At 62.1% G+C, this 49,872-nt stretch carries 42 protein-coding genes, 1 tRNA gene and 2 pseudogenes (1 of these 45 cut by a window edge); 23 read left to right on the forward strand and 22 right to left on the reverse strand.

Features of this window, described 5'->3' with window-relative positions:
* A protein-coding gene (locus C9E81_RS16445; protein WP_122113429.1) for an AraC family transcriptional regulator crosses the window boundary here: on the reverse strand, window positions 1-701 show its 5' portion. The gene continues 283 nt to the left of window position 1, outside the view; 701 of the gene's 984 nt are visible here — the first part of the coding sequence; its start codon is at window positions 699-701; its stop codon lies beyond the left edge, outside the window.
* Window positions 702-779: 78 nt separating this feature from the next.
* Here C9E81_RS16445 and C9E81_RS16450 point away from each other — a divergent pair, with 78 nt between their 5' ends.
* On the forward strand, window positions 780-1,985 hold the full coding sequence (locus tag C9E81_RS16450) for an MFS transporter (protein ID WP_122113430.1): 1,206 nt from the start codon (window positions 780-782) through the stop codon (window positions 1,983-1,985).
* 71 nt (window positions 1,986-2,056) lie between these two features.
* On the opposite strand, the gene C9E81_RS16455 is transcribed toward C9E81_RS16450, so the two are convergent.
* Entirely contained in the window at window positions 2,057-2,770 is a 714-nt protein-coding gene (locus C9E81_RS16455; protein ID WP_122113431.1) for a GntR family transcriptional regulator, read from the reverse strand.
* Window positions 2,767-4,131, reverse strand: a complete 1,365-nt coding sequence (locus C9E81_RS16460) for a formimidoylglutamate deiminase (RefSeq protein ID WP_122113432.1) — start codon at window positions 4,129-4,131, stop codon at window positions 2,767-2,769. Before C9E81_RS16460 ends, C9E81_RS16455 begins: the two co-directional genes overlap by 4 nt.
* A gap of 110 nt (window positions 4,132-4,241) precedes the next feature.
* Here C9E81_RS16460 and hutI point away from each other — a divergent pair, with 110 nt between their 5' ends.
* The 4 genes from hutI to hutU all read left to right on the forward strand — a co-directional run bounded on the left by hutI (window position 4,242) and on the right by hutU (window position 9,527).
* Window positions 4,242-5,444 carry an imidazolonepropionase gene (hutI, locus tag C9E81_RS16465; protein WP_122113433.1) on the forward strand — a complete coding sequence of 401 codons (1,203 nt, stop codon included), beginning with the start codon at window positions 4,242-4,244 and terminating at the stop codon, window positions 5,442-5,444.
* Window positions 5,413-6,978 (forward strand): histidine ammonia-lyase, encoded by a 1,566-nt coding sequence (gene hutH, locus C9E81_RS16470; RefSeq protein ID WP_122113434.1) that lies wholly within the window; start codon window positions 5,413-5,415, stop codon window positions 6,976-6,978. Before hutI ends, hutH begins: the two co-directional genes overlap by 32 nt.
* On the forward strand, window positions 6,975-7,769 hold the full coding sequence (gene hutG / locus C9E81_RS16475; protein ID WP_122113435.1) for an N-formylglutamate deformylase: 795 nt from the start codon (window positions 6,975-6,977) through the stop codon (window positions 7,767-7,769). The genes hutH and hutG overlap by 4 nt, the downstream gene beginning before the upstream one ends.
* 93 nt (window positions 7,770-7,862) lie before the next feature.
* A complete protein-coding gene (hutU, locus tag C9E81_RS16480; protein ID WP_122113436.1) occupies window positions 7,863-9,527 on the forward strand; it encodes a urocanate hydratase in 1,665 nt (554 codons plus the stop codon).
* A gap of 47 nt (window positions 9,528-9,574) precedes the next feature.
* Here the strand turns inward: hutU and putP are convergent, their stop codons facing one another.
* The 3 genes from putP to C9E81_RS16495 form a co-directional block, all read right to left on the reverse strand.
* Complete coding sequence (putP, locus tag C9E81_RS16485) at window positions 9,575-11,062, reverse strand: sodium/proline symporter PutP (protein WP_122113437.1); 1,488 nt, start codon at window positions 11,060-11,062, stop codon at window positions 9,575-9,577.
* Window positions 11,063-11,267: 205 nt separating this feature from the next.
* Complete coding sequence (locus tag C9E81_RS16490; protein ID WP_122113438.1) at window positions 11,268-12,206, reverse strand: isoaspartyl peptidase/L-asparaginase family protein; 939 nt, start codon at window positions 12,204-12,206, stop codon at window positions 11,268-11,270.
* Window positions 12,207-12,255: 49 nt separating this feature from the next.
* Window positions 12,256-13,281 carry a DmpA family aminopeptidase gene (locus tag C9E81_RS16495; protein WP_122113439.1) on the reverse strand — a complete coding sequence of 342 codons (1,026 nt, stop codon included), beginning with the start codon at window positions 13,279-13,281 and terminating at the stop codon, window positions 12,256-12,258.
* 556 nt (window positions 13,282-13,837) lie between these two features.
* Between C9E81_RS16495 and C9E81_RS16500 the strand changes: the two genes are divergently transcribed.
* Window positions 13,838-13,922: transfer RNA gene (locus C9E81_RS16500), tRNA-Leu, on the forward strand.
* A 131-nt stretch (window positions 13,923-14,053) separates the two neighbouring features.
* On the forward strand, window positions 14,054-14,587 hold the full coding sequence (locus C9E81_RS16505; protein WP_243698693.1) for a CAP domain-containing protein: 534 nt from the start codon (window positions 14,054-14,056) through the stop codon (window positions 14,585-14,587).
* Window positions 14,588-14,709: 122 nt separating this feature from the next.
* Here the strand turns inward: C9E81_RS16505 and C9E81_RS16510 are convergent, their stop codons facing one another.
* Window positions 14,710-15,297, reverse strand: a complete 588-nt coding sequence (locus C9E81_RS16510) for a DUF924 family protein (RefSeq protein WP_122113440.1) — start codon at window positions 15,295-15,297, stop codon at window positions 14,710-14,712.
* Between the two features lie 62 nt (window positions 15,298-15,359).
* The gene (locus tag C9E81_RS16515; protein WP_122113441.1) at window positions 15,360-16,133 is read right to left on the reverse strand and encodes an SDR family oxidoreductase; all 774 of its coding nucleotides are present in this window, start codon (window positions 16,131-16,133) and stop codon (window positions 15,360-15,362) included.
* A gap of 126 nt (window positions 16,134-16,259) precedes the next feature.
* Here C9E81_RS16515 and C9E81_RS16520 point away from each other — a divergent pair, with 126 nt between their 5' ends.
* Entirely contained in the window at window positions 16,260-17,171 is a 912-nt protein-coding gene (locus C9E81_RS16520) for a LysR family transcriptional regulator (protein ID WP_122113442.1), read from the forward strand.
* 408 nt (window positions 17,172-17,579) lie between these two features.
* On the opposite strand, the gene C9E81_RS16525 is transcribed toward C9E81_RS16520, so the two are convergent.
* Both C9E81_RS16525 and C9E81_RS16530 read right to left on the reverse strand, forming a co-directional pair.
* Window positions 17,580-19,499: a DUF2207 domain-containing protein gene (locus C9E81_RS16525; protein WP_208021203.1), complete on the reverse strand. Its 1,920-nt coding sequence runs from the start codon at window positions 19,497-19,499 to the stop codon at window positions 17,580-17,582.
* 22 nt (window positions 19,500-19,521) lie between these two features.
* Window positions 19,522-20,091, reverse strand: a complete 570-nt coding sequence (locus C9E81_RS16530) for a LemA family protein (RefSeq protein ID WP_122113444.1) — start codon at window positions 20,089-20,091, stop codon at window positions 19,522-19,524.
* A 312-nt stretch (window positions 20,092-20,403) separates the two neighbouring features.
* Here C9E81_RS16530 and C9E81_RS16535 point away from each other — a divergent pair, with 312 nt between their 5' ends.
* The 3 genes from C9E81_RS16535 to C9E81_RS16545 all read left to right on the forward strand — a co-directional run bounded on the left by C9E81_RS16535 (window position 20,404) and on the right by C9E81_RS16545 (window position 22,224).
* The gene (locus C9E81_RS16535) at window positions 20,404-20,961 is read left to right on the forward strand and encodes a DJ-1/PfpI family protein (RefSeq protein ID WP_122113445.1); all 558 of its coding nucleotides are present in this window, start codon (window positions 20,404-20,406) and stop codon (window positions 20,959-20,961) included.
* Between the two features lie 21 nt (window positions 20,962-20,982).
* Window positions 20,983-21,345 carry a ribbon-helix-helix domain-containing protein gene (locus C9E81_RS16540; protein ID WP_122113446.1) on the forward strand — a complete coding sequence of 121 codons (363 nt, stop codon included), beginning with the start codon at window positions 20,983-20,985 and terminating at the stop codon, window positions 21,343-21,345.
* Between the two features lie 318 nt (window positions 21,346-21,663).
* Complete coding sequence (locus C9E81_RS16545) at window positions 21,664-22,224, forward strand: 2'-5' RNA ligase family protein (protein ID WP_122113447.1); 561 nt, start codon at window positions 21,664-21,666, stop codon at window positions 22,222-22,224.
* Between the two features lie 174 nt (window positions 22,225-22,398).
* On the opposite strand, the gene C9E81_RS16550 is transcribed toward C9E81_RS16545, so the two are convergent.
* Complete coding sequence (locus C9E81_RS16550; protein WP_122113448.1) at window positions 22,399-23,304, reverse strand: LysR family transcriptional regulator; 906 nt, start codon at window positions 23,302-23,304, stop codon at window positions 22,399-22,401.
* A gap of 140 nt (window positions 23,305-23,444) precedes the next feature.
* On the opposite strand from C9E81_RS16550, the gene C9E81_RS16555 reads away from it, so the two are divergent.
* Together C9E81_RS16555 and C9E81_RS16560 are read left to right on the forward strand one after the other, a co-directional pair.
* Entirely contained in the window at window positions 23,445-24,086 is a 642-nt protein-coding gene (locus tag C9E81_RS16555) for a glutathione S-transferase family protein (protein ID WP_122113449.1), read from the forward strand.
* 33 nt (window positions 24,087-24,119) lie between these two features.
* Window positions 24,120-25,760 (forward strand): FAD-binding oxidoreductase, encoded by a 1,641-nt coding sequence (locus tag C9E81_RS16560; RefSeq protein ID WP_122113450.1) that lies wholly within the window; start codon window positions 24,120-24,122, stop codon window positions 25,758-25,760.
* A 359-nt stretch (window positions 25,761-26,119) separates the two neighbouring features.
* On the opposite strand, the gene C9E81_RS16565 is transcribed toward C9E81_RS16560, so the two are convergent.
* The 5 genes from C9E81_RS16565 to C9E81_RS16585 all read right to left on the reverse strand — a co-directional run bounded on the left by C9E81_RS16565 (window position 26,120) and on the right by C9E81_RS16585 (window position 34,460).
* Window positions 26,120-26,593, reverse strand: coding sequence for an SMI1/KNR4 family protein (locus tag C9E81_RS16565; RefSeq protein WP_122113451.1), 474 nt, complete (start codon window positions 26,591-26,593; stop codon window positions 26,120-26,122).
* A gap of 54 nt (window positions 26,594-26,647) precedes the next feature.
* Entirely contained in the window at window positions 26,648-28,441 is a 1,794-nt protein-coding gene (locus tag C9E81_RS16570; RefSeq protein ID WP_166461951.1) for an HNH endonuclease, read from the reverse strand.
* 627 nt (window positions 28,442-29,068) lie between these two features.
* A complete protein-coding gene (locus C9E81_RS16575) occupies window positions 29,069-32,260 on the reverse strand; it encodes an efflux RND transporter permease subunit (protein ID WP_122113453.1) in 3,192 nt (1,063 codons plus the stop codon).
* A gap of 122 nt (window positions 32,261-32,382) precedes the next feature.
* Window positions 32,383-33,603 carry an efflux RND transporter periplasmic adaptor subunit gene (locus C9E81_RS16580; RefSeq protein ID WP_122113454.1) on the reverse strand — a complete coding sequence of 407 codons (1,221 nt, stop codon included), beginning with the start codon at window positions 33,601-33,603 and terminating at the stop codon, window positions 32,383-32,385.
* 50 nt (window positions 33,604-33,653) lie between these two features.
* Window positions 33,654-34,460, reverse strand: a complete 807-nt coding sequence (locus tag C9E81_RS16585) for an alpha/beta hydrolase (protein ID WP_122113455.1) — start codon at window positions 34,458-34,460, stop codon at window positions 33,654-33,656.
* Window positions 34,461-34,685: 225 nt separating this feature from the next.
* Here C9E81_RS16585 and C9E81_RS16590 point away from each other — a divergent pair, with 225 nt between their 5' ends.
* The 6 genes from C9E81_RS16590 (at window position 34,686) to C9E81_RS16620 (ending at window position 41,599) form a co-directional block, all read left to right on the forward strand.
* The gene (locus C9E81_RS16590; protein ID WP_122113456.1) at window positions 34,686-35,609 is read left to right on the forward strand and encodes a LysR family transcriptional regulator; all 924 of its coding nucleotides are present in this window, start codon (window positions 34,686-34,688) and stop codon (window positions 35,607-35,609) included.
* 699 nt (window positions 35,610-36,308) lie between these two features.
* Complete coding sequence (locus tag C9E81_RS16600; protein WP_122113457.1) at window positions 36,309-37,901, forward strand: ABC transporter substrate-binding protein; 1,593 nt, start codon at window positions 36,309-36,311, stop codon at window positions 37,899-37,901.
* A gap of 75 nt (window positions 37,902-37,976) precedes the next feature.
* Window positions 37,977-38,984, forward strand: coding sequence for an ABC transporter permease subunit (locus tag C9E81_RS16605; protein WP_122113458.1), 1,008 nt, complete (start codon window positions 37,977-37,979; stop codon window positions 38,982-38,984).
* Window positions 38,985-39,043: 59 nt separating this feature from the next.
* Window positions 39,044-39,898, forward strand: coding sequence for an ABC transporter permease subunit (locus C9E81_RS16610; protein WP_425010657.1), 855 nt, complete (start codon window positions 39,044-39,046; stop codon window positions 39,896-39,898).
* 4 nt (window positions 39,899-39,902) lie between these two features.
* Window positions 39,903-40,742: an ABC transporter ATP-binding protein gene (locus tag C9E81_RS16615; RefSeq protein ID WP_122113460.1), complete on the forward strand. Its 840-nt coding sequence runs from the start codon at window positions 39,903-39,905 to the stop codon at window positions 40,740-40,742.
* Window positions 40,739-41,599 (forward strand): dipeptide ABC transporter ATP-binding protein, encoded by an 861-nt coding sequence (locus C9E81_RS16620; protein ID WP_122113461.1) that lies wholly within the window; start codon window positions 40,739-40,741, stop codon window positions 41,597-41,599. Before C9E81_RS16615 ends, C9E81_RS16620 begins: the two co-directional genes overlap by 4 nt.
* Before the next feature lie 414 nt (window positions 41,600-42,013).
* Here the strand turns inward: C9E81_RS16620 and C9E81_RS16625 are convergent, their stop codons facing one another.
* Together C9E81_RS16625 and C9E81_RS16630 are read right to left on the reverse strand one after the other, a co-directional pair.
* Window positions 42,014-43,480, reverse strand: coding sequence for a carnitine 3-dehydrogenase (locus tag C9E81_RS16625; protein WP_122113462.1), 1,467 nt, complete (start codon window positions 43,478-43,480; stop codon window positions 42,014-42,016).
* Window positions 43,477-44,382, reverse strand: coding sequence for a beta-keto acid cleavage family enzyme (locus C9E81_RS16630; RefSeq protein ID WP_122113463.1), 906 nt, complete (start codon window positions 44,380-44,382; stop codon window positions 43,477-43,479). Before C9E81_RS16630 ends, C9E81_RS16625 begins: the two co-directional genes overlap by 4 nt.
* Before the next feature lie 95 nt (window positions 44,383-44,477).
* Between C9E81_RS16630 and C9E81_RS16635 the strand changes: the two genes are divergently transcribed.
* Complete coding sequence (locus tag C9E81_RS16635; RefSeq protein ID WP_122113464.1) at window positions 44,478-45,452, forward strand: GlxA family transcriptional regulator; 975 nt, start codon at window positions 44,478-44,480, stop codon at window positions 45,450-45,452.
* On the opposite strand, the gene choX is transcribed toward C9E81_RS16635, so the two are convergent.
* Window positions 45,441-46,379 (reverse strand): choline ABC transporter substrate-binding protein, encoded by a 939-nt coding sequence (gene choX, locus C9E81_RS16640; protein ID WP_122113465.1) that lies wholly within the window; start codon window positions 46,377-46,379, stop codon window positions 45,441-45,443. The two genes, C9E81_RS16635 and choX, sit on opposite strands and share 12 nt — an antisense overlap.
* Window positions 46,380-46,648: 269 nt before the next feature.
* On the opposite strand from choX, the pseudogene C9E81_RS23350 reads away from it, so the two are divergent.
* Window positions 46,649-46,992, forward strand: a pseudogene (locus C9E81_RS23350) (transposase); the annotation flags it as partial.
* Window positions 46,993-47,003: 11 nt separating this feature from the next.
* Here C9E81_RS23350 and C9E81_RS23355 read toward each other — a convergent pair.
* Window positions 47,004-47,151 (reverse strand): annotated as a pseudogene (locus C9E81_RS23355) (IS630-like element ISSpo6 family transposase); the annotation flags it as partial.
* A gap of 166 nt (window positions 47,152-47,317) precedes the next feature.
* Window positions 47,318-48,205 carry a LysR family transcriptional regulator gene (locus C9E81_RS16655; RefSeq protein WP_122113468.1) on the reverse strand — a complete coding sequence of 296 codons (888 nt, stop codon included), beginning with the start codon at window positions 48,203-48,205 and terminating at the stop codon, window positions 47,318-47,320.
* An 88-nt stretch (window positions 48,206-48,293) separates the two neighbouring features.
* On the opposite strand from C9E81_RS16655, the gene C9E81_RS16660 reads away from it, so the two are divergent.
* Both C9E81_RS16660 and C9E81_RS16665 read left to right on the forward strand, forming a co-directional pair.
* The gene (locus tag C9E81_RS16660) at window positions 48,294-48,875 is read left to right on the forward strand and encodes an NAD(P)H-dependent oxidoreductase (protein ID WP_122113469.1); all 582 of its coding nucleotides are present in this window, start codon (window positions 48,294-48,296) and stop codon (window positions 48,873-48,875) included.
* Window positions 48,872-49,291 (forward strand): DUF6220 domain-containing protein, encoded by a 420-nt coding sequence (locus tag C9E81_RS16665; protein WP_122113470.1) that lies wholly within the window; start codon window positions 48,872-48,874, stop codon window positions 49,289-49,291. Before C9E81_RS16660 ends, C9E81_RS16665 begins: the two co-directional genes overlap by 4 nt.
* A 242-nt stretch (window positions 49,292-49,533) precedes the next feature.
* On the opposite strand, the gene C9E81_RS23365 is transcribed toward C9E81_RS16665, so the two are convergent.
* A complete protein-coding gene (locus C9E81_RS23365) occupies window positions 49,534-49,683 on the reverse strand; it encodes a hypothetical protein (RefSeq protein WP_166461933.1) in 150 nt (49 codons plus the stop codon).
* Between the last annotated feature and the right edge of the window lie 189 nt (window positions 49,684-49,872).

Here is a 49,872-nt window from a genome sequence, read left to right on the forward strand (position 1 = left end):
CAATCCCTGCCCGGATCGCGATGCAACTCGACCAGCACCCGGGCAAGGCGGGGATCGCGCAACGCTGTCAGGACACCCGAGACATCGTCACAGCCGCATTCCACCCAGCCCCGCACGATCAGAGCCGCGATCACATCGGCAAGACGCGCCAGAACACCCGCCGAACCGGGGCGGTCCTGCGCCATTTCGGCATCCATCGCAGCCAATATGGCCCGCATTTCCGGCTGACGGTCCAGTAATGCGCCGACCGACATCGCTTCGGGCATCAGGGCGATCAGGGGATGCATGGTGACCAGGTCAAGTTCCATGACACCGGTCAGGATGGTCGTGTCCAGGGTCCGGCAGGTCTTGTCATCGCAATCGCGGATCTCGCAAAAGGCCCGGCACAAGGCCTGCGGCGTATAGGTGGCGATATCCCGAACGACGATCCCGGGGGCCGATGAAAGGCTGTGGTCATGTCCGCGCGGGATCAGCACGGCGTCACCGGCTTCGAGCCGGCGCGGAGCCATGCCCGGCAATGCCAGGATAGCCCCGCCTTGCCCGATGAAGTGAAAGCGCGCACCGGTTCCCGCGGGAAACCGCACGCCGAATGGCGGTGTCAAGCGCAGGCGGGAATAGCTGGCCCCGCGCAGACGCATTCCCAGAAGGACCTCGCTGACCGCATCGCGGCCCGGGGAAGTTTCAGAGTTTCGATCAAACATGAGAGACAAAATGGCATGAATAATCCGGACTGACCAGCCAGATAAAGCGCAGTTGCAATTTCCATCAAGGATCGGATCATGCCGACAGATACATTTCCCGAAACGGCAGCAAGCCCGGATTCATTCATCTCCCCCGCCGCCGAGCGTCCCGCGTGGGGCGCTGTCTTTTCCATGTCACTGGGCGTCTTTGCGCTGGTGACCGCCGAGTTCCTGCCCGCGAGCCTGCTGACCCCGCTTGCCGAAGGGCTGCAGATCAGCAAGGGCGGAGCAGGTCAGGCCGTGACCGCCACGGCTTTTGTCGCCCTGATTTCCAGCCTGCTGACCTCGGTCGTGACCCGGGGGATTGATCGGCGGCTGGTGCTGATCGGCTTTTCGGTCCTGCTGATCCTGTCGAACCTGATCGTCGCGACGGCGCCGGGACTGCCGCTGCTGCTGCTGGGGCGCGTGCTGCTGGGGGTGGCGCTTGGCGGATTCTGGACCCTGTCCGTGGCGACCGTGATGCGCCTTGTGCCCGAGAGCGCGATCCCGCGCGCCCTCGCGATCATGTTCATGGGAGTTTCGGCCGCCACCGTCTTTGCCGTTCCGGTTGGCAGCTATCTGGGCGCGCTGATCGGCTGGCGCGGGGTATTTTTCGCGGCCACCGGCCTCGGCATGCTGGCGCTATTGGTGCAGATCGTCACGCTGCCTTCCCTGCCATCGCGCGGCAAGGCAAGGCTGGGCACGCTGATCGAGGTTCTGGGCCGTCCCGGTATCGGCATCGGCATGATCGCCGTGCTGCTGGTCTTTGCCGGGCATTTCACCTTCTTCACCTATATCCGCCCGTTTCTGGAACTGGTCACTGGCGTCGGGGTGGATGGCGTCACCGCGATCCTCTTTGCCTTCGGAATCGCCAATTTCGCGGGCACCTACCTGATCGCCTATGTCATTGACCGGTCACTCTGGCTGGCCCTGCTGGCGATGCCCCTGACGATGGCGATACTTGCCCTGCTGCTTTCCTCCCTGGGCGGCACGGCAGCGCTCGACGCGGCGATGGTGGGACTGTGGGGGCTGGTCTTCGCCGGCGTCCCGGTCTCGTGGTCCACCTGGATCACGCGCTCCATGCCCGACGAGGCCGAGGCCGGCGGCGGTCTGATCGTCGCGGCGATCAACCTTGCCATCGCGACCGGGGCGGCAGGAGGCGGCGCCGTGCTTGAACTTTCCGGTCCACGCGGCGTGTTTCTGGTCAGCGGGCTGATCCTCGGCCTCGCCGTGCTGGCCATCCTGACCAGGGTCCGGGTCAGATAAGCGGCCTGTGCCATCGAAGCGGCACCGGCGCTCACGCGGGCGCCGGTCACAAGCGGCCAGAGCCGGATTTCTCAGTCCGCGGTGCTGATGACATATCCGGGATGGCAGGCGATGCGGACGGTGGTGATCGGGCCCGTATCGTTCCAGGTGCTGCGATGCAGAATCAACAGCGCCTGCCCCTTCGGAACCCCGAGCATGCGCGCGTCCCGCGCATCGGCATTCTCGGCCGAAAAGGCGATATCCGCGCGCAGATAGGGGGCGTTGCGCACCAGCCATTCATTGGCGTTCTGATGGCGGAAATCGACCTTGTCGAGACCCGGCACCGAATCCGGGTTGATCCAGCGGTCCTCGAACTGGAACGCCCGCTCATCGCCATAATGCACGGCGCGCAGATGGATGAACTCCCGGCCGGGCGGGACGCCGATCCGCGCGGCCGTCTCGTCCGGGATCGGACTGCGCCGCTGCGCGACGACGCGATGGCCGTATTTCATCCCGGCACGCTCGATCTGCTCGCGGACAATGGGGATGGTGAAGATCGCCTTACGGACGGGATTGAGCGCCACCCGCGTGCCCGCCCGCCGCCTGCGGTCCAGCAGCCCCTCATCGGCCAGCAATTGCAGCGCCTTGTTGACCGTCGCCCGCGCCACGCCGAAGGTGACGGCCAGATCGGCCTCGTCGGGAATCCGTTCGCCCTGCTGCCATTCCCGCTCGACGATACGACGGCGCACCTCGCCCGCGATGAGCTGCGCCTTGGGCGAGGTCGAGCCGGGCTGACGGTCGTTCACATCCGCTCCTGCAATCTGGTGATCCGGGCCATGTATTCGGCAGTGATCCGGTCACGGTCAATATGCCGTCCGTCACGGACCACATGCCGCCCCGCCGCCCAGACATCGCGGATCAATCCATCGCCACCGGCAAAGATCAGGCTGTCCAGCATCTGGTCGCCATCGCGCGCCGCCATCACCGGGTTTTGCAGCGACACCGCGCAGAAATCGGCCCAGAGCCCCGCCCGGATCGCGCCGCTTTCGCGTCCGGCGGCACGCGCACCACCCTCCAGCCCGGCCTCGTAGAGCACCCGCCCGGTCGAGCGTTCGGGCTGCGCCAGGATGGCGCGGGCGGTATCGCGCAGGCGCTGGCTGTATTCCAGCGTGCGCAGTTCCTCGATCAGCGAGATGCGGATATTGCTGTCCGAGCCGAAGCCGAGCCGCCCCCCGGCCCCGCGCCAGGTGGTGCCGTTGAAGATACCGTCGCCAAGGCTGGATTCGGTAATCGGGCACAGCCCCGCCACGGCGCCGGCCCCAGCCAGCCTGCGGGTTTCGTCCTCGGTCATGTGGGTCAGGTGGATCAGCGTCCAGTTGCCGTCCGGGGCGTGGTTGTCCAGCAGCCACTCGACCGGGCGAAGCCCGTGGGTTGCCTGCACCTCCTCGATCTCGGGGATCTGCTCGGCCAGGTGCATGTGCAGCGGACGGCCCGGGCGCAGCGCGGTGCAGGCCGCCAAGCCTTCGGGGCTGACGGCACGCAGGGAATGCGGCGCCACCCCGATCCCGGCATCAAGGGGCAGGTCGTGCAGGCTTGCCTCGGCGGCGTCCAGCAGGCGGGCGAAGCCATCCGGATCGGTGCCGAAACGCGCCTGTCCGGGGCCGAGCGGCCGCCCGTCGCAGCCGCCGAACTGGTAATGCACCGGCAACAGCGTCAGCCCGATTCCGGTCCGGCTGGCGGCTGCGGCGATGCGTTCGGACATCTCGGCGATATTGTCATAGCCCGCGCCGCCGGGGCGGTGATGCAGGTAATGGAATTCGACATTGGTGGCATAGCCCGCCTCCAGCATCTCCATCTGCACCAGCGCGGCGATGGCCTCGACATCCTCGGGGGTCAGGTGATCGAGAAAGCGGAACATGATCTGCCGCCATGTCCAGAACGTGTCGCGGGGATGGGGGCCGCGCGCCTCGGACAGCCCGGCCATGGCGCGCTGGAAGGCATGCGAATGCAGGTTCGCCATCGCGGGCAGCAGCAATTCGACCCGCTGGCCATCCGGCGCGGCATCGGGCGTGACCGCCCTGATACGGCCATCGGCGGCCAGTTCGACCCGCGTATTCCGCGCCCATCCGCCGGGCAACAATGCCTGCTCCGCCCATATCACGGTCATCCCGTCTTCCTTTCCTCCGGTCACGGTCGGACGGCGATTGACGCCCGATAAGTTTATACATATAGAATAATTAAGTTTAGACATAATTCAATATCGAAAACGGGGCAACCATGCGGCTTCTCAGCAATGCCAGGCTTGCGCGGATTGACGGGAAATCAGCGCATTACGCGGTGAGCGAACCATTGTCGCTGGTCATGCGGGGCGACCGAATCGCGTGGATCGGGGCGGCGGATGCGCTGCCTGACGAATTCGCGGGGGCCGTGCCGCATGACCTTGGCGGGCGGATCGTCACGCCGGGGCTGATCGATTGCCACAGCCATATCGTCTTTGGCGGCGACCGCGCCCGTGAATTCGAGATGCGGTTGGAAGGCGCCAGCTACGAGGAAATCGCGCGGGCGGGAGGCGGCATCCTCTCGACCGTCAAACATACCCGCGAGGCGGATGAGGCCAGCCTTCTGGCCTCGGCGCTGCCGCGCGTCGATGCACTGCTGGCCGAAGGCGTGACCACGCTGGAGATCAAGTCGGGCTATGGTCTGGATATCGAGACCGAGATCAAGATGCTGCGCGTGGCCCGCCGGATCGGGCAGGAGCGCCGCGTGACCATCCGCACGACATGGCTGGCCGCCCATGCCCTGCCGCCGGAATACAGGGAGGACCGGGCGAGCTATCTGCGCGATGTCATCATCGCGGGGATGGAGCGCGCCCATGCCGAGGGGCTGATCGACGCGGTGGACGGGTTCTGCGAGGGCATCGCCTTCACGCGCGACGAGATGGCGCAGGTCTTCGATCACGCCGCCCGCCTTGGCCTGCCGGTCAAGCTGCATGCCGAGCAATTGTCGGACCTGGGCGGGGCGGCGATGGCCGCGCGGCATGGTGCGTTGTCGGCGGATCACCTGGAATATCTGGGTGCGGATGGAATCGAAGCCATGGCAGCCTCGGGCACGGTGGCGGTGCTGCTGCCCGGTGCCTTCTATACGCTGCGCGAAACGCAATTGCCGCCGGTGCAGGCACTGCGCGATGCCGGGGTGCCGATGGCACTGGCCACGGATTGCAATCCGGGCTCCTCGCCGCTGACCTCGCTTCTGCTGGTCATGAACATGGCCGCGACGCTGTTCCGGATGACGCCCTCGGAATGCCTGGCGGGTGTCACCGCCCATGCCGCCCGTGCGCTTGGCATGGGTGATCGCGGCGCGATCACGGTGGGCAGCCGCGCCGACCTGGCGATCTGGAATATCACCCATCCGGCCGAACTCAGCTATCGGATCGGCTTCAACCCGCTTCATGCCCGCATCTACGGAGGCGAATTTGCCTGAACTGATCCTCACCCCCGGCGAGGCAACCCTTGCCCAGCTTGAACGCGTCTGGCGCGAGGGGCTGGCCGTCCGGCTGGCTGACAGCGCCCGCGCGGGTATCGATGCCTCGGCGGCGCAGATCGAGGCTGCCGCGAATGGCAATCAGCCGGTCTATGGCGTGAATACCGGTTTCGGCAAGCTGGCCTCGATCAAGATCCGGGCCGAGGATACCGCAACGCTGCAACGCAACCTGATCCTGTCGCATTGCTGCGGCGTGGGCGAGCCGGTCGAGCCCGAGACCACAAGGCTGATCATGGTGCTGAAGCTTCTGTCGCTCGGGCGCGGCGCGTCGGGTGTGCGGCCCGAGGTGATCGCGCTGATCGAGGGAATGCTGGCCCGCGACGTGCTGCCGGTGATCCCCGCGCAGGGCTCGGTCGGGGCCTCGGGCGATCTGGCGCCGCTGGCGCATATGGCCGCCGTGATGCTGGGCGAGGGCCGCGCCACCCATGACGGGCACGAGATGAGCGGCGCCGAGGCCTTGGCGGTGGCGGGGCTGGCGCCGGTGGTGCTGGCCGCCAAGGAAGGGCTGGCGCTGATCAACGGCACACAGGTCTCGACCGCATTCGCGCTGGCCGGGCTGTTCGAGGCATTCGCCTCGGCCCGTGCCGCGCTGGTTACATCGGCGCTGTCCACCGACGCGATCATGGGCTCGACCGCGCCTTTCCTGGACGAGATCCACCAGCTGCGCGGCCATCGCGGTCAGATCCTGTCGGCGCGGGTCATCCGGGGGCTGATGGAGGGCAGCGAGATCCGCGAAAGCCACCGCGAGGGCGATGCCCGCGTGCAGGACCCCTATTGCATCCGCTGCCAGCCGCAGGTGACCGGCGCCTGTCTCGACCTGCTCTGGCAGGCCGCCCACACGCTGCGGATCGAGGCGAATGCCGCCACCGACAACCCGCTGGTGCTGGCCGAGGCCGGGCGGATCGTCTCGGGCGGGAATTTCCACGCCGAGCCGGTGGGTTTCGCCGCCGACCAGATCGCGCTGGCCATCGCCGAGATCGGCGCCATCGCGCAGCGCCGCATTGCGCTGATGGTGGACCCGGCGCTGAGCCATGACCTGCCGCCCTTCCTGACCCCCGATCCGGGGCTGAACAGCGGGCTGATGATCGCCGAGGTCACCAGCGCCGCGCTGATGAGCGAGAACAAGCACCTGGCCAATCCCTGCAGCACCGATTCCACGCCCACAAGCGCCAACCAAGAGGATCATGTCAGCATGGCCGCCCATGGCGCGCGGCGCTTGCGGCGCATGAATGCCAACCTGTCGCAGATCATCGGGATCGAGGCGCTTTGCGCGGCGGCGGGGGTGGAGTTCCGCGCGCCCCTTGCGACATCAGGCCCGTTGCGGGCGGTGATCGCCCGGCTGCGCGAAACCGTCCCGGCGCTGGATCAGGACCGCTACCTCGCCCCCGACCTGGCCGAAGCGGCCATGCTGGTCCGCTCGGGCGCATTGGCCGGCGCGGTGCCCGCCGGTCTTCTGAAGGAGGTCTGCCCGTGAATCCCGTTGACGTCACGAGGGGCGACGGCCCGGTCATCCTTGGGCTGCCGCATACCGGAACCTTTCTGCCCGATGATATCCTGACAAGGCTGAACCCGCGCGGACAGCTTTTGGCCGATACCGACTGGCATATCCACCGGCTCTATGAGGGGCTGCTGCCCGGCGCGACCACGGTGCGGGCGCGGTTCCATCGCTATGTCATCGATGCCAATCGCGGCCCCGACGATGCCAGCCTCTATCCCGGCCAGAACACCACCGGGCTCGTGCCTCTAACCGATTTCGACGGCGAGCCGATCTGGACCGAGACGCCCGGCCCGGAAGAGATCGCCGGGCGCAAGACCCGTTTCCACGCCCCCTACCACGCCGCACTTGCCGCAGAGATCGAGCGGGTTCGCGCGAAACATGGCGTGGCGATCCTGTATGACTGCCACTCGATCCGCAGCGAGATCCCGTTTCTCTTCGAGGGCAGGCTTCCGGATTTCAACATCGGCACGAATATGGGCGCGAGCTGCGATCCGCGTATCGAGGCGGCTGCGTGCGATGTCGTTAAGGCGACCGGGCGCAGCTGGGTGGTGAATGGCCGCTTCAAGGGCGGCTGGACGACGCGGCATTACGGCCAGCCCGCACGCGGTGTCCACGCCATCCAGATGGAACTGGCGCAATCGACGCATCTGGCAACGGAGGCTCCGCCCTTCGATTACGACGAAGGAAAGGCCGGGGCATTGCGGGAATCCCTGCGCGGGATCCTGGGCCGGTTGGCAGCGTTGGCGCCGGTGCTGGCGGCCGAATAACTGCGTCCCGCGATGGCCGGGGCTCTGCCCCGGACCCCGAGGTATTTGCACAAAGAAGAAATACAGGTTTTCCGATCTGCTTGGGAGCAAGACATGAACAATCCCCGCCACAATAGCCGCGACATCTATCCTGCCACCGGCACCGAGATCACCGCGAAGAGCTGGTTGACCGAGGCGCCGATGCGGATGCTGATGAACAACCTGCATCCCGACGTGGCCGAGAATCCGCATGAGCTGGTCGTCTATGGCGGCATCGGCCGGGCGGCGCGGACATGGAAGGATTTCGACCTGATCGTGGACAGCCTGAAGGCACTGGAGGAGGACCAGACCCTGCTGGTCCAGTCCGGCAAGCCGGTCGGCGTGTTCCGGACCCACAAGGATGCGCCCCGCGTGTTGATCGCCAATTCCAACCTGGTGCCGCATTGGGCGAATTGGGATCATTTCAACGAACTCGATAAGAAGGGGCTGGCCATGTATGGCCAGATGACCGCCGGATCCTGGATCTATATCGGCAGCCAGGGCATCGTGCAGGGCACCTACGAGACCTTTGTCGAGGCAGGGCGCCAGCATTACGGCGGCAATCTGACCGGGCGCTGGATCCTGACCGCCGGATTGGGCGGGATGGGCGGCGCGCAGCCACTGGCGGCGGTGATGGCCGGGGCCTGCTGTCTGGCCGTGGAATGCGACGAGACCCGCGCCGATTTCCGGCTGCGGACGCGCTATGTCGACGCGAAGACCCATAGCCTCGACGAGGCGCTTGCCATGATCGATCAATGGACCGGGGCGGGCGAGGCGAAATCGGTGGCGCTGATCGGCAATGCGGCCGATGTGTTCCCGGAACTGGTCCGTCGCGGCATCCGCCCCGACATCGTCACCGATCAGACCAGCGCGCATGACCCCGTGCATGGCTATCTGCCCAAAGGGTGGAGCGTCGCGGAATGGCGGGCGAAGCAGGAAAGCGATCCCAAATCCGTCGAAAAGGCCGCTCGCGCCAGCATGCGCAAACATGTCGCCGCGATGGTGGATTTCTGGAATGGGGGCGTGCCGACACTGGATTACGGCAACAATATCCGCCAGGTCGCCAAGGAGGAGGGGCTGGAGAACGCATTCGCCTTCCCCGGCTTCGTGCCCGCCTATATCCGCCCGCTTTTCTGCCGCGGCATCGGCCCGTTCCGTTGGGCGGCGCTGTCTGGTGATCCCGAGGACATCTATCGCACCGATGCCAAGGTGAAGGAACTGATCGACGACCCGCATCTGCATAACTGGCTGGACATGGCCCGCGAGCGGATCAGTTTCCAGGGCCTGCCCGCGCGGATCTGCTGGGTCGGGCTGGGGCTGCGCCACAAGCTGGGGCTGGCCTTTAACGAGATGGTCCGCAATGGCGAGTTGAAAGCCCCGATCGTGATCGGCCGCGACCACCTGGATTCCGGCTCGGTCGCCTCGCCCAACCGCGAGACCGAGGCGATGAGGGACGGCTCGGACGCGGTGTCGGACTGGCCGCTTCTGAATGCGCTGCTGAACACGGCCTCGGGGGCGACCTGGGTCAGCCTGCATCACGGCGGCGGTGTCGGCATGGGCTTTTCGCAGCATTCCGGCATGGTGATCTGCTGCGATGGCAGCAAGGATGCTGATGCGAGGATCGCACGGGTGCTGTGGAACGACCCCGCGACCGGGGTGATGCGCCATGCCGATGCCGGTTATGACATCGCGCTGGAATGCGCGAAAGAGCATCAACTGAACCTGCCCGGAATCCTGTAGGAGATCGGGACGAAAGGCATCCAGCCCTGCCGGATACCGTCAGGTTTTCATGCCAATGGGCGGAATTCCCCTGCCGTTTCGGTTGCACGGCTGACCACCACGATCGCGGCCCATGCCAGGATGAAGCCGGGGATGATCTCGTAGATACCCGGCCCGCCCAGAAAGCTGCCGTCCCAGCCAAGGGCCGTCCATGCCATGACGGTCGCCGCACCGGTGACTAGGCCCGCGACCGCGCCCGTCCCGCTCATCTTGTCCCAGGTCAGCGACAGGATCATCAGCGGGCCGAAAGCGGCGCCGAAACCCGCCCAGGCATGGGCCACCAGACCCAGTATGTTCGAGTTCGGGTCCCCGGCGACCAGTGCCGCCACGATCCCCACCGCCAGAACGGAAATCCGGCCGACCGTGACCAATTGCCTGTCGCTCGCCTCGCGGTTCAGGAACAGCCGGTAGAAATCCTCGGTCAGCGACGAGGACGAGACCAGCAGCTGGCTGGAGATCGTGCTCATGATCGCGGCCAGCAGGGCGGCATAAAGGAACCCCGTCACCAGCGGATGGAACAGCAGGTTCGACAGGACGATGAACAGAGTTTCGGGATCGTCCAGCGCCAGGCCCGTCCGCTCGACATAGGCGCGCCCGAAGATCCCCAGGCTCACCGCCCCGATCAGCGAAATTGCCATCCAGCCCATGCCGATATTGCGGGCTGCGGGAACCTCTGCGACCGAGCGGACGGCCATGAAGCGTACGATGATATGGGGCTGCCCGAAATAGCCCAGCCCCCATGTCACCGCGGACAGAAAGCCGAAAAAGGTCAGGCCGCTGAACAGCGACAGGAAATCCGGATCTACCCGGGTAACGGTTTGGGCCGCCTGCCCGATGCCGTCGCCCTGCCCCGTCGTCAGGATGACGACCGGCATGATGACGAGCGCCAGCATCATGATGCAGCCCTGAACGAAATCGGTCAGGCTGACCGCGAGGAAACCGCCAATCACCGTATAGGTCAGGACGATGATCAGCGTGAACCAGACACCGACCGCGTAATCGCTCATTCCGCCGATATTGAACAGATCGCCAAAGGCGCTGGAAAAAAGCTTGCCGCCGGCGACGAGGCCCGAAGCCGTGTAGACCGCGAAGAACAGCACGATGATGATCGCCGAAACCATGCGCAGCGCCATTGCTCGGCTCGGAAAGCGGTTCGCCAAGAACTGCGGCACGGTCAGCGCATTGTCATATCGCTCGGTCTGCTCTCGCAGGCGCGGGGCGACGACGATCCAGTTGACCAATGCGCCCACGAACAGGCCGATGCCGATCCAGGCCTCGACCAGCCCGCTGGCATAAAGCGCGCCGGGCAGGCCCAGCAGCAACCAGCCGCTCATATCCGACGCACCTGCCGAAAGCGCGGCCACGGCGGGCCCCAATTGACGGCCGCCAAGCATGTATTCCTCGGAATTCGATGTCGAGCGCTGCGCTGCGTAGACACCGATCGCGATCATCAGGCCGAAGTAGAGAAGCAGACTTATCCAGACGCCGACAGCCATGGTTTTCTTCTCCTTTTCAGTCTCTTTCTTCGGGTTTCCGTTATCGAGCCTTAATACAACTCGCGGCTGATGACCACGCCCTGGCGCGAGATCGCGATCCCGGCCGGCATGGGCCCGATCGTGAACCGGAGGCCGAACGGTGAAAACGACTGCAGCAGTTGCCGTGGCCAGATTGCGGTTCCGTTCGATCCGGAACCACCAAGGCTTACCTATCGTCGTATATTCCCGTATGGATCCTGCCATCCGGATCGGACCAGGCGCGATACATGCCGGGGCTGTTGAAAGGCAGGCAGACATTGCCTTTCCGATCCACCGCGATCAGCCCGCCTGATCCGCCGATCCGGCCAAGTTCGGCGACGAGATCCCCGGCGGCCCGGGCAAGGGCTTGCCCGCCCCAACGCATTCGGGCGTCGATCTCGTGCCCGACCGCCCAACGGATGAAATATTCGCCATGTCCCGTGGCCGAGATCGCTGCGGTTTCGTCATCGGCCCAGGTGCCGGCGCCGATAACCGGGCTGTCGCCGACCCGGCCGGGCATTTTCGCCGTCATGCCGCCGGTCGAGGTCGCCGCCGCCAGATGGCCGGAACAATCCAGGGCCACCGCGCCGACCGTGCCATGCCTGCGCGCCGGATCGCAATCGTCGGGCTGGCCGAGGCGGCGGCGCTCCAGTTCGGCCTGCAACGCCGCGCGGCGCGGTTCTGTTCCGAACCAGTCCGGCTCCATCATTTCCAACCCCGAAGCCTCGCAAAAGCGGCGGGCACCATCGCCGGACAGAAGCACGTGATCGGTCTGTTCCATCACCGCACGGGCGGCCAGAACCGGGTGACGCGGACCGCAAATTCCCGAGATCGCGCCGCATTCCCGCGTCGCTCCATCCATGATCGCCGCGTCCATCTCGTGCGTGGCATCCGAGGTGAAAACCGCACCGCGTCCGGCATTGAACAACGGGTCCTCTTCCAGCGCCATCACCGAGGCCGTCACCGCATCCAGCGCGGTGCCACCCCTTTGCAGCACCTCCAGCCCCGCTGCCAGGCAAGCGCGCAGCCCATGGTGATAGGCGGCTTCGCGTTCGGGCTTCATCCGGGATTTCAGGATGGTTCCGGCGCCACCATGCAGGGCGATGACGGGGGTGATATCGGTCATGACTGAGGACTCCTTTCAGCGCAGGGTCGGTATTTTGGCGATGGAACCGTCAGATGCCGGAATCGAGCCAGTCCGACAACAGCGGGCGGCTCTTCCCATCTTTTCCTGAGACGGCGGTTGCCGCACAAAGCGCGTTCAGCACGGCTTCTTCGGTGGCCTCGCAGGCAGCACGGAACATGTCGTCGATATGGCTGTCATGCAGCCGCCGGATCGTAAGGAAATCGCTTTCGGCACCATGCGGAACGCGATTCGCCGTGGTAAAGCCCAGCACGATATCCCCGCTGCCATGCCCCCAGAAGGCCCCGAGCCGGGCCAGCCCCGCCCCCGCCCGGCGGCAAATCCGCTGCAACTGGCGCTGATCGACCGGCATGTCGGTCGCCAGCACCACGATGACCGAACCTTTCTCGGGGCGGGACGGCTGGCGCAGATCGGGGCGGCGGCCATCGGGAAGGATCAAATCCCCAGCCCGTCCGAAATTCGCCAGCACCAGCACACCAAGATGCCGCGTTTCACCCGATATAATCACCTGCCGCGAAGCGCTGCCGATCCCGCCCTTGAAGCCGAAACAGGTCATTCCGGTGCCCGCGCCGACCGAACCTTCGGCAAAATCCGCCCCTGCGGAGTCGATGGCGGCGATGGCGTCGGCCTCGGTCACGGCCATTGCCTGGATATCCGACAGGGCGCCATCGTTGCACTCGCCGACCACCGCATTCACCGTCGAGCTTTCGCGCCCGATATCGGGGTTTTCGGCGATTGCGCGCCCGATCAGCGCATCGACGCAACGCCCGACTCCGAAGGTGTTGGTCAGCAGAACCGGCGTTTCCAGCAGACCCAGCTCGGCCAGCTGCACCAGTCCCGCGCTCTTGCCGAAGCCGTTCACGACCTCGACGGCCGCCGTCAGTTTCCGCCGGAAAAGGTTACCCGGTTGCGGGACGATCGCGGTCACGCCAGTATTCACCGCACCTCGCCGGATGGTCCGGTGACCGACCGTAACCCCCGGCACATCGGTTATCGCGTTGCGCGCGCCCGCGGACATAAGCCCCGGCCCCGCAGCGAAATCCCGATATCGCGCCATCCTGTCTCCTTCCGCGATGTAATATGACTGCCGGGCTCCGTGAACCCCGCGTTTCATCCGACCAGCCCTGTCTGCACCCGCGCGGCCCGCTGGTAAAGCTCTCAAAGATGCGGGGACCGGAATGCTCCTCTCCCGGTATCCCAATGGAAGCAATGACCGGTTACGCCCCGGTCATGTCACGCATGGCCCTTCGCCAGGTTTGCCCGGTGCATGCCCGATATATTCCAGCAATCGATGGCGCTTTCTATGCAGGCTGGTCAACCTCGGATGCCGGCCAAAAAGGAGCGGGTTCAGCACAGGCCGGCAGTGCCGGTGGTCAGGCCGAAGCCCCCGGACACCCACCCGGAACCCGATGCGGACACAAGCTGAAACACGACGGTTCCAACCTTTTTTCTGACTGCGTTACGGGGCGCGATACCTCCCTGTTGACCGCCCCGCATAAGGCATCTATCTACCGGCAGGTTGCTGCGCCGTTTGCTGCGGGACTGTTGCGGGAATCGCGACCGCAGCGACATTCGAGGGGCAAGCCGGAAGGCTAACCCCTCGGGATGACCGTGCGGGTGTGGCGAAACTGGTAGACGCACCAGATTTAGGTTCTGGCGCCGCAAGGCGTGGGGGTTCAAGTCCCTCCACCCGCACCATTCAATCCCCAGCAATTGCTGATAAACCCTTGCATTCCGTTGCCCCGCCGGTTTTTCCGTTACAGGCTCGGTCAGGAAAAGCCGTATGATGGGCAATTGTCGCCAACCAGAGATACAGGGAGAAAGCCGAGATGTTCTCCGGCAACCGAAACGCTGTCGTCGCAACCTCCATTGTGATCCTTCTTGCCACTGGGTGCACGCTTGCCGAAAGCAACAAGGGCCACACTGGCGCCGAAATGTCACCTGCCGGAGAAGCGCGATGCATTTCCACGACAACAGCGCAACAAGAGTTTGGCGTTCGGGCCACGAACGATGCCCGAAGCCGTGCCGGCTTGCCGCCAGTCAGGGCAAACGCCACACTTGCCCGCGCGGCGGCAGAGCAGGCCTGCGATATGGCCCGGCAAGGGCGGATGACACATGCCGGTAGCTCGGCGAGCCGCCCCGGGCAACGAGTGAAGGCATTGGGCTATCGCCCCCGGATCACCGCAGAGAACATCGCGGCGGGTCCTTACAATCTTGAACAGGTTCTTTCAGTATGGAGTTCGTCCAGCGGACATCTCCGCAATATTTCGATTCCGCAGATACGTGATTTCGGCATCGGGCAGGCGATTGGTCCGGACGGGAGGACTCGATACTGGGCAGCTGTCTACGGCGCTCCCAGGTAAAGTGGGCTGCGCCACCAGTGCATGGTTTGAGCAAGCCAGCGGGCATTGTAGATGGCGTGCAGGGACCGTGACGAGGCGGCGCAACATACTGGGCATGACCGCTCCCTGTCGAATTTTTGTAACTATCCCTGGAATCCACCGTCATTCAGATACTGGCTTTCCTCGGGTGTCAGCGCCCGGTCGAAGATCGGCTGCCTGTGGGGAAACCGGCCGAAGCGGGCGATAATGCTGTGGTGGCGTTTGGCCCGGTGAAGCCCCGAGGGCAGGTAGCGGCGATGCAGTTCCAGCGACAGTTCCTGATCTTCAGGCGTTTCGGAATGAGCGAAGGGCAGCAGCATGAAGACAAGCAAATCTCGCGGCACCAGGTCAAGAAAGCCTTGCTGCTCAGCGAGGCGGGCCACCGCCAGGGCCTTTCCGTCTGTGCGATACATTCGTTTCGTGCCCCGAAAAGCATTGCGGGGATATTGATCGAGCAGGATCAGAAGCGCGAGGCAGCCGTCGGGTGTGGCCTCCCATGCCGCAAGATCGCCTGCCGTGGCAGCGTCATGCAATGTTTCAAAACATGCGCGAAAGGCAGCATCAAACGCGGGCGATTGGGAAAACCAGTTCTCCGCAGCGTCCCGCCACCATGCAATCACCTCGCCGATACGCGGGTCGGTCAGAAAGGCCACCTCGCGGCGGCCGAATGTCTTTTGAAACGGATTATCCATTGCGCGCCCCGATCTTGCTGATTGGAAAAGGCCGGTGGCAAAATGCCACCGGCCAAAGAGGATCACTTGGTCGTGTAACCGCCGTTCACGAGGATCGTCTGGCCAGTCATCCACCACCCGCCGGAGACCATGAAGATGATCCAGGGCGCGATATCCTCGATATCGGTCAAGCCGGTCTTCGAGAACGGAGAGAGCGCCGCCGCCGTCTTGTGATAGGCAATCGCATCCTCTCCTTCGGCGGGATAGAAGAACGGGGTATCCATCGGGCCCGGCCCGATCGCGGTGACCGAGATGCCGCGCTCGCCCAGTTCCTTCGACGCCGCACGGGTAAAATGCTCGACCGGAGCTTTCAGCCCCTCGTAGGCGGCATAGAAAGGCGTGTAGGCGCCGAGAAGCGAGGTCACGATCGTGCAGATCTTGCCGTTGTCGTTGACGTGCCTGCCCGCCTCCTTCAGGAAGAAAAAGGCCGATTTGACATTGACCGCGCAGGACAGGTCAAAGACCTCTTCGGTCACTTCGGCCATCGGTTTCTTCACCACCATGCCGACGGTGTTGATCGCGATGTCCGGGCGTCCCACGGCGGCGACCGTGTCCGCAAACAGTTTCTCCATCGCCGCCGCCGACGTCAGGTCGGCCTGGAAGGCGACTGCTTCGGCACCTGCGGATTTGATTGCCGCGACCGTTTCATCCGCCGCCGCCCTGGTCGCATCGCTGTTGTAATGAATGACGACGGCTTTTGCGCCGGCTCCGGCGAATTCGCGGGCCAGCAAGCCGCCCAGGTTCTTGGCACCACCCGCAATCAGAACCACTTTGCCTTCAATGCTGTTTCTCGACATGTCATTTCCTTTTTTCGCTCTGAGAACGCCGCCCGAAGCGACGTCTTGCGAAAATATGACCTGTCTTGACTTACAGATAAACATGCCGTTCCTGTCATCATTTGACAGGAATGACGAACAATAGACATGGACCGAATTCATCAGATGCGCATCTTCGTTCAGGTCGTGGAGAGCGGGAATTTCACGCGCGCGGCCGCAGCACTCGGCCTGCCGCGCTCTACCGTATCCAGCATGGTGCAGGCGCTCGAGGACCGCCTGGGCGTTCAACTCTTGCAGCGCACGACCCGCGTGGTGCGTCCGACGCAGGAAGGTCTGCAATTCGCCGATACCGCCCGCGACCTGGTTGACGCTGTCGCTCAGGCCGAAGGCCAGTTCCGGCATCGGCCCGAAGAGGTCTCCGGTCGTTTGCGTATCGACATGCCAAGCCGGATTGCGCGGCGCCTCGTCATCCCGCATCTGCAGGACTTTCGCAGGCTCTATCCGGCGGTGGCGCTGGACATCAGTGCCACCGACCGGATGATCGACCTGGTTTCAGAAGGGATCGATGCGGTGGTGCGCCTGGCCGTGCTGGAGGACAGCGACCTGATCTGCCGCAGGATTGGTGTGGTGCCGATACTGACCTGCGGTGGCGCCGACTACATCGCGCGTTACGGAACGCCGAGGACTCCTGCCGATCTGACGGATCATCATCTGGTCAATTATGCGCTCCGGATGCCCGCCCTTTCCGCCGAGTGGGACGGGCTGGAGAACGGACGCGAGATCACCGTTGCCATGCAAAGCCATCTCTGCGTCGACAATGCCGAGAGCTATGTCGCCGGGGCGCTGCACGGGCACGGGCTGATCCAGGTGCCTGCGCATGACGTGGCCGACGACATTGCCGCCGGACGTCTGGTCGAAGTGCTGGGCGATTACCGCCCTGCTCCGATCCCGATTTCCATCCTTTATGCCCGGCGACGGCATCTCGCGCCTCGCCTGAAGGTGTTCATGGACTGGATGGAGGGGCTGCTGCGTGCCGAAGGGTTCGCCGAACTTCAATAATCAAGACAGTTCGGGAGCCGCAACGGGCACACCGTGAAATGCGGTGGCGATAGCATTCGAGATCATTGGCCGGCCGTTTCGATCAATGCATCCAGCAAGCCGGAGGCATCCCCGTTCACGACGATCCAATTCATTACCTCTTCCGTCATCGAAGTCTCATTCGAATCGCTTATGGTCGAACCATATGACGATGCTGCATATACAGCCGAGCGGATCTGCCGCTTTGGCTGGCGACGCGGAGCCATATCGGCGACAGGCCAATGTTACCGGAATTGCCCGACATCCGGTCTGGCTCCGCGATGACAGGAAGGCTTCGATCTATATCCCGGCAGCCCATCGCCTGTGACGAGAGCCCGCGGTCTTGATGTTGGCAAGTGCCGGTTTCGGGCCTCGGGAAACGATCACCGGCTACCAACCGCCGCCGCCGCCGCCTCCACCGCCGCCACCGGAAAAGCCGCCGCCACCGGAGAAACCGGAAGACGAGCTTTGCGATACCGGCAACGAGGCGGTGAAACTGTCCGACAGGGAATCCGCCATGTTGCCGAGGCTGGCACCGACATCGCCGGAACTGAAACCCGTGCCGTGATACCAGTGTGGCCCGGCATAGGCGACGGTGCCCGCCGCAAGCGCCGTTGCCAGCCATGCGTCGAATGTCCGCGACCATGGTTTCTCGACCCCGAGCGCAACGGCATAGGGCAGCAATGTCTCGAAATGCTGTGGCGACATCCGGGGCGTGTCCTGCATGTTCATCCGGTCTTTTTCGGCAAAGGTCAGATATTGCTTGAGACCGGCGATCTCCGCCGAACGTTTCTGCCCGATTTGTGTCGGCGCGCCCATGATGCAGAAAAAGACGATATTGGTAATCACGAGCCCCGCGACGATCGCGAGCATGCGCAAATCGAACTCGATCCGTGTCAGCATCTCGAAGACGCCGCCCGCCATGTTCAGCCCGATGAAGCCGATGACAGCCGTCACGATCACCGCCCGGATCCGCGCTCCAAGCGAGTGCGCCCCGCGGAACTGGCGCCCTATACTGACGGCGAATATGGCAACGACGATGGAGGGAACGATCATGGCGAAAATGGCCGCGATGGTTTGCGGCGCGAAACCCTCCATCGCGATGACGAGCAACAGCACGGCCACCGAAAAAAATGCGCCGAACCCGAGGTAGAGCGGGTTGGAGCGGTAGAACTGGTTTCGATGTTCCGATTCCACCGCCCGCCGGAACGCACGGCCGATCGACTGCACCCTGTCACCATTCGACTTGTTGACGGCAAGCGTATCGCCATCAGCAGGCAGCGCATTGAGAATGGCGCGTTGTCCGATGCCGATCCCCTCGGGAACGCCATTGCCCTTGCGGCGGATCGTCATGGTCCGCTTCGGCCGGTCGAGTTCCAGATGGCCCTTGACGGCAAGGTCGATCACCGAGGCGGAGAAGGCTTTCCATCCATCTCCGCGAAAGCCGCGCTTCTCGATATAGTTTGCAAGTGCCGGAGAGATGCCCTCCGGCGCTGTCCAGCGCGGCACGACGATGTCTTTGGGCGGATCGCGCCCCACCCTGTTCCAGGCCCACAGGTAGAAGGCGAATATGATCGCCAGGCCGCCGGCACCGATGATCCAGCCCAGATTGTCCGGCCGCCAGTCGGCGTTCAGTTCCTCCTCGGAGACCGGCGCGACCACGCCCTTCGGGAAGGCAACGACCGCGGTCAATCCCTCTCGCCGGTCAAGCGCCCGCTTGGCCTCGACAAGAACACGGTTCCCGCCATCGACAATCTCGGCCTGGGCGGCCTGCTCGGTCGATCCGTGGGAACCGGTGAAATAGGTCACATCGGTCGCGCGGCCACCGGAGGGCAGCCTGATCTCGGCGCTCGCTTCCAGGACCGGGAAGTCCCAGCCATTGCCGGTGACGTTCCAGTAAAGCTCGTCATGGTCGTCGAAATAGCGGATCTGCCGTGTCGTGTCATAGATGATCTCGTAGCTGTGCACATCGTGAGGCAAGACAACATCCGCATCGCCAATCCGGATACGCAGCACGCCCGAATCCCGCTCGACACTGTATGGCTCGTCCTTGCCGTCGCGCCTCACCGATCGCACATCCAGCCGCACCTCCCGGGTGCGGCCATTCGCATCCTCGTAGCGCAGCGGAATATCCCGGAAGATACCGCGGGAGATCTGCTCGCCCTCGGCATTGACGGTGATGGTTTCGGTTACCGTCAGCGTGGCATCCGCACCGACATCGATCAGCGCATGGAAATTCCGGATCTCCTCATCCGCGAGGGCAACCCCCGCCAGCCCGAGGATGAACAGGAAGGCCGCAAGGAGACGCATCAGGGTTTTCATGAGCCCGCCGTCAGTTGAACGATACTTTCGGCACCGCGCGGTCCTCCGCATTCTCGATCTCGAAGAATTCCTCCTGGCTGAAGCCGAAAGTGTTGGCAATCAGGTTGGAAGGAAAGCTTTCGACCTTGATGTTCAGGTTGCGCGTCGCGCCGTTATAGTAGCGGCGCGACATCTGGATTTCGCCTTCCAGCGCTTCGAGCGAGCCTTGCAACTGCACGAAATTCTCGTTCGCCTTGAGGTCCGGATAGGCTTCCGCCACCGCGAAGAGCCTGCCAAGCGCCTGCCCCAGCATGCCCTCCACCTGCGCGCGGCCGGCAACGTCATCGCGCGGCATGCCTTGCGCGCGGGTGCGCAGTTCGGTTACTTCCTTCAGCGCCGCACGCTCGTGCTGGGCATAGCCTTTCACGGTCTCGATCAGGTTGGGGATCAGGTCGGCGCGGCGCTTGAGCTGCACGTCTATGCCCGACCAGGCCTCCCGCACCATCTGGCGGGCCCGCACCAGGCCGTTATAGGCGATGATCACATAACCGGCGATGGCCAGGAGGATAACGAGCACGATAGTTCCGAAACCAAAATCCATGATCCAATTCCCATTTCAACAACGTTCAGAGCGGCAAAATAAAGAAACCGCGCCGTATACCCGTATAGTTGTGGCTGTAATGAGCGAAACAGGCAACCATCTGATGGCAAACATCGCCGTCGGGACGAAAAGGCGGCCGTTCCCGCAACGTTTCCTACATGTGGCGGGGTAATTCGTCCGGAGCGTTCTTACGGCGCGAAGCCGGGTTGCAGCGGTCTGACGCCCTGATCCCGGGCGTAGTATCCGGGTAACACCCGCATGCGCCTTACTGGTCCTAGACTGCGAACAGAACCATCAGCAAGGGAGGATGAGATGGCGAAGATCCTGATGATCACCGGCGATTTCACCGAGGATTACGAAACCATGGTCCCGTTCCAGGCGCTTCTGGCCTGTGGCCACGAGGTCGATGCGGTCTGTCCCGGCAAGAAGGCGGGCGACACGGTCAAAACCGCGATCCACGATTTCGAGGGCGACCAGACCTATTCCGAGAAACCCGGCCATAATTTCGCGCTGAACGCCGATTTCGACGCTGTGGATGCCGCCGGCTATGATGCGTTGGTCGTGCCGGGAGGCCGGGCGCCCGAATACCTGCGGATGAATCAGGAGGTTCTGGCGAAGGTGCGGCATTTCTTCGAGGCGAAGAAGCCCGTCGCGGCCATCTGCCATGGTGCGCAACTGCTGGCCGCCGCGGGGGTGCTCGAGGGGCGGACCTGTTCGGCCTATCCGGCCTGTGCCCACGAGGTCACGGCCTCGGGCGGCAGTTTTGCCGATATTCCGGTGACAGAGGCGGTGACCGATGGTAATCTGGTCACAGCGCCGGCCTGGCCCGCCCACCCGGCATGGCTCAGGCAATTCATGGCCCTTCTCTGACAGCGACGAAAAGGACGCCCGATGTGCGAGCTTTTCATCAAGGCCGACGCCAACCAATGGCAGAGCCGCACCCACAGCCTGCGCATCGACGGCGTGTCAACCTCGATCCGGATCGAGAACCACTTCTGGGACACGCTGACCGAGATCGGAAGGCGCGACGGGATGACCGTCGCGCAGCTTATCACCCGGTTATGGCACGAGGCGATGGATGCCGACCATGATCTGGGCAACTTCACGTCGTTCCTTCGGGTCTGCTGCGCACGCTACCATGCGCTGATCGCTGCCGGCGAGGTATCGGCCGATCTGCATGTGCCGATCGCCGGCCATCCGGCGCGGGAAATCCTTGCGCGCGAACAACAACGGCGCAACCTGCGTATGAATTGAGGCCGCCTCGCCGATGGCGGAATGACGTATGTTCCGATCTCGACTCCCGCCGTTCGACAAGGCAATATCTACGCACGCCCCTGCCCCACCCGCCCCGCCGTGTTCGTGCGCATTGCCGGGCGGAGCCGGCCTCGTTTACATCAATCGCGAATCCACAGGTCGCTTTGGAAAGGCCATCTCATCCGGTGAGACCGCCGGATCGGATAGCCCGTTGATTACGCCGCCTGTAGCCGAACGCGCAATCCAACTTTCCTTTCCCTTTAATTTGTTCCTATTTTGTTCTATAATGCCGGAGTCAGTTGCAAGAAGGTTGCGATCATGACCAGACATATCCTTTTCGACCGGCGCCGGCCCCGGCACATCCTTTTCTTTGCAGCGGTTCCGCCGCCGCCTTTCGCCACATATGTCCAGCAGATCTGGCCGATCATCGGCACCGGTGACAGGCTTCGTGACAGGACACTTCACATGACCATCTTACCGGTCATCGGGAAGGATGTCGTGGATCCGTGGCTGGTTCGCGCCCTGACCGGAGCCCTTGCGGGTTTCAGCTTTCCGGCATTCGATATCACCTTCGATCGGCTCGTGGCATTCAAGGCAAGGAAAAAACGGCCGATCGTCTTGAGAACGCCAGAAGCGAATGCCCCGGTGGACCGGCTTGCCCAAACAGTCGGACGCGCCCTGAAGCGGGTATTCCCGGCTTTCCCGAAGCCGGGCAAGGTCACGCCGCATGTCACGCTTGCCTATGGAGCGGGTTTTGACGGGGAACGTCTTTTACCCGCTCCCCTCGGGTGGCACATTCGGGATATCGCGCTGATCGACAGCGTGCAGGGAGAAGGGCGTCATATCCAGTTGGCAAGGTGGCGTCTCGGCTCCGACTGACATTCTGGGGATCGGCAAGCATGCCCGGACTGCGGTCATTCAATCCATTCCGGTCACACAACCGCAAGCCCGCCACTGGCAGGGGCATAACCGAACAGTTCCGCCCGCCCCGGCCTAGCCATGGGCTACGGCACGGAAAAGCTGGCCGTTAGGACCTATCCGCGTGGAGATTTCTTAACTTTTCCAGTTCAGCCCGGCAGTTTGCCGCAAACGCTCTGCCGCGAAATCTATGAATGCGCGGACTTTCGGCGCGGCACGGCGCCCCTCGATATGGACCAGGTGAATCGGCAGCGGTTCGGGCTCCCAATCCTCAAGCACGGTTCGCAGCGTTCCGGCCTCCAGATCGGGGCTGACCTGGTAGGAAAGCGCCTGGCAGATGCCCCAGCCACCGCGGGTGATCTCGATAGCGGCGGCTATGCTGCTGACGCTGAGCCGCGGCTCCACTCTGACCACATGTTCGCCACCCGGTCCGAAACGCCATTGCCGGCCGGCATTGAGCGGCGCGACCGACATGACGCGATGAGAGATCAGTTCGTCCGGATCCCGTGGCCAACCCCGCTTTGCGAAATAAGCGGGGGCACCGCAGACGACGCGGCGGACCTGCCCGACCCGGATGGCGGCAAGACCGGAGGAAGGCAGCGGGCCAATGCGCAGGGCAATATCGAAGCCTTCCTCGACGATGTTCACGACCCGGTCAATCATCAGCACGTCCACGCTCACGCCTGGGTGGCGGTCAAGAAACTCCGTCACGATCGGAGCGATGTAGATCCGCCCGAACTCCTGCGGACAGGTGATGCGAAGCTGCCCAACGGGAGTCTGGGCCGCACCGGTAGCCGCTTCGTCAGCCGCCTGAAGATTGGCCAGGACTTCGCGCACGTCCTGCAGATAGGCCCGCCCCACATCCGTCAGCCTAACCTGCCGCGTGGTGCGCGTGAAAAGCCGAACCCCGAGCGCGGTTTCGAGCGCGCCGATGCCTCGCGTCGCGGACGGCGCGCTCAAACCCACGGCGCGGGCACCGGCGGCAAAGCTTTCGGCCTCTGCCACCGCAACGAACACTTTCAGGCTTTGCAAGCGATCCATGAGCTCCCTATTGTTTCAATAAACAAAATACTAACTTTCAAAAGAAATCCATTATTTCACAATTAACCAATCTTTAAGTTGACGTCTACCGACACGCGCTGCCCCGGCAGCTTCATCTCTTGATTTGAAAGGAGTCTTCCATGCCCGACGTGAATGCCCACAATAGCGCGCCAGTGACCCTTTATCGCAATCCGAAATCCGGTCATTGCCACCGGGTCGAGCTGATGCTCGCGCTGCTGGATGTTCCCTATGAGACCATTGATCTCGACATGGGGAACGGGGCGCACAAGGCGCCCGAATATCTCAGGATCAGCCCGCTCGGGCAGGTTCCGGCGATCGAGGACAACGGCGTGACCCTGTCGGACTCGAACGCGATTCTCACCTATCTGGTCGAGCGCTACGGCGACACTGCCGTCTGGCGGGGCGCCGACCCGGTCGAAAAGGCGGAAGTGCAGCGCTGGCTGTCCATCGCGGCCGGAGAGATCGCGGCAGGTCCCTGCGCCGCGCGGCTCGTCACGCTGTTCGGCGCCAATCTCGACCACGAGGCGGCGAAGGCCAGGGCGCATGCCCTTTTTGCCGTGATGGAGACGCATCTGACCGGTCGCGACTGGCTGGCGGCGGCGCATCCGACGCTCGCCGATATCGCGGGCTACAGCTATATCTCCCACGCGCCCGAGGGCGGGGTCAGCCTGTCCCCCTACCCCTCGATCCGGGCCTGGCTTGGCCGCATCGAGGCGCTCCCGGGCTTCGTGGGCATGGCCCGCTCTCCCGAACTGGCGTGAACCCGGAAACAGAAGAACGGATGCGGCGCAGCCATGACACCTAAAGACTCTCCCTTCCATGTCGGCGAACTGGAGGCGCAGCGCCGTGCCAAGGTGGGCGACGTCGCATCCTGGGCCGGTGGCTTCATTCGTGATCACATGCCCGATCAGCATCGCGATTTCTTTGCGATGCTGCCGTTCCTCGTCGTTGCCGGCGGTGACGACAAGGGATGGCCATGGGTCACGATCATCGAAGGCCCGGCCGGATTCGCCCATTCGCCCGACCCGCGCAGGCTTTCGGTCAGGTCCGGATTGCACCCGCAGGATCCCCTGGCGGCTGCGCTCTTCCCCGGTTCCCGGATCGGGATCCTGGGGATCGATCTGGCAACACGCAGGCGCAACCGGCTGAACGGTCTGATCCGCGCGGCCGGTGGTAGCTTCGACATCGAGGTGCGGCAGAGTTTCGGCAACTGCCCCCAATATATACATCAGCGGAACTGGCATCGTGTCGAACCGGTCCCCGCGGCCAGGGCCCGCATTTCGCATCGGCTCGACCCGGACCAGAAAGCACGGATCGCGGCGGCAAACACCTTGTTCATCGGTTCCGGCCACAGCACGGGCGGCGATCGGCCTTCCGACGGTTATGACGCCTCTCACCGCGGCGGATCGCGCGGTTTCGTCCAGGTGGCCGATGACGGGAAACTGCTGCGTATTCCCGACTATGCGGGCAACAGGTTCTTCAACACCATCGGCAACCTGGTCCGCGATCCGCGAGTCGGCCTTCTCTTCGTTGATTTCGAGACCGGAGGCCTGTTGCATGTCGCAGGCCGGGCCAGGATCGATTGGGCGCCGAAAGACAGTCACGATCCGAACGCGCTGCGGATGATCGAGGTGACGGTCGAGAAGGTCATCGACCGCCCCGCCGCACTGGCTCTCCGGTGGAGCGAAGCGGGTGCCGAATTCAGGCAGTTGAAGGTCATCGGCAAGGTGTCGGAAAGTGACCGGATCACCTCGTTCCATCTGGCCTCACCGGATGGTGCGGCGCTCCCGCCCTTCGGGGCCGGCCAGCACCTGCCTGTCGAACTGAAGGTTCCGGGCCAGCCGGACCGGATCAAGCGAACCTATTCCCTCTCCGGCCCGCCACAAGCCGGCACATACCGGATCAGCGTCAAGCGCGAGGATCGCGGCATCGCCTCGGCCTTCCTTCACGCCGAGGTCGGGGTCGGCGCCACGATCGAGGCACGCCTTCCCGCGGGCGACTTCATCCTCCCCGCTGGCGAAGGCCCTCTTGTGCTGGTCAGTGCGGGCGTCGGGGTGACACCGATGCTCTCGATGCTGCACATTGTCGCGGCCAGTCACCCCGGCCGGCGCGTCTGGTTCATCCATGGCGCGCGCGACGGGCGGAGCCATGCTTTCAGGGCCGAGGTTGATGCGCTCGTCGGGATGCATGCAAACATCACGCGCAAAATCTTCTACAGCGCACCCCGCGAGACCGATATGCCGGGCACGGATTTCGACGCGGCGGGACGCATAACGGCAAAGGACCTGCTCGCGTTCGAGGCGGGCGCGGATGCTCGCTACATGCTCTGCGGGCCGGCGCGCTTCCTTGCCGATATTCGCGCCGGGCTGGAAGCCGGGGACGTGCCATCAAGCCATATTCATATCGAGACTTTCGGGCCCTCCGGGCGAGGCTGAACCGGTTCAGGCTTGCTGAAGGCCCGCATTTCCGAGGATCAGCATGGCTCACGCGGGCAGGCTGTCATGTCGATTTCCGCAAGGACCGACTGCGCATTGGGGACATACAAGGTCAAGCCGACCTGCAGCATGCTGCCTTGTGACGCCGGACCCGAACCCCGGGAATGCTGCGTTCCCCGGACCACTTCTCCTGCCAACCGACCTTTCCCGTAAATCGCGCGGATCAATGAAAGAGCTACAATTCCCGGTCAACAGGCTGCTTTCCGGCGAAGGAGACAGGTGGTGAAAAAAATCCGTTTGACCGAGGACGGATCACTGACCATCGCTATGAGGCTTCGGTTTCATCAGCGCCACGGAATTCAGTCGTGCAGGCCGTCAAGAAACTCATCGAAACTGTCTGCGATCTTCGTGATGGCATCCTCGCCCTGCTCTTCCAGGTCCTGCTCCGTATCGACAAGGGCAACTTCGGGCTCCGGGCCGTGCCGGTAGTCAAAAACGAAGATTGCATGACCTGAATTCGAGGTGAAGGGGATCAGCTTCGCTCCAAGCTCTTGCGGCAGTTCAGCGTCCAGTTCCTCGATGTAATGCCATATATTGTAGCTGGAGCCATTACCCTGAAAGTCCTTTTTCACAAAGAACAGCGCATTGACGGGGGTTTTTCTCTCGCCGATATCCGCGATGGCAGGACGAGGAATATCGCCGCGATGTGCCTTGACGAGCGCGCGATATCTCTCTGGGAGCTTTACGCCACGATCGGCTTCAAGCCCATCCAGATCAGCCTCCGTCACTTCCGGGAGATCACTTTTGTAGCGCACCCATTCGATATCAGCCATTTGCGCCTCCGAAACAAAATTTGACAGCAGGAATGATAAAATCAGCGGGATCGCTCAATTCCTTCCACCGCCCCAAGTCGCCATGCCACCAGTATGCGGGAAATTGTTATGTATTTCACGATCTACCAACTGCATTTTTCCGGTATCCTGATGATGGTGCCAAGTCAAATCCGGCGGGGACTGGTCGAAGTCCTTGCCCTCCTTGAAAAAGGCGACCTGCGCATCGGTCAGCCCCATCTTTTGGGCAAGGGACGGGTCTGCTTCCAGGGCAGAAGCCACCTGCTCGTTCGCCGCCTTGAAATGTGCGGCATCGGCGCCGCTGTTGATATGTGAGGCATCCAGATAGATATCCGCTTTGGAATCGAAAATCGGGAAGCCATCGGCGTCGTATTGGAGTTCCTGGCCATTTTTCGTATAGGTCACGGTGCCATCCGGATTGTTCTTGACATCGGTCACGCCCGCCTTGGGCTCTCGAAGGGTGACCACATCCCCATCGACCGTAAGCGCCTCGCGCTTGCCATCCGGCCGCGCGTTTACCGCCGGGCCATCCCCTATGGTCAATGTCCGGCCATCCACATTCTTCGTCGTCCCGATGGCATCGTCAACAACCAGTGGAGCACGCCTCGCCGCCGCCTGGAGAGCATCATCGACCTTCCTGCCGATATTGCGCAGCGCATCCTGAGCCGGTTGGGGCAAGGTTTTCATCACATCGTCGCCAATCGACTTGATGGCCCCGGAAATTCCCTCGAGCATCGGCCTGACGGTTTCCATGAATTTCTCGCTGCGCCCGGCGAGGTCGACGGCCTTTTCCATCGTCTGGACCCATTTGCCAAGCTTTCCAACCTTGGCCAGATCACCGACATAAGGCACAAGGCCGGCGGCAGAAATCAGTGCGCCGCCGACATCTCCCCGAAAGAGCGAGATGAGCGTGTTGGCGCCATCGGAAACCGGCGTGGGATCGGCAATGCCGGAAATATCGAGCGCCATCTGCGTCAGATCGGCAATTACCTCGCCTTCGCTGGCAATGTCACCGGTGCCGACGGCGTTGGGGTGACCGGGCCTGTCCACCAGTGACGGAGCGTCGAAACCCGCATAGCTCTCGGGATCGATGCGGCCGGTTGCCGAGGCGACCTCATTGAGCGCCCATAGTCTCGCGCTGTCGGTATTCTCCGGGCCGAGCAGCATATCACGGCCATCACCGGTTTCCATGACCGCCGCAATATTGGTGGCCATCATATCGCGCGCCAGCCGATCGGCCGGCTCGTTTCCGGGACGGCGCGTCAGCGCAATTGCTTCGGCCATGTTCTGCCGGTATTCCGGGCTCGCATCCTTCGCCCCGTCGTCGAGAAAGAACAGTGCCGTGGTCATTGCCTGCTGGCTTTCTTCCGGGACGCGTCCGGGCTCGGAGAGCATTTCCCACATTTGTCCGCGTGTTTCGGGACTGGCCGAAGCAAGGCGCTGAGCCAGCGCGACCTCGTTACCTCCATAGCTTCCGACGACAGCATCAAGGTCGAGCTCGGCAGCGGCATAGAACATCTCGCCATGGCGTTCGGTCATCCCCTGCGGGCCCGAGATTGCGCCGGCCGCAGCGATGCTCTTGTCTTCCTCAAGTGCTGGGCGGGCCAGCGCCTCGGCAAGAGCCGAGCTGGCGGCGGGATCATCGCGCACTTCATTCACGGCTTCCCGGATGTTCTCTCTCCGCCCTCCGTTATCCTTGGCCTGGCCATCCCAGGCTTTTACAGCTTCCTGCGCGAGATAGTCCTTCTCGGCCTTCGTCAGATCACCAAGTTCGGAATCCCCGGTGAGCGCGTTACCCACCTGCGTTCCACCCTCGCTGTCAAGACGCATACCGAGAACACGGTTCTCCTTCCCGGCATTGTCCCTGACGAACTGATCGATTTCAGCCTTGCGCCCGGAGCCGAGTTCGACAGCCGGATCAGCACCCGGAGCCCTGGGATCCGGACCGGAAGGTATTGTCGGCTCGGCCGGTGCCGTTATCTCGCTACGCAGCGGTGACGGCTTGTCGACAGGGCGCGGGACGGGTGACACCGCTTCGGATGGTATGGCTGCATTACGACGAACAGGCTCGAGGGCCATTGATCAAACCTCCATCTGGTAAGGCCAGCGGACAATGCATATCGATTCGCACCCGATGATCACTTCGGACGCTGACAGAATTGTGTCTGTCTTCTTCTTTTCCTTTCCCGCAGCAGATTCGTGCCGTTCTGACGCCGGGTTCAGTCCGGGCCCTGCGCCGCCCTGTCAGCAGGTGAAGAAATTCACCCGGAACAAGCTGTTCCAACTTGCGTGTAGATGCGGCGGCTGGCATCGGCATGGGGGTCGCGGGTAATGGTGAGCCGGATCATGATCCACCTTGCTGCCCGCAAAACCCCGAGAAGCGATCGCCTGCCGGTGCACCCGGTTTCCGGCACCGGCTGGACGCTGAAAGAAGAGCCCTCGGTCAGGAAGACAAGCTTACTCGGCCGGTGCCAAGGTGCCGTGATCTGTCATTGTCGACTGGCCCGACTGCTTGAGCGGTCGATTTCCCGTCAGCCGCCGCATGACGACATAGAAGACAGGCGTCAGGAAAATGCCTAATGCCGTCACGCCGATCATCCCGGCGAGCACCGCGAAACCCATTGCCGAACGCATCTCGGCGCCAGCCCCGGTCGACAGCGCAAGCGGCACCACACCCATGATGAATGCCATCGAGGTCATGAGGATCGGGCGCAGCCTGAGCCGGCTTGCCTCGATTGCGGCCTCTTTCGGCGTCATACCGGAAAACTCCAACTCGCGGGCGAATTCCACGATGAGGATGGCGTTCTTGGCCGAGAGGCCGACAAGCACCATGAAACCTATCTGCGTAAAGATATTGTTGTCGCCCTGAGTGAGCCAGACACCGACAAGTGCGGCAAGGAGTCCCGTCGGCACGATCATGATGATCGCCAGGGGAAGCGCGAGGCTTTCATACTGTGCCGCAAGGACGAGGAAGACCAGAAGCAGCGCCAGGGGAAAGATGATATAGCTGGAATTGCCTGCGATGATCTGCTGGTAGGTAAGGTCGGTCCACTCGAACTCGATCCCCTTCGGCAGGGTTTCGGCGGCGATCCTCTCGACAGCGGCCTGCGCCTCGCCGGAAGAGTAGCCGGGCGCCGGGCCGCCATTGATGTCGGCCGAAAGGAAGCCATTGTAGCGGTTGACCCGCTCCGGCCCTGCCGTTGGCTCGACCTTCATCAGGGCCGACAGGGGAATCATCTCCCCGGACTTTGAGCGCACTTCAAGTCTGGCGATATCGTCCGGCCGAGCGCGGTAAGGCGCATCCGCCTGCGCACGCACCGAATAGGTCCGTCCGAACTGATTGAAATCATTGACATAGAGCGAACCCAGGTAGATCTGCAGCGTGTCGAACACATCGGTGACGGCAACCCCGAGCTGATGCGCCTTGGTCCGGTCGAGATCGGCGTAAAGCTGCGGCACATTGATCTGATAGCTCGAGAAAAGCCCGGCGAGCGACGGCGTCTGGTAGGCCTTGGCAAGAAATGCCTTTGTCGCGTCGTCCAATGCCTTGTAGCCAAGACCGTTGCGGTCCTCGATCTGCAGCTTGAAACCACCGATCGTGCCGAGCCCTTGCACTGGCGGCGGCGGGAACATCGCGATGAAGGCATCCTGGAGCGTGGCATATTTCTGATTGAGCTGCATGGCGATCGCCTCGCCGGAAAGCTCCGGAGATTGGCGCTCGGAAAACGGCTTCAGCGTGACAAAGACGATACCGGCGTTGGAACTGTTGGTGAAGCCGTTGATCGACAGGCCCGGAAAGGCGACGGCATGTTCAACGCCCGGCTGCTCCAGCGCGATCTCGCTCATCTTGCGGATGACCGCATCGGTGCGATCCAGCGTCGCCCCGTCGGGAAGCTGTGCGAAGCCCACCAGGTATTGCTTGTCCTGTGCCGGCACGAAACCGCCGGGCACGGCCCGGAACATGCCGATGGTCGCGACAACGAGGGCGAGATAGACCCCCATGACCAGCGTCTTTCTTGACAGAAGCCGCCTCACGCCGCCGCCATAGGCCCTCGAACTCGCGCCGAAAACGCGATTGAAGCCGCGGAAGAACCAGCCGAACGGCAGTTCGATCGCACGGGTAAGCCAATCCTTCGGCGCATCGTGGGGACGCAGAAGGAGCGCAGCGAGCGCCGGCGACAATGTCAGCGAATTGAAGGCCGAGATCACCGTGGAGATCGCGATGGTCAGCGCGAACTGGCGATAGAATTGACCGCTCAGGCCCGAGATGAAGGCAAGCGGCACGAACACGGCGACGAGCACGAGCGCGATCGCGATGATCGGACCCGAAACCTCGCTCATGGCGCGATACGCCGCGTCGCGCGGTGAGAGGCCCTCCTCGATATTGCGCTCGACATTTTCGACCACCACGATCGCGTCGTCGACGACGATACCGATCGCAAGCACCAGCCCGAACAGGGACAGCGCGTTGATGGAGAAACCGAAAAGATGCATCACCGCGAAAGTGCCGATGACCGAGACCGGAACCGCCACGAGCGGGATGATCGAGGCGCGCCAGGTCTGCAAAAACAGGATGACCACCAGGACGACGAGCACGATCGCCTCTAGCAACGTATGCACGACGGCCTCGATCGAGGAGCGCACGAACTCGGTCGTGTCGTAGACGATGCTGTATTCCACGCCGTCCGGCATCGTCTGCTGAATCTCGGCCATGGTCTTGCGGATATTGTCGGAGATCTCGATGGCGTTGGAATTCGGCGCCTGGAAAATGCCAAGGGCCACCGCAGGCTTGTTGTCGAGCAGCGAGCGGAGCGAATAGTCGGCCGCGCCGAGTTCGACCCTTGCCACGTCGCGCAGGCGCGTGATCTGCCCGCCCTCCCCCGTCTTGACGATGATGTCGTCGAATTCTTCGGCTGTCTGCAGGCGGCCTTGCGCGTTGACCGACAATTGCAGGTCAAGCCCGTTCGAGTTCGGCGCGGCGCCGATGCTGCCGGCCGCCGCCTGCACGTTCTGTCCGCGGATGGCCGTGACGACATCACTGGCGGCAAGGCCGAGCCCGGCGAGTTTTTCCGGATCGAGCCAGATACGCATCGAATAATCGCCCGAGCCGAACACCTGGACGTCGCCGACACCCTCGATGCGGGCGATCCGGTCCTTGACATTGAGCACGGCATAGTTGCGCAGATACGTGATGTCATAGCGATTGTTCGGCGACAGCAAATGCACGACCATGGTCAGGTCGGGCGAACTCTTGGTCGTGGTAAGACCGAGCTGGCGCACCTCTTCCGGCAGCCGCGGCTCCGCCTGCGATACCCGGTTCTGAACCAGTTGCTGCGCCTTGTCCGGATCGGTGCCAAGCTCGAAGGTGACGGTCAGCATCATCTGGCCGTCCGTCGTCGCCTGGCTCGACATGTATAGCATGTTCTCGACACCGTTGATCGCTTCCTCGATCGGCGTCGCGACCGTCTCGGCAATGACCTTGGGATTGGCGCCGGGATATTGCGCCCGCACAACGATCGATGGCGGAGCGACGTCGGGATATTCCGAGATCGGCAAGGCCCTAAGGCCAAGCAGGCCGGCCACGACGATCAACACCGACAGAACCCCGGCGAAAACCGGACGGTCGACGAAGAATCTGGAAATATTCATGTCAAGTCCTCTTGACTGACGAGCGGACCAGCGCCGGCCAGCCCGCGCATGACGTGAAGCCGTCAGGTCGCTTGAGAAATTCGGATAACTTCCTGCCGATCGCTATCGGCAGGCAAAAAGCCTCAGCGTGTCTGCGCCTCGGCCACCTCCATGGCCGACGCCTGCTCGGCGGAGGCCATGGCGACTGGTTGCGGGGTGACCACGGCGCCGGGCCGCACGTGCTGAAGGCCATTGACGATGATACGTTCGCCGGGCTTCAGCCCGGTCCTGACGACGCGCAGCCCGTTGGCCCAGTCACCAAGAACGACCTCCCGGTAGTCGACCTTGTTTTGCGAATCGACGACAAGAACGAACTTCTTGTCCTGGTCCGTTCCGACAGCACGCTCGCTGATGAGAATCTGCGGTTCGGGCTTTGGCTGGCCAATGCGCACCCGCACGAATTGCCCGGGCAAAAGCCGGCCGTCGGGATTGTCGAATACCGCCCGGAGTTGAACGGTGCCGCTCGTCATGTCGACCCGGTTGTCGATGAACTGCAGGTGACCACGGACCGGCTGGCCATTTTCACCCGCCTCCATCTCGACGGGAATGCTTTCAATTGCGCGCTGCCCCGAGGAATCGGACGGCAATTTCGAGAGGATCAGGCCGACGACCTCCTCGCTGACGTCGAAGCCCACATAGATCGGATCCACCGAAACGAGCGTGGTGAGCAAGGGCGACGACGCGCCCGCCGCGACGAGATTGCCCGCCGTGACCTGGAGCTTCCCGATCCGCCCGGATATAGGTGCGCGGATCTGCGTATAGTCTAGATCGAGTTGAGCCGATTGAAGGGCCGCTTCCGCGGAACGCAGCGCTGCCGTCGCCTCGTGATAGGAACTGAGCCGCTGATCGAGATCGCTTTGGGAAACCGTGCGATGTTCGCCAAGCTTGCGCCCACGATCGAGTTCGAGTCCGGTGAGTTCCACACGCGCTTCGGCAGCGGAGACCTGGGCCTCGGCCTGGGCGACCACCGCCTTGAACGGGGCCGGGTCGATCGTGACGAGCACATCGCCCTTCCTGACGAGCGCACCCTCCCGGAAATTGACCGACTGGATCGCGCCGGCCACGCGCGAGCGCAGATCGACCCGGTCGACCGCTTCGAGCCGTCCGGAAAATTCCTGCCACATGGTGACGTCCTGCAGCTGCACCGCCGCGACCGAGACGGGGATTGCGGCGGGTGCGGCGGCAGCGGCGCTCGCGCCGGACCCGGCACCATCGGACTGTCCGACGAAAGTGATGGCGGCGGCGGTCAGGACTACAGCCAGTCCCGCGCCAGCGAACAGACGGCGAGAATTGAAAATCGTCATTGCAATCTCCTTCACGGCCTCCAGGCCGAAAAATCACTGCAGGGGTTTCCTTACGAGGAGAGCGCCCCTGTCTGTTGGAAGAACGCGGTGAAGTCACCGCGGATCGTATCCTCCCAGTCCCACACGATACCCGTCTTGTCCGCATAGCTGCCTGGCCAGCCTGTCGGGCCGGGCAGAACGTGTTCGCGAACAAGCACGCCCGCCTCCCGCAGGCGTCGCGCGTAATTCAAGCTTTCGTCCCGCATGGGATCGTCCTCGGCAGTGATGACCAATGCCGGGGACACACCCGCCAGCCGCGTGGACAAGGCTGGCGCCGCATAGGGATGGCAGGCCTTGGCCGCAAAGCCGAGATAATGGTTCCAGCCCTCCGCCCATCTGCATGGGTCCGGACTTTGCCCTGCTGCGCGAAAGGACCGCGTTGCCATGCACGGGTCGAGCATCGGAGACAGCAGGATCTGCCCGCGAAGCGCGTTCACCTGCCGGTCGCGCGCCATCAGGGCAACACCTGCCGCCAGATTGCCACCCGCCTCTTCGCCCGCGACGAAAAGAAAGGACCTGCGATCGGCCAGTTTCGCGCAGCGCCGCTTGAGTGCCTCCAACACGCTGAAAACAAACTTGAGCGCGGCAGGAAACGGGTTGACATTGGCCGGCGCATATTCCACGGAAACCACAACTGCGCCGGCATCGGCCAGACGCTTGGCGACACGCGCTCCGCTCGCAAGCGAACCGCCAAGAAACAGGCCCCCATGCAGGTGCAGCACGAGCGGCGGGGTTTCCGGTAACCGGTCGCCGATGTAGAATCTCACGGGAACAGGGCCCGCATCATCGCAATCGAGGACTTCCTCCTTGAAGGTCATGTGCTCCAACCATTCTTGCCCGCGGGATCCCCGCGCCGTTCTGCCGACCATGGCAATGCCGCGTCTGCACCTGGCAACTCACTGTCTGCGGGCTATCTCGCAATCCGGTGTTCCGCCAGCTCGTTGACTAACAGATGGGATTGTTCTCTTCTGGAAAAAGAAGTCTAAATTGAACCACACTGTTTCTGTACATGAACAATCGACAAAAGGCGGCGGAGACTTCCAATGGATCAGCTCGCGGCAATGCGCGCTTTCGTCAGGGTAGTGGAAACCGGCACGTTCACGCGGGCTGCGGATACTCTTTCGATGCCGAAGGCGACCGTCACCAAGCTCATCCAGGGGCTGGAGGCACATCTGCGCACGAAGCTTCTCAACCGCACGACCAGACGGGTTCTCGTCACGACGGACGGCGCTCTCTATTACGAGCGCTCGAAGAGGCTTATCGCCGATCTCGACGAGCTTGACGGCAGCATGGCGTCGTCACAGGCCCTGCCCCGGGGGAAATTGCGCATCGAGATGTCCGGCGCGCTGGCGAGCATGATCCTCGTTCCGGCGCTATGCCGGTTCCACGAGGCCTATCCCGATATCCAGATCGATCTCGGGGTTTCGGATCGGGAAATCGATATCCTCGCGGAAAATGTCGATTGCGCCATACGTGTCGGGGAACTGTCCGATCAGTCTCTTATCGCGCGCCGGATTGCCGAGATGAGCGTCTCGACCTGCGCCGCGCCCTTCTACCTGGAAAAATTCGGCGAGCCTCGGGATCCGCGCGACCTCGAGAACGGGCATCGGGTGGTCAGCTATTTCCGCCCGCCGAACGGCCGGCAGATACCATTCGTCTTTCATAACGACGCCGGCGAACGGATCGAGGTGACGGGCCGTTGCGTGGTATCGGTCGACGAAGGGATGACCTATGTATCCGCCGCGCGTGCCGGGCTCGGGATCGTCCAGGCGCCGACCTTCATGGTCAGGGAGGCGGTCGCGAAGGGGGAGCTTCGTCCTGTTCTGCGCGACTGGCATCGCAAGCCATTACCGGTCCATGTCGTCTATCCGCCGAACCGGCATCTGGGCAACAAGCTGCGCGTCTTCGTCGATTGGGCCGCCAATCTCTTCGCCGCTTCCGATATCGGCCGACCTCTGCACAGCTGACCTGCCACAAGGGCACCGGCATGCTCGCCCCTGAACCCATGTGAGCCTATATCCGCGCGGCCGGTCCACCGCTGTGGCAGGCTGTCAACCGGGATTTCGTTTTCATCGGCGGATTCTTTGGGCATTGATGATGTGACCGCCCCCGGATCCACAAACCGCCGAAATCCGCATCCGCGCGGCACTGATGAACCGCTGTAACGCACTCGGAGCCGCCGAGGTCGAGCGCATGGCACAAGTTCGGCGGGGAAAGGGGATATCCCGCTCTGGCAACGGCTTTTGCGGCAATGTCCCCTGCAGGGCCCCGCATCATTCGAATACATCTGCAAAATCTGGACAAGAGAGCCAGAAAGGTTCACCATCGCTCCGACCCACCACAGGCTGGGACTGAACATCTGGTCCGCACACCAAGCGGGTGGTATTTGGAACAATGAAGGATGGTATTGTAGCTGTCGAGGTGATCCAGTCAGTATTTTACCTCGATGATCGACCACTGGACAGGCCAGCTCACGGTTTCACGGACAAGACCTTGACGCACATCTTCCAGCTGGAAGGCGATGAAATCATTCGCTTCGATATGCAGGACTGCAGCACCTTGACGGAAAGCATGGGTTAGGGTCTGTACCGACACACAGGGATGAAATTGAACCGTCAGACCGGTAAACCCAACAGATATATTGTGAAGCACGACAGGGAAACACGATGAAAAAACTGCTTATATTCGCTTCGGCGCTCGCCATGTCTGCCGCCGTGGCAGAGGCAAAGACTTTTGTCTATTGCTCGGAAGCTTCGCCCGAGGGCTTTGACCCCGCGCCCTATACCGCAGGCAGCACCTTCGATGCGGGTGCTCATCCGATCTATAACCGGCTCACCGAATTCAAGAAGGGCACTACCGAGGTCGAGCCGTCACTGGCGGAAAGCTGGGAGGTGTCGGAAGACGGCAAGGAATATACCTTTCATCTGCGCAAGGGCGTGAAATGGCATTCCAATGACAGCTTCACGCCGACGCGCGAATTCAACGCCGATGACGTGATTTTCTCGTTCGAGCGCCAGGCCAACGCCGATCATCCATGGCACCAGTATATTCCGGGGCTCACCTACGAATATTATTCGTCGATGAGCATGTCCGAACTGATCGAGAAGATCGAGAAGATCGACGATCATACGGTGAAGTTCACGCTGACCGAACCGGCAGCACCATTCCTGGCCAATATCGCCATGCCCTTCGTGTCGATCGTGTCCAAGGAATATGCCGACTCGCTGGAGCAATCCGGCAATATGGCCGCGCTGAACAACGCACCGATCGGAACCGGTCCTTTCCAGTTCGTCAATTATCAGCAAGATGCTGTTATCCGTTACAAGAAGAATCCGGACTACTGGGGCACCGCGCCGCTGGTTGATGATCTGGTTTTCGCCATTACCCCCGACGCGGCGGTGCGTTTGCAAAAGCTGAAGGCGGGCGAGTGCCACCTGATGTCTTATCCCGCCCCTGCCGATCTCGAGGCGATCAAGGCCGATCCAAACCTTCAGTTGGGCGAGCAGGCCGGGCTGAATGTCGGTTATTTGGCCTATAACACCACGATCGAGCCGTTCGACAGCCCCAAGGTCCGCAAGGCGTTGAACATGGCAATCAACAAGGAAGCCATCATCGGTGCGGTGTTCCAGGGCGCTGCCGAGCCTGCCAAGAACCCGCTGCCACCAACCATGTGGTCCTATAACGACGCGATCGAGGATGATCCCTATGATCCCGAGGCCGCCAAGAAGATGCTGGAAGAAGAAGGCGTTACCGATCTGAAGATGCAGATCTGGGCAATGCCGGTCCAGCGTCCCTATATGCCCAATGCCCGCCGCACCGCGGAACTGATGCAGGAAGACCTGTCCAAGGTCGGTGTGGATGTTGAAATCGTGTCCTATGAATGGGGCGAATATCTGTCCAAATCGATGGAAGCCGGCCGGGAGGGCGCGGTCATCCTGGGTTGGACCGGGGACAATGGCGATCCCGACAATTTCCTGTCGGTTCTGCTTTCCTGCGCATCGGCGGATGAAGGTGGTGCAAACCGCGCATTCTGGTGCAATGAGGAGTTCTCGGGCCTGCTGAGCAAGGCCACCCAGACCACCGATCAGGAAGAGCGGACCAAACTCTATGAAGAGGCGCAGGTGATCTTCAAGCAGGAAGCCCCTTGGTTCACCATTGCCCACTCGACCACCTATGTGCCGATGGCGAAAGGTGTCACCGGTTTCGTCATCAGCCCCCTGGGTGATTACACCTTCGATACCGTCGATATCGCCGAGTAATCGGGCGGAAGTCCCTCAACCGGAACCGAGCGCGCGGGGTCGAGATTCCCCGCGCGTTCTGCAAGGAAAAGGCGCATGGTCCGTTTCATTTTAACCAAGCTTCTCTATCTGATTCCAACTTTTCTGGGCATTACCATCATCGCTTTCGGGCTGGTGCGCATCCTGCCCGGAGACCCGGTTCTGCTGATGGCAGGCGAGCGTGGGGTATCACCTGAACGGCATGCTCAGCTGACCGCCATGCTGGGCTATGACAAACCGCTGGTCATGCAGTATCTCGGCTTTCTCGGGCGGCTGTTCCAGGGTGATCTCGGCAATTCCCTGTCGTCGAACAAGCCCGTGCTGGATGAATTTCTGGCGCTGTTTCCGGCGACGGTGGAACTGGGCCTGTGTGCGATCTTCATCGCCGTCATGATCGGGGTTCCGGTCGGTGTTCTCGCCGCCATCAAGCGCGGAAGCTGGTTCGACCAAATCTCGATGACCTCGGCGCTGGTCGGATTTTCGATGCCGATATTCTGGTGGGGCCTTTTGCTGATCATCTTCTTCTCGGGCCATCTGGGCTGGACCCCGGTTTCGGGCAGGATCAGCTACCTGTATTATTTTCCCAACGTGACGGGCTTCATGCTGATCGACTCTCTGCTGTCCGGCCAGGAGGGAGCCTTCAAATCGGCGGTGCTTCATCTGATTCTGCCTTCGATCGTGCTCTCGACGATCCCCTTGGCGGTGATCGCGCGCCAGACCCGATCCGCGATGCTGGAGGTGATGGGGGAGGATTATGTCCGCACCGCACGGGCCAAGGGCATGCCCGGGCGCCGCGTCATCGGTGTCCATGCGCTGCGCAATGCGATGATTCCGGTCGTTACCACCATCGGTCTGCAGATCGGCGTGCTGATGGCCGGGGCGATCCTGACCGAGACGATCTTTTCATGGCCGGGCATCGGCAAATGGATGGTCGATGCGATTTCAAGCCGCGACTATCCGGTCGTCCAATCGGGCCTGCTGCTGATTGCCATATTGGTGATGGTCGTCAATCTGCTGGTTGACCTGACTTATGGCCTCATCAATCCGAGGATACGTGTCAGATGAACGATATTTCCGAAACGAACGCGCCGGTAAAGCTTTCAGACGCCGCAATTCGCCGCCGTATGTTGGCCGAGTTCTGGTTCTATTTCCGCCAGAACCGGGGAGCGGTCGTGGGCCTTGCGGTGTTTGTCCTGCTGGTGCTGATCGCGATCTTCGCGCCGCTTCTGGCGCCGCACAGCCCGACGACCCAGTATCGCGACCTGCTGCTGGTGCCGCCGATCTGGCAGGAAGGGGGACACGAAGGTTATATCCTTGGCACCGATGCCGTTGGCAGGGATATCCTTTCCCGCCTTATCTATGGGGCGCAATATTCGCTGTTCATCGGCATCGTCGTCGTTTCCGTCGCGCTGATCGGCGGAACGATTATCGGCCTGATTGCCGGTTTTTTCGGTGGCTGGATCGACAATTTCATCATGCGGGTGATGGATATCATTCTCGCCTTCCCGTCGCTGTTGCTGGCACTTGTGCTGGTGGCGGTGCTTGGGCCGGGGCTGACCAATGCGATGATCGCCATTGCCATTGTCTATCAGCCGCATTTCGCCCGCCTGACCCGCGCTGCCGTCATGTCAGAGCAGAAACGCGAATATGTCACCGCCGCACGCGTCTCCGGGGCGGGCAATCTGCGGCTGATGTTCAGGACGATCCTGCCGAATTGTCTCGCGCCCCTGATCGTGCAGGCGACGCTGTCCTTTTCCTCGGCCGTGCTGGATTCCGCGGCCCTTGGTTTTCTGGGCATGGGTGCAAGGCCGCCCGCTCCTGAATGGGGAACAATGCTGGCCGAGGCGCGGGAGTTCATCTCGAGCGCGTGGTGGGTGGTGACATTCCCCGGCCTCGCCATCCTGATTTCGGTGCTGGCGATCAACCTTATGGGCGACGGGCTGCGCGATGCGCTTGACCCTAAGCTGAAGCGGAGCTGATGTCATGGCTCAGTTGAACATCCGTAACCTGACCGTGAAGTTCGCCACAGCGACGGGCAGCTTTACCGCTGTTGACGGTATCGATCTGCATGTCGATCCGGGCGAGGTTCTGGCCATCGTCGGCGAGTCCGGCTCGGGCAAATCGGTGTCGATGCTGGCGGTGATGGGCCTTCTGCCCGACACCGCTACCGTCACCGCCGATGAAATGACCTATGCTGGCCGCGATCTGCTGCGCATGTCACGGTCCGAGCGGCGAAAACTGATCGGGCGCGAGATCACGATGATCTTTCAGGAACCCATTGCGTCGCTGAACCCCTCATTCACTGCCGGGTTCCAGATCGAGGAGGTCCTGCGCCTGAATATGGGTATGTCGCGCAAGCAGGCCCGCGCCCGCGCGTTGGAACTGTTCACCGCAGTGGGCATTCCTCAGCCAGAGCAAAAGCTGAAATCCTATCCGCATCAGATGTCGGGCGGTCAAAGTCAGCGGGTGATGATCGCGATGGCCATCGCCTCGAACCCGCGTCTTCTGATTGCGGACGAACCCACGACCGCGCTTGATGTGACGATCCAGAAACAAATCCTCGATCTGCTGATGAAACTGCAGGAGGACTACGGCATGGCGCTGATCCTGATCACGCATGACATGGGCGTGGTCGCCGAAACCGCCGACCGCGTTACGGTGCAGTATAAGGGCAAGAAAATGGAAGAGGCCGATGTGCTGAGCCTGTTTGAATCGCCGAAAAGCGCCTATACCCGCGCACTGCTCTCGGCCTTGCCCGAGCATGCGACCGGGGAAAGATTGCCGACCGTGTCAGAGTTTTTTCTACCGGAGGGCTCTGAATGAGTGATGCAAAAGATACCGCCATCGTCGAAGGCCGCGCTCTTGTGCAGGATTACAGCATGCCCGGCAGTCTGTTCACCGGCAGCAAGCAGGTCCGTGCCCTGAAGGGCATCGATTTCAGGGTCGCTCAGGGCAAGACTTTGGCGATTGTCGGTGAAAGCGGCTCGGGCAAATCGACATTGGCGCGGATCATTGCGTTGATCGACGCACCGTCGGAGGGTGAGCTGCTGATTGACGGGCAGCCGATCGACATCACCCGTCGCCGGCCGGGGCCGGAGATGCGATCCAAGGTGCAGATGGTGTTTCAGAACCCCTATGGCAGCCTGAACCCGCGCCAGAAGATCGGGGATGTGCTAACGGAACCACTGGTCATCAATACCCGGGTCCCGGCAGCCGAACGGCGTGAGCGCGCCGAAGCGATGTTGCAGAAAGTCGGCCTTCAGCCCGAACATTCCAACCGCTATCCGCATATGTTCTCGGGCGGTCAACGGCAGAGGATCGCGATTGCCCGTGCGCTGATGCTGAATCCCCGGATTCTGGTGCTGGACGAGCCGGTCTCGGCCCTCGATCTGTCGGTGCAGGCGCAGGTGCTGAATTTGCTGGCCGATTTGCAGGATGAGTTCGAGCTGACCTATATCTTTGTCAGTCACGATCTGTCGGTCGTACGCTATATTGCCGATGACGTCATGGTGCTGTCCAAAGGCGAGGCCGTCGAGCAGGGCAGTCGTGAGGCATTGTTCGCAGATCCGCAACATCCCTATACCAAGGCATTGTTCGCTGCCACGCCCGTCACCGATCTCGACGCGATCCGCGCCCGCGTTCAGCGCCGCAAGGAAGCGCGGGAGGGTCAGACGGTTTGAAACATTGGCGAGAGCTGTTCCGTCAATACCGAGCGGCTCTCAGGAGTGGGCTCGTCAGGATGGGCAGGGTTCACATAACGAAAGCTTTACCCTGCAGCCCTGAAAACCCGTGATTGCAGGAGAGCAGAAGGCGCCGGAAATACCGGTTGCGGAATCTCGGCAAGTTGCCACACCATGCCGTCAGGGTCGGAGCCGGCAGGTCAATCTGGGGCGCGTGAACTGCCTCGAAATTTCGGCGAAAGCATCATGCCACAAGACTCCGGTCGCCAGTCTGCCGAAATTCAGATCCGCATCGCCATCACGAACCGCTTCAATGCTCCTGGCATCCCCGAGATCGCCCGCATCGCCTGACCTCAAGCGTGAATAGGACAGTCACTTCTCAGGCGGCCTTTCTGCATCAACGTCGGGTCAACCCTATCTTTGCCCGACATGGCGGCCCATCGCCGAGGGGCGGGGCATCCGCGCATGGACCTGTGCCAACGCTGTCACGCGCGCGATCAGCTCGGGCGCGGCAGATACCGCTTTCTTTGCCTCTGTGTCGACATGCAGCAACATCTGCTCCGCCGAGGCAAGGATTGCATCCGTATCCCGATTGCGAATCTGGTGAAAGACATGCAGCCGCTTGTCATCCGCATGCAGGATTTGCGTTGTGGTATCGTAACGCACTCCTTGCCTGGCCTCGCCCAGATGCATGATATGGGTCTCTACAGTGTAATAACTGTGGCCCGAGGCGATATAAGCGGCATCGACTCCGATATGCTCAAGCAAGGTGTCGGTGGTGTTGCCGAAAACCTCCAGATAGCGATGCTCGGTCATATGGCCGTTATAGTCGATCCACTGAGCCGGGACGGTGCCGCTGACCAGTTGCAAGGGCTTGGCTGGACTCCCGTTACGCAGCGTTGCCTCCTGCTGGCGCAGCAATTCCCCCGCGCCCCAGCCATGGCCCTCCTGCCGAGACGCCAGCGCCCGCATGATCGCCACCAGATTGTCGTCACGGATGCGTTCCAGTTCGCGAATTGACAGGCCGGCCGCCTGTTCGTCGGACTGTCTCGCTATGCGGTCGATCAGGGCATCGTCCAGATCGGGTACATCCATCAGCCTGGTCCAGGGCCATTTCAGTGCCGGGCCGAATTGTTGCAGGAAATGCCGCATTCCGGCCTCGCCTCCGGCGATACGATAGGTCTGGAACAGACCCATCTGCGCCCATCGCAGCCCGAAGGAATATCGGATCACATCGTCGATTTCCGTCACGCTGGCGATATCGTCATGCACCAGCCACAGCGCCTCTCTCCACAAGGCTTCCAGCAACCGGTCACCGACGAAAGCCTCGATCTCGCGCCGGATGATAACGGGTTTCATACCAAGCGCGGTATAGATCGCCTGTGCCCGCGCCAGGGTTTCCGGCGCGGTGGTCTGCCCTCCGACCAGCTCCACCAAAGGCAAAAGATAGACCGGATTATAAGGATGCGCGACGATCAGTCTTTCATGATGGGTCATTCCCTGTTGCAGGTCACTAGGCAGCAGACCCGAGGTCGAGGACCCGACGATCGCACGCGCTGGAGCGGCGGCGTCAATGGCGGCCAGGACAGTGCGTTTCAGCTCCAGCCGTTCGGGCACGCTTTCCTGGATCAAATCGGCCCCGGCCACCGCATCCGCGATGCTGGGGGCGAAGTGCAACCGACCCGGCGGTGGCAACATCGCGTCCAGCAGGCGCGGCACCGAACGACGGGCATTGGCGAGAACCTCCGCCACTACCCTTTCTGCATCGGGCGAGGGGTCATGCACAGCCACATCCACGCCCGCAAGGATCAACCGCGCCACCCAGCCCGCGCCGATGACGCCGCAGCCGATGCAGGCCGCTTTCGCAATCTTGCCGTTCACCAGCGCTTCTCCAATCCAAGCATTTGGCGCACCTCTGCGGGAGCGAGCACCCGGCCCCCCAGTGATTGCACCAGTGTCACGGCGCGGGCCACCAGCGCCTCATTCGTGGCCGGAACGCTCTTTTCGAGCCATAGGTTATCCTCCAGCCCGACGCGAATATTCCCACCGGCCAGCATCGCCAGCGCAGCATAGGGAAGCTGATTGCGCCCGATCGAAAAGGCCGAGAAGGTCCAGTCATTCGGGACATTGTCCAGGATGGCCTTGAAGGTGCCCAGATCATCCGGCGCGCCCCAGGGGATGCCCATGCATAGCTGGATCATCACCGGATCGTCGATCACTCCTTGCGCCTTCAACCACTTTGCCAGCAGCAGATGACCGGTATCGAAGATTTCGATCTCAGGGCGCACGCCAAGCGCCTGAATCTGCCGCGCCATTTCTTTCAGCATGCCGGGGGTGTTGGTCATCACGTAATCGCCTTCGCCGAAATTCATCGTGCCGCAATCCAGCGTGCAAATCTCGGGCCTCAGCTCCGCGATATGGATCAGACGCTCGGTCGCGCCGATCATGTCGGTTCCGGCGGGATCGGTGGGAAAGGGTGCCTCGGTCGAGCCAAGGACGATATCGCCGCCCATCCCCGCAGTCAGGTTCAGAACCATATCGGTGCCCGAATCGCGGATACGTTCAACCACTTCGCGATACAATGCGGCATCGCGCGATCCTTTGCCCGTTTCGGGATCGCGGACATGAATATGCGCAATGGCGGCGCCAGCCCGGGCGGCAGCGACCGAGGCTTCCGCGATCTGCTCAGGGGTGACCGGAACCTTGTCCGACCTGCCTGCCGTGTCGCCGGCGCCGGTTATGGCACAGGTGATGAACACATCTCTGTTGGGAGTAAGTGGCATTCGCGGTTCCTTACTGGCTGTTTCGGCTCAGCTTGACGCAAAGCCGGATTCCGCATTTAACACCATACGCAATTGAGTTAACCAACAACGCAAATATGGTATTGCAGCAATCCGACCAGACCCTGTCCGTCACGCTTCTGGTCCTGCCCGAGGCGTCACTGATGAGCCTTGCGGCCACGCTGGATCCGATGCGGGCGGCGAACCGCACCACGGGCGAAGAGGTATATCGCTGGAAGGTGGTATCCTTCGACGGACAGGCGGTGGCCACAAGTTGCGGGTTGAAGGTAGAGGTCGATGCCGGTTTCGATCCGCGCGAAGGATGTGATCTGCTGATCGTGGTCGCGGCCTTCAACGCTACCCTACATGCCAGTCCGGCACTGGTCGCGGCGGTGCGCCAGGGAGCGAGACATGCGCGACTGGTCGGTGGGGTGGAAGCGGGAAGTTGGGTGCTGGCGATGACCGGCCTGCTGGACAATCGCCGCGCCACCACCCATTGGGAAGATTTCGAAGATTTCGCCGCTCGTTTTCCGCAGGTGCAGCTGATCCCGGACCGTTGGATCGTTGACGGACCGGTTCTGACCACCGGTGGCGCGGCGCCTGCACTGGATTTCATGCTGGCACTGATCCGGGCGCGGCAGGGTTTCGCCGCCGCACTGAGTGTCGCCAGCCTCTATGTTTATGACGAGACGCGGTTGCCGTCGGATGCACAGCCGCTGGTTTCAATGGGACGGGTTGGCCAGCAGGAGCCTCGGCTTGCCGCGGCCGTTCGCATCATGGAGGAGCATCTGGACGCGCCGCTGCCGATCCGCGCCATCGCCAGCCGGACAGGCTGTTCCCTGCGCACATTGGAAGGACTGTTCCGCGATTTCGTGCAGATCCCGCCGGGAGCTTACTATCTATCGCTCAGGTTACAGGCAGCCCGGCGACTGGTAGTGGATACAAGGCTGCAGATGGCCGAAATTGCCGTGCGGACCGGTTTTTCCTCGGTCGCGTCGCTGTCGCGGGCGTTCCGGCGGCATTACGGCCATCCGCCATCGGCCGCCCGGCGCAGCCCTAATTCACAGCCCTAGCGATTCCTGAACGACGGGTAGCCCCGGTTCGCCCTCAAGCGTGGTGACATCGGTCAGCCACGCATCAAGCACCTGCGGATTCTCGGTCAGCCAGCGTTCCGCGGCGGCGCGAGGCTCCAGCCCTTCGTCGAGGATATAGGCCATCATGAGATCCTCGGCCTCGACGGTGAAGACGAGGTTTTTCAGGAATTGACCCAGATTGGGGCAATCCTCGGAAAGACCCGCGCGGGTATTGGTCAGCACGGTGGCCGAGCCGTCATTGGGGCCGAACATGTCATTGCCGTCGGTCAGATATTCCATCTCGAAGCGCACATTCATCGGATGCGGCCGCCAGCCGAAGAACAGGATGTCGTCATCGGAATCCATCGCCCGCTGAGCTTGCGCCAGCATCCCCTGCTCACTGGATTCGACAAGTTCGAAAGCGGAGAGTCCGAAATCGTCATTGGTGATCGCGTCGAGTATCGTGGCATTGGCGCTGCTTCCAGCCTCGATACTGTAGATCTTCCCGCCCAACTGGTCCCGAAACTTGATAATGTCGGAATAGGTTTTCAACCCCGCGTCATAGCTCGTTTTCGGCACTGCGAAACCGATTACGGCGCCTTCGAGATTGGTCTGGACGACCTCGATATCGCCTGCCTCGACCAATGGTTGCTGAACCGAGGCCTGTAGAGGCATCCAGTTGCCCAGAAAGATGTCGGTATCTCCCCGTTTCAGCGACTCGAATGTGACCGCCACCGACAGAACCGATATTTCGGGTTTGTAGCCCAGCGCTTCGAGTATCCGCGCTGCCGTCGCTGTCGTCGCCGAGATATCGGTCCAGCCCACATCCGAAAAGCTGGGTGCCTGGCAAGTGGCCGGATCATCCGCCGCAATGGCCTGACCCGTCGCAAGCGATGCAAGAACACCGGCCGCAAGAATGCGCTTCATTATTATTCCCTCCGTTGTTAGACCGGCAGGCACCAGGTACACGCCGTGCCATCCTGGCAAGGATAGGTGAAAATATCGCTATCCGCTTGGCTAATTCCGTGATGATTTTGGCAATTTCCGCAGCGGGCCGACTCTGAAGGACCCCGGAGGCGCTGGCAGTTCGACCGCCTTCCGGCGGCATCAATGTGCCTATATTGTTGAAGAACTCCTGTTGCCTGAGGCACTGATCGCTGTTTCCACCTTGTCATCCGGGTGGGGCGTTTCCAGCGATAACGGGTCCGAGACACGAGGGCACAGACGGCGCTGTTTCTCAAGTTTTCGCTGAAAGATCATCTTCCTTGCTCAATCAGACCGGTTTGCTTACCTGGCCAGCATCCGTCCGCATCTCATTGCTTTCCAAGGTCACACTGGCAGACGATCGGTCGATCCCGAACCGATGATCCGGACGCTGATGATCGGGTATTGGTTCGGCATCCGGCCCAAGCGTCGGCTTTGCCATGAGGTGCATCTGAACCCGAGGTATCGCTGGTTCTGTCGTCTGGACCTGACGGACAGGGCACCGGATCACCCGACCTTCTCCGGGAGCCGCCGTGGCTGGTTTCGGGAGAGTCAGAGCCCTTTGGTTTAACTTGCGACATATCCGGCAGCCCGAAAGAAGTTCCAGCATTCAACTTGGGTAAACATCCCCGAGTGCGTTGATCAGATCAACAAAAGCTCTCGCATCGATCTTGCGCAGGTGAGCCTTGAGCTTGGAAAAGGCCTGTTCGATGGGTTGAGATCCGGTGACGGCGGACGAAAGCCCAGGGCACGGCAGGGTCGTTGCGTGTTGTAGTGTGTCCTCCGTTGTCCGGTCAGTCTCTGTGTCTCTCGCGGGTAGCATGCCGTTGATTGAAATTAACTCTCATGGCGCGTTCGACGCATCTGCAAATCGCGACCTTTCAGTGGAGCAGTTCGCCGAGAATGTTTGCGATGTGCTGGAGGGCCACATCCTTGCTACGCCGCTGGTGCCAGGCAAGATGTATGGGAAATCCGGAAACTGGGATGGGAGGCGGGAAGGAGATCAAATCACCGGTATCCTGCAGGACGCGCGACGGCAGCATCGCGATCATGTCGGAGCTTTGCAGAATCGTTCGCACCATCTGAAAGTTCGGCACGACAAGCCCGACGCGCCGTGTCAGGCCGCGGCTGGCCAGTTCGGCGTCCAGTGGCGTCCTCGTATCGCCCCGTCCCGACACAATGATATGCGGATATCGCAGCCACATACCGAGACCGAAGCCGTCGGATGCGGGATGCCCAACGCGCATGGCAACCACATAATGCTCGGTCGCCAGCTTCTCCCGGTGGAGGTCGTCTTCAGCGGGCGGGAAGACCGATACCGCAAGATCGCTCGTGCCGTCCACGAGCGCCATCCGGGCGGCCTCGGCGCCATGCCAGGGCTGGATCACCAGATCGATTCCGGGTGCAGATTGCTGAAGCCTCCCCTGCAGAGGCGCGATGACAAGCAAGGCGGGATAATCCGCCATGGTGATGCGCAAGGTCTGGCGAATGTCGCAGAGCGGTATTTCGGGCGGATCGATCAGATCGGTCACCTCCACCAGCAGCGACTTCAAAGGTGCCCGCAATGCCTCGGCCTTCGGCGTCAGGCGCATTGTTCCCCGACCGCGTTCCAGAAGCTCGTCGCGGAAGAGATGACGGCAGCGTTGCAGCGCCGCCGAGGCGGCGGGCTGCGACAGGCCAATCCGATCGGCAGCACGGCTGACATGCGCCTCGTCCAGGAGCGCGTCGAGGATTACCAGAAGATTCAGATCAAGCGAGCGCAAATTCATAGGATTAATAATAGATCAGATCATTAATCGATTGGGAAGATTTTAGATCCTGGCACATCGTCTCCCTGTCGCAACAAGGAAGACAATCATGACCAAGACTCTCATCCTCCTGTTTCACCCCGATCTCTCGCGATCGAAAGCGAATGTCGCGCTGGCCGCGGCGGCAGCCAAGCTTTCCGGCGTCGAGGTCGTCGACATGCAGGCCGCCTGTCCCAACGGAATAGATATGGTTAGGGACAGCCAACGCGAGGCCGCACGACTGCTTGCCGCCGATCGGATCGTGCTGCAATTTCCCATCCAGTGGTATTCCACCCCGCCGCTCATGAAGGAATGGCAGGATGCCGTTCTCACGCGCATGTTCTACATCGCCTACGAGGCGGAGGGCCACAAGCTTGAAGGCACACCGCTTCTGATTGCCGCGACCGCCGGTAACGTGCCGGCGGCGTATCAGCCAGGCGGGCGCAACATGTTTCCAATGATCGAATTACTCGCTCCGTTGCGCGCCACCGCGCATCGCTGCGGCCTCGGCTGGACCTCACCCTTCATCCTCTATCAGGCCGACAAGCTGGAGTCAGCGGCACTTAAGGCCGCGGCAATCGATTATGCCACCACGCTCGAACGCTGGATCGAAGCCACTTCAGCAATCAAGGGAAGGCAGCCTGACTCATGAAGACATCTCGTGACACATTCACCGATCTCGATCGTGGCATGCCCGGCTGGTTCATATTCTCGGCATGGTTCCTGCCAGTCGGCATCCTTGGCCAGTTTCTCAGCGCAGGAAGTGCACTCTTCCATGATAGCGGTTTGTGGGGTCTGCATGTAGCGGCTGGCGGGATTCTGGTCCTTCCGGCCATCGCCCTTCTCGTCGGGGCGCTCTCGGTTCCCCGTTTGCGGGGCTTCGGGTGGTGGGCAAGCCTGATCTTTATCATCTATCTCATCCAGGTCGCGCTGGCGGTGGAAACCATGCCGCTGCTACTTTCCGTCCATCCCTTCAATGGTGCTCTGCTGCTTTCGGCCAGTCTGGTGTTGCTCGCCAAGGTCGAACGTCGCCGCGCTCAGGCCCTTTCCATGGAGACGTTCCAATGAGTTGCACAGAGAAACCGATCCACAGCATTGAGCTCCCCAACCCATCTGGGCAGGAGCCCTTCAAGAGAGGATAATGCGGATAGGCCGGTCCAAGGGCCGTCACTCCCGAGAACGTGGATTTGGATCTGAGGGATCTCGGCCGGTCGCAACATCGGATAGTCGGGGAAATTGGTCTGGCTGACCGCCCCGTCCACAAGCGTGATCTTTTCCGTTCAGGCTTTGTAATTCCATGGCATGAGAGCTTAGATATTTGAGCTCGGCCATTGATTGGCGATGCGCTGCAGGGTCTGAGTGTGCCATGCCGCCGGATCGACGTTGTGACTCGGCTCGCCCGGAAGCTCCGTATTCTGGCCAATGATAACCTCGCGATCGGCGTCGATGGCCGAAATCATTGCCATTTCGACCCGGAATACATTGGCTGTCCGGACAGTCAGCGTATCGAGCCTGGCTCGGTTACCGATACCGCGTAACCGAACATCAGCGTGATAAGCGGCCGGTCAAGCGTGATCATCGTCAGGAACAGTGCACTGGTTGTGACATTGACAATCAGACCGGTGACGACGGTCCATGTCCAGAAGGCT

Source organism: Paracoccus alkanivorans (assembly GCF_003697785.1).
In the GTDB taxonomy this organism is placed as follows: domain Bacteria; phylum Pseudomonadota; class Alphaproteobacteria; order Rhodobacterales; family Rhodobacteraceae; genus Paracoccus; species Paracoccus alkanivorans.

Excerpts from the sequence above, each read along its gene's own strand:
- C9E81_RS16520 (WP_122113442.1), top strand. The coding sequence starts at position 16,260 with ATGGACCGAATTCATCAGATGCGCATCTTCGTTCAGGTCGTGGAGAGC.
- C9E81_RS16525 (WP_208021203.1), bottom strand. The coding sequence starts at position 19,499 with ATGCGTCTCCTTGCGGCCTTCCTGTTCATCCTCGGGCTGGCGGGGGTT.
- C9E81_RS23365 (WP_166461933.1), bottom strand. The coding sequence starts at position 49,683 with ATGATTTCGGCCATCGACGCCGATCGCGAGGTTATCATTGGCCAGAAT.
- putP (WP_122113437.1), bottom strand. The coding sequence starts at position 11,062 with ATGGCTGTCGGCGTCTGGATAAGTCTGCTTCTCTACTTCGGCCTGATG.
- C9E81_RS16600 (WP_122113457.1), top strand. The coding sequence starts at position 36,309 with ATGAAAAAACTGCTTATATTCGCTTCGGCGCTCGCCATGTCTGCCGCC.
- C9E81_RS16550 (WP_122113448.1), bottom strand. The coding sequence starts at position 23,304 with ATGGATCGCTTGCAAAGCCTGAAAGTGTTCGTTGCGGTGGCAGAGGCC.
- C9E81_RS16540 (WP_122113446.1), top strand. The coding sequence starts at position 20,983 with ATGTGCGAGCTTTTCATCAAGGCCGACGCCAACCAATGGCAGAGCCGC.
- C9E81_RS16585 (WP_122113455.1), bottom strand. The coding sequence starts at position 34,460 with ATGACCTTCAAGGAGGAAGTCCTCGATTGCGATGATGCGGGCCCTGTT.
- C9E81_RS16575 (WP_122113453.1), bottom strand. The coding sequence starts at position 32,260 with ATGAATATTTCCAGATTCTTCGTCGACCGTCCGGTTTTCGCCGGGGTT.
- hutI (WP_122113433.1), top strand. The coding sequence starts at position 4,242 with ATGCGGCTTCTCAGCAATGCCAGGCTTGCGCGGATTGACGGGAAATCA.
- C9E81_RS16605 (WP_122113458.1), top strand. The coding sequence starts at position 37,977 with ATGGTCCGTTTCATTTTAACCAAGCTTCTCTATCTGATTCCAACTTTT.
- C9E81_RS16545 (WP_122113447.1), top strand. The coding sequence starts at position 21,664 with ATGACCAGACATATCCTTTTCGACCGGCGCCGGCCCCGGCACATCCTT.
- C9E81_RS16630 (WP_122113463.1), bottom strand. The coding sequence starts at position 44,382 with ATGCCACTTACTCCCAACAGAGATGTGTTCATCACCTGTGCCATAACC.
- C9E81_RS16555 (WP_122113449.1), top strand. The coding sequence starts at position 23,445 with ATGCCCGACGTGAATGCCCACAATAGCGCGCCAGTGACCCTTTATCGC.
- C9E81_RS16565 (WP_122113451.1), bottom strand. The coding sequence starts at position 26,593 with ATGGCTGATATCGAATGGGTGCGCTACAAAAGTGATCTCCCGGAAGTG.
- C9E81_RS16590 (WP_122113456.1), top strand. The coding sequence starts at position 34,686 with ATGGATCAGCTCGCGGCAATGCGCGCTTTCGTCAGGGTAGTGGAAACC.
- C9E81_RS16610 (WP_425010657.1), top strand. The coding sequence starts at position 39,044 with ATGTTGGCCGAGTTCTGGTTCTATTTCCGCCAGAACCGGGGAGCGGTC.
- C9E81_RS16510 (WP_122113440.1), bottom strand. The coding sequence starts at position 15,297 with ATGGATAATCCGTTTCAAAAGACATTCGGCCGCCGCGAGGTGGCCTTT.
- C9E81_RS16450 (WP_122113430.1), top strand. The coding sequence starts at position 780 with ATGCCGACAGATACATTTCCCGAAACGGCAGCAAGCCCGGATTCATTC.
- C9E81_RS16660 (WP_122113469.1), top strand. The coding sequence starts at position 48,294 with ATGACCAAGACTCTCATCCTCCTGTTTCACCCCGATCTCTCGCGATCG.
- choX (WP_122113465.1), bottom strand. The coding sequence starts at position 46,379 with ATGAAGCGCATTCTTGCGGCCGGTGTTCTTGCATCGCTTGCGACGGGT.
- C9E81_RS16615 (WP_122113460.1), top strand. The coding sequence starts at position 39,903 with ATGGCTCAGTTGAACATCCGTAACCTGACCGTGAAGTTCGCCACAGCG.
- C9E81_RS16665 (WP_122113470.1), top strand. The coding sequence starts at position 48,872 with ATGAAGACATCTCGTGACACATTCACCGATCTCGATCGTGGCATGCCC.
- C9E81_RS16570 (WP_166461951.1), bottom strand. The coding sequence starts at position 28,441 with ATGCGTCTTGACAGCGAGGGTGGAACGCAGGTGGGTAACGCGCTCACC.
- C9E81_RS16460 (WP_122113432.1), bottom strand. The coding sequence starts at position 4,131 with ATGACCGTGATATGGGCGGAGCAGGCATTGTTGCCCGGCGGATGGGCG.
- C9E81_RS16580 (WP_122113454.1), bottom strand. The coding sequence starts at position 33,603 with ATGACGATTTTCAATTCTCGCCGTCTGTTCGCTGGCGCGGGACTGGCT.
- C9E81_RS16505 (WP_243698693.1), top strand. The coding sequence starts at position 14,054 with ATGTTCTCCGGCAACCGAAACGCTGTCGTCGCAACCTCCATTGTGATC.
- C9E81_RS16560 (WP_122113450.1), top strand. The coding sequence starts at position 24,120 with ATGACACCTAAAGACTCTCCCTTCCATGTCGGCGAACTGGAGGCGCAG.
- C9E81_RS16620 (WP_122113461.1), top strand. The coding sequence starts at position 40,739 with ATGAGTGATGCAAAAGATACCGCCATCGTCGAAGGCCGCGCTCTTGTG.
- C9E81_RS16515 (WP_122113441.1), bottom strand. The coding sequence starts at position 16,133 with ATGTCGAGAAACAGCATTGAAGGCAAAGTGGTTCTGATTGCGGGTGGT.
- C9E81_RS16635 (WP_122113464.1), top strand. The coding sequence starts at position 44,478 with ATGGTATTGCAGCAATCCGACCAGACCCTGTCCGTCACGCTTCTGGTC.
- C9E81_RS16530 (WP_122113444.1), bottom strand. The coding sequence starts at position 20,091 with ATGGATTTTGGTTTCGGAACTATCGTGCTCGTTATCCTCCTGGCCATC.
- C9E81_RS16490 (WP_122113438.1), bottom strand. The coding sequence starts at position 12,206 with ATGACCGATATCACCCCCGTCATCGCCCTGCATGGTGGCGCCGGAACC.
- hutU (WP_122113436.1), top strand. The coding sequence starts at position 7,863 with ATGAACAATCCCCGCCACAATAGCCGCGACATCTATCCTGCCACCGGC.
- C9E81_RS16655 (WP_122113468.1), bottom strand. The coding sequence starts at position 48,205 with ATGAATTTGCGCTCGCTTGATCTGAATCTTCTGGTAATCCTCGACGCG.
- C9E81_RS16495 (WP_122113439.1), bottom strand. The coding sequence starts at position 13,281 with ATGGCGCGATATCGGGATTTCGCTGCGGGGCCGGGGCTTATGTCCGCG.
- hutH (WP_122113434.1), top strand. The coding sequence starts at position 5,413 with ATGCCCGCATCTACGGAGGCGAATTTGCCTGAACTGATCCTCACCCCC.
- C9E81_RS16535 (WP_122113445.1), top strand. The coding sequence starts at position 20,404 with ATGGCGAAGATCCTGATGATCACCGGCGATTTCACCGAGGATTACGAA.